Origin of the sequence: Halobacillus hunanensis (assembly GCF_900166655.1) — a bacterium.
GTDB classification, from domain to species: Bacteria; Bacillota; Bacilli; order Bacillales; family Halobacillaceae; genus Halobacillus_A; species Halobacillus_A hunanensis.
Map to the genome: position 1 here is coordinate 1093251 of NZ_FVZB01000007.1, position 57671 is coordinate 1150921.

Consider the following 57671-nt stretch of genomic DNA (forward strand, 5'->3'; position numbering starts at 1 on the left):
ACATGCCATCCTGATACACAGGCTTTTTCACAATGGACTCAACTTGCAAGATAGCTGATTGAGGGTGATTAATAACTCCCATTGACTGGATAGAACCGAAGGAACCGGTATTGTTCACTGTGAACGTTCCGCCTTCCATATCCTTCGAAGTCAATTTGCCTTGTCGAGCTTTGCCGGCAAGGTCGGTAATGTCTCGGGCAATTCCCTTAATGCTTTTCTCATCCGCATCTTTAATAACAGGTACGAAAAGCTCGTCATCTTTGGCAACGGCAATATTCAGGTTGATAGCCTTGCGCTGAATGATCTTGTCACCTGCCCAGGTGCTGTTAAGCTCAGGATAGTCTTTCAACGCCTGAGCTACTGCTTTAACAAAGAAAGAGAAGAAAGTTAGACTGTACCCCTCTTTTTCTTTAAATTGTTTCTTAAGTGAATTTCGAAGTTCTACTAAATTGGTGACATCAACTTCAACCATCATCCAGGCGTGCGGGATTTCGGTAGTTGATTTCACCATATTTTGTGCGATTGCTTTTCTCACACCCGTAACAGGAATCTCGACATCTCCTTCACCAGCTTGTACATTAGGTGCAGCCGGAGCAGGTTTAGTGCTTTGCTGTTTCGGTGTCGATTCAACTGACGGCTGGTCAGGTGCTTCTGTTGATTCTTTAGCAGCAGGTATCTCTCCGCTTTCAATAATTTTCTCGATATCCTTACGGGTAATTCGTCCGCCACGTCCGGAGCCTTCAACCTGATTCAAGTCGATCTCATGTTCCTGAGCTAGTGTCATCACAGCTGGAGAGAAACGTTTTTTGCTCCCTTTTTCCTGCTGTGGTTTATTTTCCTTAGATGCTGGAGCTTCTTGCTTAGGTGCTTCATCCTTAGAAGGCTCCTCGGTCTTTTCTTCACTTTCTGTACCTGCTTCTGCAGATCCAGCGCCTTCCACCTCGATGTAACACATTAACTCACCGACTTCTATCGTATCACCTTCTTGGGCGATAAGCTCTTTGATGGTTCCCGTAAAAGAGGATGGAACCTCTGCATTTACTTTATCTGTCATAACCTCTGCAATTGGATCGTATTTGTTGATTTGATCTCCTGGCTGTACGAGCCAGGAATTGATCGTCCCCTCAGTGACACTTTCACCAAGCTGGGGCATGTTGATTTTTTCTAATCCCACAAAGAACTCCTCCTCTAATTAAAATTCCGCTAAATCCCGCATAGCTTTTTCAACTTTATCAGGATTCATCATAAAGTATTTCTCCATCGTTGGAGCATAAGGCATAGAAGGGACATCAGGACCAGCTAAACGTTTGACAGGTGCGTCCAGATCAAACAAGCAATTCTCACTAATCACAGCGGACACTTCAGAAATAATTCCGCCTTCTTTATTGTCTTCTGTGATAAGTAAAACTTTTCCAGTTTTTGAGACTGCTTCGATAATAGCTTCCTGATCAAGTGGATAAACCGTTCTTAAATCGAGAATATGAGCATCAATGCCTTCTTCGGCCAATTTCTCTGCAGCTTGCAAAGCAAAGTGCACACAAAGTCCATACGTAATTACTGTAATATCTGAGCCTTCACGTTTTACATCAGCTTTGCCAAGGGGAAGAGTGTAATCCTCTTCAGGCACCTCACCTTTGATCAATCGATATGCACGCTTGTGCTCGAAGAAAAGGACTGGATCATTATCACGAATAGAGGCTTTAAGCAGGCCTTTTACATCGTAAGGAGTAGAAGGCATTACAATTTTAAGCCCCGGCTGGTTCGCAAACACCGCTTCTACAGATTGAGAGTGATAAAGTGCACCATGTACTCCGCCGCCATACGGGGCACGAATGGTCATAGGTACATTCCAGTCGTTATTTGAACGATAACGGGTCTTGGCGGCTTCTGAAATAATTTGGTTTACAGCTGGCATTATAAAATCAGCAAATTGCATTTCCGCAACAGGTCGCATGCCGTACATCGCAGCACCGATCCCTACCCCTGCAATGGCTGATTCAGCCAGAGGAGTATCTAATACTCGATCTTCTCCAAATTGATCATATAAACCATCAGTAGCACGGAACACGCCGCCACGCTTACCGACGTCTTCGCCCAGAACAAATACTTTCTCATCACGTTCCATTTCTTCTTTCAATGCTTGGGTTACAGCTTGAATATAAGATATGACTGCCATTTTTAACGCTCCCCCTCCTTACTCTTCATATACATAGTGCAATGCGGATTCAGCTTCAGCATATGCAGCATTTTCAGCATAATCTGTTGCTTCATTGACTAGTTTGTTCAGCTCTTCGTTCATTTCAGTTTCTTTTTCTTCTGTTAAAATGTTTTGTTCTCGCAAATAGTTCGCAAAGGTGACGATCGAATCTTTTTTCTTTGCCTCATCCACCTCATCGCGTTCTCGGTAAGTACGATCATCATCGTCACTTGAGTGCGGAGTCAACCGATAGGAAACCGCTTCAATCAGTGTTGGGCCATCCCCATTGCGACCGCGATCTGCTGCTTCTTTAACTGCTTCATAAACTGCAAGCGGATCATTTCCATCCACTGTATAGCCAGGCATGCCATAGCCTACGGCACGATCAGATACTTTCTCACAAGCAAGTTGCTTCTGAACAGGGACCGAAATAGCATACTTATTATTTTCCACCATAAAAATTACAGGTAATTTATGAACTCCGGCAAAGTTCGCACCTTCATGGAAATCTCCCTGATTTGATGAGCCTTCCCCAAATGTAACGAAGGAAACAAAATCTTTTTTCTCCATTTTTCCTGCCAACGCAATGCCTACAGCGTGAGGAACTTGCGTTGTAACTGGTGAAGACCCTGTTACAATGCGGTTTTTCTTTTGACCAAAATGACCTGGCATTTGACGTCCACCAGAGTTTGGATCCTCCGCTTTAGCAAACCCGGAAAGCATTAAATCTTTTACCGTCATGCCAAAAGAGAGCACAACACCCATATCACGATAGTAAGGCAGGGCATAATCCTTCTCACGGTCGAGTGCATAAGATGCGCCCACTTGAGCTGCTTCCTGACCTTGACAGGAAATGACAAAAGGGACCTTTCCAGCTCGGTTTAGCAGCCACATACGTTCGTCAATTTTTCTTGCTAACATCATGGTTCGGAACATGTCTAACACTTGCTCATCAGATAATCCTAATGATTTATGGCGATTTTCAGCCACGTGAATCCCTCCTTTTATATTTATCCATGTATTTGATTGCCGTCTACAGCCATTGCCGCCTCGCCAATCGCTTCTGAAAGTGTTGGGTGCGGATGGATACTTTCAGCAATTTCCCACGGAGTAGCATCAAGTACTTTAGCAAGCCCGGCTTCTGAAATCATATCCGTCACATGCGGACCGATCATGTGAACACCAAGCAAATCATCATTCTCCTTATTAGCAATTATTTTCACAAAACCATCCGTCTCCCCAAATACAAGCGCCTTGCCAATAGCTTGAAACGGAAACTTCCCGACTTTCACCGTAAAGCCTTCCTCTTTCGCTTGTTGTTCAGTCAGCCCGACACTGGCGACTTCTGGATTTGAATAAATGCAAGTTGGCACCTGTTCTGCAATCATTGGATGTGGGTGTTGATCTGCCATATGCTCGACAGCAATTATGCCTTCATGTGAAGCTACGTGGGCTAGCTGCATACCGCCTATGACATCACCAATCGCATAAATATGACTTTCTTTCGTTTGATAATTCGCATTGGTTTTAATAAAACCATTTTCTACCTCGATATCAGTATTTTCTAATCCTATGTTGGTAACATTAGCATTTCGTCCGACAGAGACAAGCATTTTCTCTGCCTCATACGTTACCGTTTCCCCATTCAATTCTGCCTGGATCGTTACGCCTTCACCAGTTTGAAGAGTTTCCGAAAGTACCTTTGCCTCGGTGACGATCTCAACACCCTTCTTCTTCATTTGTTTTACCATCTCTTTAGAAATGTCCTGGTCTTCAGTAGGTAAAATGTGCGGCAAGTATTCCAACACCGTCACTTTCACACCAAAGTCAGCTAGCATAGATGCCCACTCGATTCCAATAACGCCTCCACCAACAATAATAATGGAAGCTGGCAGCTCATCCATATGAAGAGCTTCATCTGACGTCATGACAAATTCGCCATCGACTTCTAAGCCTGGCAGTGATTTAGGACTGGAACCTGTAGCAACTAATACATTTTTCGGTACCAGCATTTCATTTTCTTCTCCATTGTTCATTTCAACAGATATCGTTCCAGCCGTTGGTGAAAAAATAGAGGGGCCTAAAATCCTGCCAAATCCCTCGATGACATCAATTTTTCCTTTTTTCATCAACCCCTGAACGCCCTTATGTAAGGTCTCAACAATAGATTGTTTACGTTGTTGAACCTTGGTAAAGTTTAAAGTTGGTTCTGATGTAGTAACGCCAAAATCCTCTGCTTCTTTTGTCTGACGAAATACTTCTGCACTTCGTAAAAGTGCCTTAGAGGGGATACACCCGCGATGCAAGCACGTTCCTCCTAATTCCCGCTTCTCAACTATCGCAACCTTCAATCCTAGTTTAGAAGCACGTATGGCAGCAACATATCCGCCAGTGCCGCCGCCTAATACGACTAAATCATATTCTTCAGCCATACCTGTTTACTCCCTTCTATTCCACAAAGTTTGGGTATTGTTTTGGAATTTCCTCGTTTTGCAGCACTCGAAGTGTCCCTTCGTTCAAAGCCTCTAACTCGTTTTCGCCAGGATAGACGAGAACATCTGCAATCCAGTCAATTCGTTTAGAAATTTCACTTATAAACGCCTTCCCATAAGCGAGCCCGCCTGTTAAAGCGATCGCGTCCACTTTTCCTTCAAGAACAATACTCATGCTCCCGATCTCTTTAGCAATTTGATAGGCCATGGCCTCATAAACTAGCTTTGCTTTTTTATCACCATGCTCGACCATCTTTTCTACTTCGACTGCATCATTTGTATCTAGATATGCCATCAATCCGCCTTGTCCAACAAGCTTTTTCATTACTTCGTCACGGTAAAATTGACCAGAATAACAAAGAGAAACCAGATCTCCAGCAGGTACAGTTCCCGCACGTTCTGGAGAAAAAGGCCCGTCCCCATGAAGACCGTTGTTCACATCAATAACCCGGCCGTTAATATGAGCTCCCACTGTAATCCCCCCACCCATATGAGTGACTAACAAGCGGGAGTCTTTATAGGTTTGTCCAAGGTCTGCTGCTGCCCTTCTGGCTACAGCCTTCTGATTCAGAGCATGAAAAATACTTTTTCGCGGGATTTCTGGGACCCCGGAGATACGAGCCAGATCATGTAATTCGTCAACGACAACAGGATCAACAATATAAGCTCCGATATTTAAACCTTTAGCAATTTCAGATGCGATAATCCCACCTAAATTAGAGGCATGTTCCCCGTTGTATCCTTCTTTTAAGTCGGCAATCATCGCTTCATTCACTTCATAAGTACCGCCTTCAATTGGACGAAGCAACCCGCCACGTCCACAGACGGCACTCAATTTACTAATGTTAATGCCTTCTTCGTCAAGCACACTTAGAATTACATGCTTACGAAATTCATATTGGTCGATGATCCTTTTATATTGATTAATCTCTTCTGGTTTATGGCGAATCGTCTTTTCCAAGACAACTTGTTTATTGTCAAACACACCAATTTTCGTTGATGTTGAACCAGGATTAATAACAAGTATTCGGTGTAATTGCAAAATCTTTGACCTCCGTTATTCTATCTTCTACTTAAAATGTGATGACCGTTTTGCAGAAACTGGCTGCGAGATTTGCGCATTTGTTCAATTCGCTCTTCAGCCATTCGATCTGCAGCTACATAAGATGGAATATTGTCGCGTCGGGAGATCTCAAATACCCCCGCTACATTAGCGTAAATTGTCTCTACACGCTTCATCGCACGCTCTTCATTGTATCCATTCAGTTCGTCAGCCACATTAATAACTCCGCCAGCATTAATGACATAGTCAGGTGTATAAACGACACCTTTTTCATGCAGGATATCTCCGTGTCTCGTTTCTTTTAATTGATTATTTGCTGCGCCAGCAATTACTTTTGCTTTAATTTGCGGAATTGTATCATCATTAATGGTTGCTCCTAATGCGCAAGGTGCATAAATATCACAATCGACACTGTAAATTTCATCTGTGCCAACAGCTTTTGCCCCAAATTCATCAACTGCACGCTGAACAGCCTCTTCATTAATATCTGTTACGATTAAATTCGCACCTTCTTCATGTAAATGACGACATAGGTTGAACGCTACGTTGCCCACGCCTTGAACGGCAACCGTTTTACCTTCTAATGAATCAGTTCCAAACCCTTCTTTAGCAGCAGCTTTCATACCACGATACACACCATAAGCGGTTACAGGTGATGGGTTTCCGGAAGAACCAAATGCTTCTGAAATGCCAGTAACATAATCAGTCTCTTCATGGATAAGATCCATATCCTGAACCGTCGTCCCCACATCCTCCGCTGTAATATAACGGCCGTTGAGTCCTTGGATAAAGCGTCCAAACGCTCTGAATAAGCCTTCATTTTTAACTGTTTTAGGATCACCGATGATAACAGTTTTCCCTCCTCCAAGATTTAGACCGGCAGCCGCATTTTTATAGGTCATTCCCTTAGCAAGACGAAGCGCATCTTCGATGGCTTCCGCCTCTGTTTCATATTGCCAAATTCGCGTTCCGCCTAAAGCAGGTCCAAGAGTCGTATCATGGATAGCGATGATCGCCTTTAGACCTGATTGTTCATCTTGACAAAAAAGTAATTGCTCATAATCATATTTAGTCATATACTTAAAAATTTCCATTGTTGATTCCTCCAATTATTTGCTTGTTTGTAACGCTAGTGCTAATGAATATACTTTACTCTGAGCAGAATCAGCTCGAGATGTTAATACAATCGGAGCTTTAGCCCCGCTTATGACTGCCGCCACTTTTGCGCCGGCAAAATACATGAATGATTTGTATAGAGCGTTTGCTACCTCAATTGTAGGCACAACGAGAATATCAGCTTCCCCAGCAACCTCTGAAGTAATTCCTTTTTGATCTGCTGCCTGTCGGTCTACTGCATTGTCAAATGCCAACGGCCCGTCTACAATGCAATGTTTAATTTGACCGCGACGATTCATTTGGGTCAGAAGAGCTGCGTCCTGTGTAGCTGGCATGGATGAATTAACGACCTCAACAGCTGCTAGCGGGGTAACCTTTGGCATCTTCCATCCTGCCTTGACTGCCACTTCTACAGCATTGTTAATAATGTGAACTTTTTCATCCAAAGTTGGGGTAATATTCATCGCAGCATCTGTTAAAAAGATAAGCCGGTCCTGATTTGGAACTTCAAATAAAGCAACATGCGACAAGACGCGATTTGTCCGCAATCCGAATTGTTTATTCAACACGGCTTTCAGTAACTGTTTCGTGTCGATCTGTCCCTTCATCACCACATGTGCTTCCCCGTTCCTGACAGCCTTAACAGCTTCTTCGGCAGCCAGACCCGCTTCACTATGCTTAAGTCGAACCCCTTGTTGAGACAAATCAAGTTCTATCTGTTCTGCAAGACTCTTAATTTCAGGCTGATCGCCCACCAGCAGGAAATGCCCAATGTTTAGTTGCAAGGCATGTTTAACGGCTCTCAGGACTTCTTTGTCAGCAGCCTGAGCAACAGCTACTACCTTTAGATTTTTCTGATCGATCTTATGAAGCAACTCATCTAAGGTCTTCAATCTGTTCACCTCTAATTCATAAATCATAAACCATGCAATATTTTGCAGGTTATTTAACTCGTTCCTTATCTAGCTTATATTTATCAAGCTTGTAATAAAGATTTCTAATCGAAATACCTAATGCCTTTGCCGTTTTTGTTTTGTTAAAATTGTGGGAGCGAAAGGCATCGGCCAATAGGTCCTTCTCATAATCATCAACAGCATCCTGTAGTGTACCGCCAAGCCATACTGCCTCTTCTACAGGGATGTCTGAAAAAGCAGATTCGTGATTGACAAGAGAAGGAATATGTTTCTTTTCAATTACATCCTGGTAATTCTCCATGTAAATCATAGCCCTTCCGATTATGTTCTCAAGTTCGCGAACATTTCCAGGCCAATCATAATCCATCAGTTTGTCTAATGCTTCATTATGGATAGTTCCAACTATTCTTCCATAATCCTCATTCAGTTTTTGAATAAGATGCTTCGACAAAGGTATAATATCTTCTTTTCTTTCTCTTAGAGGGGGAATGTAAATAGGTAATCGATTCAAACGATAATATAAGTCTTCCCGGAAGGTTTTTTTCATAATTGCTTTCTCTAAATTAATATGAGTTGCTGCAATCACGCGCACATCTACATGTACGGGTTTCGTCCCTCCAACCCGCACAATCTCCTGATCCTGCAAAACACGCAGGAGTTTGGCTTGCATAGTTAGTGGGAGTTCACCGATCTCATCCAAAAAAATGCTGCCATGCTTGGCTTCTTCGAACAATCCCTTCCTGCCATCCCGCTTCGCTCCTGAGAACGTTCCATCTTCATATCCGAACAGTTCGCTCTCAAGTAACGGTTCTGCAATGGCTGCACAATTAACCCGAATAAATTTATTGTGTCTCCGCCTACTTTCATTATGAATTGCATGAGCAAAAAGCTCCTTACCAGTTCCCGATTCACCGCGCAGCAGTACTGTAGCAGGTGTTCTTGCTCCGACTTTTGCCTGTTCAAGAGCCAAAGTCATCTCTTGTGAGTCTCCAATGATGTCATCAAATGTGTACTTCGCTTCCAGGTTTCTTATAATTTGCCGCGCTCGTTTTAACTCACTCGTCAGTGACTGAATCTCAGATACATCATGTAAAACCCCAACACTTCCCTTTAGCTTTCCATCTACAATGACGGGAGCTACATTGACGAGGACCTCTTTCTCAGCTGGCCCTACCTTCATTCTTACCCCACGCACGGCGCGCCTCGTTTTAAGTACTTTCATATGCATACTTTCACCTTCGGAAATGTCCACAGTTGCGGGCTTGCCGACAATTTCCTTTTCTTTAAGCCCCGTTATGCGGGTGTAAGCGGGATTAACCATTAATCCGTTTCCATTTTCATCTACCACAGAAATCGCTTCATCCGAAGATTGAATAATCGCTTCAAGCATTGTTTTAACTTCTTTTAAATCGGTATTCTCTTCTGCTAAATCAACGACTTCTGTAATATCTTTAAAAACTGCATAAGCTCCGATCACTTGCTGGTCTTTGCCGATAATCGGGATCCGTGTGGTGATTACTTTGTATCCGCTTTCAAGTTTAAGCTTCTGGTTTACTTCTTTACGTTTAGACTTTAACACTTGGGGAAGTCTGGAATCTGAAATAATATGCCGTACATACTTGCCCACAACCTCACTCTTATTCTGTCCTAGGATACGTTCTGCACTTTTGTTCATAAACGAAACTTGTTCACTTTCATCAATGACAATCATTCCGTCGTGAATACTATTTAATATCAATGTTTGGTTATCTGTTTGCTGCTTTATTTCGGTAAGTAAAGATTCCTTCTCCTCTAACAGTTCGGATGTGATGTAAGCTACGTCACCTGGAATTAATACTGTGTGACTTGAACGCTCTGCACGAACCTGCTGGAAAACCTGATCACTGCCTGTAGCTTCTATAACAATGTCTATATCTTTATGTATAAAATTACGCCAGTCCTCACCTGTCTCGATCCCCCATAAGGACGCCTGTTTTAGTCCTTCTGCATTAGGATTCACGTCTGTCATAGCAACAACCATCATACGATCGGTTTCTTTCAATAACCGTAATAATGCCATTCCGCCTTTACCTGCTCCGATAATGAGTACACGTTTCATTTCATCACACCTTGCAATATTTTGCGCACTTACATCGTATCCTATTCTGCATAATTTAGCAAGGGAGGAGTCTATTTTCAGTTCACACTTGATTTGATATACTATACAAGCATTGAATAATAAAGGAGAACAGGTTTATGCGTATCATCGCGTTATTATTATTGGTTACCCCCGGGGTAATTGCCGTGATTGGAATAAAGTTAATTCGTGACGCTCTGTTTAATGTTTTTCATCCCATATTTTTTCACGTTGCGATTCAGGGGATTGTAGGATTGCTGTTTGTCGTAGGTGGAGTAGCTTTTATAGGAGGTTTTATACTTCACAGAGACCGAAAGCGAAATTTGACAAAAGGACGTTTCAAAAAGAAGTAGAGCCGGATGCTCTGCTTTTTTTAATCATAAATGGGCAATCTTATAGAATGTAAGAACTGATAAAAATCGCACCTATTTAGTAAAAGGAGTGCTGCTAGTGAACGACCCCGTAGAATTTTACCGAAGTCAATATCCATTTGATTTACTAACAGATCATGAGTTTAATGAAGTTTTCAGCAAAGCAGAAGTTAAAGAATACAGCAGTAATGAGTTTGTTATCCATGAAGACGAGAGTGATGAAAGCATAGATATCCACTTCCTCATTTCAGGTTTGGCTAAAAATATCATGCACCGTTCAAACGGAAAGCAGCTTTCTGTTCGCTTTTATTATCCTGGGGATTTAGTTGGAGTCATGATTCTTTTAACAAGCGGAGAAATGAGGTTCTCTGTACAAGCACTTGAGCCTGTAAAAACACTCCGCTTTAAACGTTCTACTTTTCTTGAAGTCATGTCGAACAATACCCAATTTTCAAAAGTCGTCATGGATGGAATCAGCCATCTTATGAAAAGCCTATATGACGAGATTAAATATAAAAGTTCAACCGATGAACAAGATGACCGAGAACTTTATAAAAAAAGAGCGGGAGCCTACATGGAGCCGCCCGCATTTATCCATCCAGCCGAATCAATTGAGAAAGCAGCTCGAATGTTACAACAAAAGAAGATCGAGGCTCTAATAGTGAGCGAAGATAATAAAAATCTGCTCGGAATGGTAGGATACGGAGATCTACTGCAAGCTTATTTCGAAAACAGGCATAAAGATTCGGTGAAAAACCATATGTCAGAGGAATCCTATTCCATCAGTGACCAGGAGTTCATATACGATGCTTTAAGCTATTTAAAACATCATCCAACAGAAATTATACCTGTACACCATAAGGATAAAATTGTCGGGATCCTTAGACAATCCTCCTTTTTTACAATTAAGAACTCGGTGTATTTTGATTTAACGTACCGTATTTCTAACGCTACGAATCTTGAGGAAATTCAAACACTATCTCCTGTTTATAATAGCCGTTTTCAAGACTTTGTCGCGAGTCTGATTGAAGATCAAATGTTTGCTTATGATATTGCGGAATTGATTACCAACTATAATGACCGTATTCACAAACAAATCATTCAAATCGCTGAAGATGAGATGGTCGCTGAAGGTTACGGCACACCGCCTATCAACTATTGCTTTCTCGTAATGGGAAGTGAAGGACGAAAAGAACAGGCCTTTTCTACAGACCAGGACAATGGAATGATTCTCGCCGACTATGAACAATCAAAGAATAAGCAGCACATCGAGCAGTATTTTCGCTATTTTTCCGAGAAAATTAATGCCATGCTGGATCAGTGTGGTTTTCCTTACTGCAAAGGGGATATTATGGCAAAGGTAGATAAATGGAGACAGCAAACGAGTCAATGGCGTCAAAGTATTAATTCATGGATTGAAAAAATGGATGCTGAAGAAATTAGGGACTTCACGATATTTGCAGACTTCCGCCCGATTTTTGGTGATTTTTCACTGGCATATGATTTAAAAAAGTACGTCACTCAACGGGTTGAGAAATCACTTGGATTACATCAGCTGCTCATGAAAGATACACTCAGGTTCAGAGTGCCTGTTCAACCATTTGGCCGTATTTCAGGGGTAGGGAAAAAACGCACCCTAAATATTAAAAAATCAGCCATTATGCAGATCGTCAATGCCATTCGAATATACAGTATGAAGTATGGGGTAGAAGCGATCAATACAGTGAACCGTCTGGAAGCCTTGGCAGAACAGGAGCGTTTTCACCCAAGGGATGTAGAAAATGCCAAACTTGCTCTCCATCGGCTAATGCTTTTTCGGATAAAAGAAAACTTGAACCAGATGCAAACGGATCAGTCTCTCTCAAATGAGTTACCCTTAAATAAGTTAAATAAATCTGAGCGACGTTCTTTAAAAGATGCTTTACTTATTGCGAAACGATTACAACAGGTACTTGAACTTAGTTATAATCGAAATCGGGTGATGTAATGCTTCCTACTGACTTGCAAATTTTAAAGTATATCTTTATTGAAAAACCAATTTACTATACTAAAATACGGCAGCAAATGAATTGGGTGACATACCAGAAACTCCAGGAAAAACTAAAAGCTTTTAAAAATGACCCTGATATAAGAAAATCTAACCTGCTTGACCTGGATTACACAATATTTGATTTAGAAACGACTGGGTTCATCCCAGAAATTGGCCATGAAATTATTTCTATTGGTGCTGTACGGAATCACGGACTCGATTCATGCCATATCGATACTTTTCACCAGATTGTCCGACCGATCAGACCTGTTTCTTCCGCCACTCTCAATCTAACCGGTTTAACACGGGACCAGTTAGCAAATGGACGAACTTTTGTGAACAGCTTGAAGCATTTCCTTGATTTCAGCAGAGGATCTGTCCTTGTAGCCCATCCCGCAAAATTTGATGTGCGTTTCCTCCAAACGATGCTTAAACGCTGGAAATTGCCTGAATTCAACCCAGCAGTCATTGATTCACAAGTAATGGCTGAGTGGTTATTTCCTTCATTGAAGCCTCAACTGGATCCGCTTATAAAACAGTTTAAAATCGAACAAAGAGAACGTCACCATGCTTTGAATGATGCTATGATGACGTCTGAACTGTTTTGTAAGTTACTTGATTATGCTATAAAGCGTGATATTCGAACATTTGATGAATTACATCAGGTGTTACTTCAATCAAAACAAGCGAGAAAGTCTTAGTAGAAACTTTCTCGCTTGTTTTGTTACATGAAAAATGTACGATAAAGGGAGCGGACAGCCGGTTCTAACCCGCTGGATTTAATCCCGAACATCATGGACACTTCTGATGACCCCTGATTAATCATCTCAATGTTAACATTCGCATGTTGAAATGCCGTTGCAGCTTGGCTCGCAATCCCAACTGTTTCATTCATGCCTTCCCCAACAAGCATGATCATCGCCATATCTCTTTCCACCGTTATCGTATCAACCTTTAATTCCTCTGCAATTCGATTGGTTACGATCGTTTCTTTTGCTTTTGGTAATTGATGTTCACGAATAATGACAGACATATCATCAATTCCCGAAGGTGCATGTTCAAATGATATGCCTTCATCTTCTAATATTTGAAGCAGTCTACGGCCAAAACCAAGCTCTCGGTTCATTAAATATTTACTTACATATAAGTTTAAAAATCCTGAATCACTTGCTATCCCTTTTACATGTCCCTCTTCCGCTTCTCTAACGGAAACGATCATGGTACCGTCTCCATCCGGGTTATTCGTGTTTTTAATACAGACTGGAATCTTTTCCTTAAAAGCCGGGATCAAAGCCTCGTCATGAAATACCGAGAATCCAGCATATGAAAGTTCTCTCATTTCTTTGTATGTCAACGTTGTCAGCTTCATTGGATTATCGACAATTGTAGGGTTTACACAGAAAACAGAATCAACATCAGTAAAGTTTTCATATAAATCAGCTTTCACACCAGCCGCAACAATTGATCCTGTAATGTCCGAACCACCGCGCGAAAACGTTACGAGCTCTCCTTCGGGGGTATACCCAAAGAATCCTGGAATCACAAGGATCTCCTTCTTTTTTCTAAGTTCATATAGATGATCAAAACTTTCATCGAGAACTAATGCTCCTCCTAGTTCATCACGTACAAGGATCCCCGCTTCCTTCGGGTTTACATAAGATGATTCCTGTCCACTAGATCGTAGATAAGCACTCAATATCAGTGCCGTTCCATCTTCACCACAAGACTTTAAACGATTCATCCCTGACTTATAATCTTTTTCAGTGTGTTCACACGCTTCATTAATACGGCTCTGAATCGTATCAAGAACTTCTTCTGAGATTTGCAAATCCCTCACAATAGACGCAAAGCGCTCAATTACTCTGTCATAGGCTAGTTCATCCCTTGCTCCATTATAAATGGAGTCTCCTAATGTAATTAATAGGTCCGTCGTTTTTGTGTCATCAGAGTGCCTTTTTCCAGGGGCTGACACGACAATTACTCTTCTATCATGGTCTGAAGTAATAATATTTGTCACTTTTTTAATTTGATTTGAATCTGCTACAGAACTTCCACCAAACTTAACAACCTTCATTATGTACAACTCCCCAATTCGATTAATAATTTAGAATTGTATCATAAACACATCCTTTTTGAAAATTAAAAATCCCTCACCTAAAAGTGGTGAGGGATGGCTTTTCAATTAACTAGCTTTATGTTCAAGACGCAGACGATCAGCAACCATCGCGATAAACTCGCTATTTGTCGGTTTTGCTTTTGTGGAAGAAATTGTATATCCAAATAAGGACGAGATCGCATCAATGTTACCACGATTCCATGCTACTTCGATTGCATGGCGAATTGCACGTTCAACTCGAGAGGCTGTGGTATTATATTTTGTAGCAATATCCGGATATAAAACTTTTGTAATGGATCCTAGGAGTTCAAGATCATTATAAACCATTGTGATGGCTTCCCTTAAGTACAAATATCCTTTAATGTGGGCTGGTACGCCTACTTCATGGATAATATGTGTAATGCTTGTATCTAGATCAGGTTTTTTCGGTTTAGTATAGCTGCTGCCAACTGCACGATTAATTGGGTCGCCTGCGTGTTTAATTTGTCTGACCTGCTCACTGAGGTGATCCAAATCAAAAGGTTTCATCATAAAATAAGCTGCACCTAGCTCGACGGCTTTCTTGGTAACTTCTTCTTGACCAAAAGCAGTAAGCATAATAACTTCTGGTGGGTTTTCAAATTCTCTAACTTGCTGCAGGACAGCAAGTCCATCAACATGCGGCATAATAATGTCTAATATCAGTACATCCGGCTTTTTAGTAGCTAGCATGTCCAAACAATCCCTGCCATTATATGCTGCACCAATCACTTCAATATCCTGGGTATCAGAAAAATGCTCCTCAAGAAGTTTTACTAATTCACGATTATCATCTGCTAAACAAACTTGCACCTTTTCCATTACAATTCCTCCTCACAAAATATTCCTATTCTTCCACTAAACCTATTCGACATTTAAAAAAAGAACCCTTTTTATTATAACAAATAAATCTGAAATATTTAATATTATCTTTAAAATGCTTCTTATTGCTCTTATTTTCTTTAAAATTCGATAAAAAGCAACATGGTTTGTCGAATTTTGTCGAATTGAAAAAGGGTGTTCAAAAGTTTCTTTTGACACACCCTTTTTCATTAACCAGCTTTATTTAATTCTTGTTTTTCACTTTTATAGATATCAATTCCTGCTTCTTTCAGCATCCATTCGATATGAACCCCATAACCTGAGGTAGGATCGTTTACAAAAACGTGAGTAACAGCACCAATAATTTTACCGTTTTGAATGATTGGACTCCCGCTCATACCTTGTACAATCCCGCCTGTTTTCTTCAACAGTTCAGGGTCAGTTATCTTTACAATCATTCCCTTTGTTACAGGCTTATCTTTGGGCATATTACTGACGATCTCAACATCGAATTCCTGGAGCTTCTCGCCTTCAAGTACTGTTAAAATTTTTGCCGGACCTTCTTCGACCTGTTCTGAGTAACCAACAGGTAACCCATCCGGATACTTCTGATTGATAATTCCTTCGTCTAATTTGCCGAAGATACCGAACGGACTATTTTCCGTGATCGTTCCTATTCGGTCTTCTTTCAGAGAAAATTCAGCTCTCTTTTCCCCAGGAACACCTTGGCTTCCTTTTTCAATTGAGGTTACATTGGATTCAACAATAGTCCCTTTGTTGATTTCAATTGGCTGCTTCGTGTCCATATCTGCAATGACATGGCCAAGAGCACCATATTTACCGGAGTCAGGATGATAAAAAGTCATCGTCCCTATCCCAGCTGCTGAATCACGAACGTAGAGACCAATTTGGTATTGGTCATCTTTTTTATTTAACGATGGAGTAAGTGACGTTTGGAACGTTTCTTCGCCTCTTTTTACTGTTAGTTCTACTGGTTCACTTTGATCTCCAGACTTATCCACTATCTCGGAAAGCTCCTCCATACTGTTCAATTCTTCTCCATTTCCTTTGAGAAGAATATCTCCGACTTGAATGTCTGCTTTCTCTCCCGGTGAAGTCGACTCTTCTTTATTTTCATTAACAAGATGATGTCCGACTACAAGAACACCTTTCGTTTGGAGTTGAACTCCAACCGAATGACCGCCAGGAACTAAACGAATATCCTTCATTTTTCTAACATCCGTTTTCTTTAAAGGAATTCCTGCAAATTCATGAAATACCTCACTAGTGTTTGGTTCGACACTGTCAGAAGAAAAAGCTGTTCTTGCTTCATCTGTTTGACTCCAAACTTGAGAAGATTCAATTGGTTTGGAAGTACTGATACGAAGTTCTGTAGGGATGGATAAATATTCTTGAAATGGGCTAAATAAAGGTAAAGCGAGCATCAACAACAGGAGAACGGAGCCACATATATATCGGAATTTAAAATGGAACACTGTTAAACACTCCCTCTCACTCCTGTGCCAATGAATTGGCTTACTTATAATGTGGTCCTCAACTGCTGTTTTTAAACGAGCATAATCACAGAAATTATAGGATGCTTTGCCTTAGAAAGAAACATTCTCCAATCTGAAAGTAACAGGATTGAATACGGAAGTAAAGATTGAAGCAAATCTGATTCATAAAGCATAGTCAAGAAAGTTGTATCCATATAAAAAACGTATGGAAAGCCATACGTTTTTTCATTCTAAGCATTTTGTTTATATTTAGTGGCCAGGGTTAACAACTCTTTTGCATGTTCGATCGTTGTATCTGTCAGCTCGGCACCCGAAATCATTCTGGAAATTTCATCAGCTTTATCGTTTTCGGATAACTCGGTAACTACAGTTGATGTCCGATCGTTTGTAACATCTTTTTCAATTCTAATATGCGTATCAGCCATAGCTGCAACCTGTGGCAAATGTGATATGCACAAGACTTGTGAGTCACTTGAAATTCCTTGAATCTTCTCTGCAATAGCCTGGGCTACACGACCGCTGACACCTGTATCCACTTCGTCAAAAATGACACTTGTTATCCCTTGATGGCGTGAAAAGATACGTTTCAAGGCAAGCATAATTCGAGACATTTCTCCGCCTGAGGCAACTTTGTGCAGGTTCTTCAGCGGCTCACCGGGATTCGTAGTAATTAAGAAAGTAACGGTATCAAATCCCCGGGAATGTAAGCGTACACGCTTCCCTTCAAATTCAGGGTCATCTGGTCGGCCCTCTTTTATTTCTACATTCGTCTGAAATGAGGCTTTTTCCAGATATAGATCTGTTAACTCTTCGTGAATCAGGTTGGCTAAATGTTTAGATGCTTTTGTTCGAATATCGTGTATATTCTTTGCCTCAAGAGCGGCATCTTTACCAAGTTCCGTAATCTGCTCTTCCAATTTACTGAGGTGGGAATCTTTATTTTTAATCTCGTCTATCTCTTCTTCAATTTTCGAAGCATACTCCAGCATATCCTCTACGGTTTGTCCGTATTTCTTTTTTAATCGATTTAGTTCGCTTAACCTTGATTCAATATCATTTAAACGTTCTGGATCAAATTCAAGTTCAGCCATCTGAGTACTTAACTGAAAAGTCAGTTCCTCCATAACATAATAACTGTTGGACATTTCTTCTGAGAGCTTCCGTATTTGATTGTCATAATCTGATGTATTCTCTAAAGAGGTCATCGCCAAACTCAGCCAGTCTAAACCTTTTTGTTCACCATATAACGCGTTGTAGGCATCATGAATCCCCTGATATACCTTTTCATAATTCATGAGCTTTTTTCGCTCTTCTTCAAGCTCTTCGTCTTCAAACGGTTGTAAATCTGCCTCATGAAGCTCTCGCAGTTGAAACTCAAGCAAATCCAATCGCTGCGCCACTTCCTGTTCATTTTCACTAAGTTCATTATACCTTTTTTTGACCGTTTGATAATTTGTATATAACTGATCATACTCCTCTAAAGAAGGGGTCAGCTCGTCTATAATAAACATGTCAAGAAGGTCGATATGATGCTCCGGGTCCATCAAGGATTGAGTTTCATGTTGACTGTGAATATCAATTAAGGTTGAACCAAATTCTCTTAAAATTCCCAGTGTAACGAGCTTGCCATTTACCCGGCAAATACTTTTGCCTTGGCGAGTGATCACTCTTTGCAAGACAACCATGCCGTCTTCACTAATTTCAACCCCGAATTGCCTGCCTTTTTGATATACTGGATGAGTTGCTTCAACTGTAAATAACCCCTCAATTTCTGCTTTATCAGTACCATGACGGACAAACTCAACAGAACCACGACCTCCTGACAAGAGCTGTATGGCATCTATGATAATGGACTTACCTGCGCCGGTCTCTCCTGTAAGTACTGTAAGTCCTTCTTTAAATGTGATGGATACTTGATTAATGATAGCAAAGTCCTTTATCGATAATTCAGTTAACATGGCGAATCACCTCAGCTATAACATATTTAACAATTGTTCACTGATGCTTTCGGTTTGTTCTTTACTCCTGCAAATTATCAAACAAGTGTCATCGCCACAGATGGTTCCCATAATTTCTTCCCAATCAAGGTTGTCAATAAGGGCCCCTACTGCATTAGCATTTCCCGGCAATGTCTTTAAAATTATAAAGTGACCCGCTTGATCAATACTAACGAAAGCATCCATCATAAGACGTTTTAATTTTTCTAATGGGTTAAAACGCTGGTCTGCAGGTAAACTGTATTTATATCGGCCATCGAGCATAGGAACTTTTACAAGATGTAATTCTTTTATATCCCTTGAAATTGTTGCTTGTGTGACATCATAGTCCATTGCCTTCAACCGATTCACTAACTCATCCTGTGTCTCAATATCATCGTTCGTGATTAACTCGCGAATCTTAATATGCCGCTGTCCTTTATTCATATCGATCCTCCCATAACAAAAGGGCTAAATAGTAGCCCTTGAATGTCATCTATATAACCTATTTTCGATGCGCCTCGTGCGCTTCTGCCACCACACTATCCACTTCGACATCATCCGCTATATCTCCTGCTTCTTCGCCTGTCCAATATAAATGAACGAGAAATTCGATATTTCCGTCGCCTCCGGTTATCGGTGAAAAAGTCAAGTTCTTTACCGAAAAACCCAACTGGCTTGCGAAGTCGAGAATTCTTCGGATCACCAAATTGTGGATCGCAGCATCTCTAATAATCCCTTTTCTGCCGACCTGTTCCCGTCCTGCTTCAAACTGGGGTTTGATTAAGGCCACTACATCACTGTTTACATTCAGCAATTCGGTTAACACAGGCAGGATCAAACGCAGTGAAATAAACGAAACGTCAATGCTGGCAAATTGTGGCTTTCCTTCTGTCAAATCATCTGGCGTCACATACCGAAAATTTGTTCGTTCCATAACAACTACTTGAGGATGATTTCTAAGCTTCCAGTCCAGCTGGTTGTAGCCAACATCGATTGCATAGCTAAGACGAGCACCATTTTGTAAGGCACAATCAGTAAATCCGCCTGTCGATGAGCCAATATCGATCATTGTCTTCCCCTTCAGGTCCAACGCGAACTTGTCTAGAGCTTTTTCAAGTTTCAACCCGCCCCTGCTTACATAAGGAATAGCGCTCCCTTTGACAGTAAGTTCGATCGTTTCGTCAACTTTTTGTCCAGGCTTATCAAGACGATGATTTCTTTCGAAAACAAGACCAGCCATTATGGTACGTTTAGCCTTTTCCCTCGTCTCAATCAATCCTCGTTCAACCATTAATAAATCCAATCGCACTTTTCTTCCCATAATTTAGGCCCTCTGTTGCTTTTCAGGTATAATCTCTTTAATGTTCTTTATCACGTTGTCTTCCGTCAGTCCGATTTCGTCCCATAGTTCAGGGACGCTGCCGTGTTCAATAAATCGGTCAGGTACACCAAGTCGATTCACCCAGGAAAGATAGTTGTGCTCTTCTTTAAACTCCAGAACACTAGAGCCAAACCCTCCCTGGAGCACCGCTTCTTCGACAGTTAATATAGGGAGCTTGTCCTTCATGATATCATGAAGCATCGCTTCATCCATCGGTTTAATGAATCGAGCGTTAACGACACGTACGGATAGTCCTTCTTTACTAAGCCGTTCGCTTGCAGCCATGGCCATAGGAATGGTGGTACCGAATGTTAAAATAACAGCATCTGTACCGTCTTTTAGTAAATCCCAGCTGCCAATCGGTATCGTTTTCAGGTCATCACTCATCTTGACTCCTAATCCATTTCCTCGAGGATAGCGGATAGCAATCGGTCCATCATTATAGGTGACAGCTGTATGAACGAGATGCTGTCCTTCATCTTCGTCCTTCGGCATGGCAACCACCATGTTTGGAACAGAGCGGAGAAATGCCACATCAAACACTCCCTGATGAGTCTCCCCATCAGCTCCAACCAATCCTGCTCGGTCCACTCCGAATACGACATTTAGATTTTGTCTTGCCACATCGTGAATCACCTGGTCATATCCTCGTTGTAAGAAGGTTGAATAAATAGCGAGGAACGGTTTCATTCCTTGAGTTGCCAATCCAGCTGATAAGGTGGTAGCATGCTGCTCAGCGATCCCGACATCGAACAAACGATCCGGAAATTCTTCACCAAATTTTTCGAGCTTAGACCCCAATACCATTGCTGGTGTAACCGCTACAACTCTTTTATCGATACGAGCCTCCTTCCTAAGCGTTTCGCTTATTACCTCACTCCACGCTGGAGGAGCATCAGCGGGTTTAATTTTTTCTCCAGATTCAATTTTATAAGGGCCGACACCGTGCCATTTGTCCTTATTATCTGTCTCGGCTGGATGATAACCCTTTCCCTTTTGGGTGATGACATGTACGATTACAGGACCACTCGTCTTCTTAGCATAGTTTAAGTTCTCAAATAAATCATGATAATCATGACCATCTACAGGACCATAATAGGTAAAGCCTAATTCTTCAAAAAACATTCCAGGCAGCACAAAATACTTCATACTGTCTTTCAGTCTTTCAGCGGCCTGCGCTAATCTTCCCCCGACAGCAGGAATACGCTTAAGAATCCATTCTAAATCGTCCTTTGCCCGGTTATATTTCCCAGCACTTCTCATGCGTCCTAATGCTCCATGTAAAGCACCAACATTTCTGGCAATTGACATTTCGTTATCATTTAGGATAACGGTTACATTCTTTTTCTCATCACCGATATGATTAAGTGCTTCAAGAGCCATACCTCCAGTGAGAGCCCCGTCCCCGATAATAGGCACAATAGAATGCGATTCATTCTTCAAATCGCGGGCAATCGCCATACCCATGGCTGCTGACAATGACGTTGAACTATGTCCAGTCTCCCAAATATCGTGCTCACTTTCATTTCGTTTCGGAAAACCACACAACCCTTTATATTGTCTCAATGTATCAAATTGGCCGGCACGTCCTGTTAATATTTTATGAATATAAGACTGATGTCCGACATCAAACAGCAAACGATCCTTTGGGCTTTCAAACACTTTGTGCAAAGCTAACGTAAGCTCTACGACACCGAGGTTTGCACCTAAATGCCCTCCTGTACCTGACAAATTTTCTATAAGAAACTTGCGCATATCTAATGAAAGTGCTTCTAATTGACCAATCGACATTTCCTTCATAAATGAAGGTTCTTTAATCTTGTACAGATCCATTAAAGGACCCCCTTAGCGTGATTTTCTAGCATGATTTGATGCGCTAGAAAGAATATTGATTTTTGTTTTATCTTCTACCCAGGCAATGAGGCGGGCAGTTGTAAAAATGACTTTAGTGGAAGAATGGATGGCAAAGTATTTCCCAAGAGCTTTGCCCCCGACCGTTAAAGCCGCCACCACACTCGTTACGAACACTGAAAAAACAAGCTGAAAGGTAGAGCCGTCGTCGTGTCCCAGAACATTAACAATTTGAAGAACTACGACAGTCGAAGCTGTTCCACTCACTATACCAGATATATCCCCGATTACATCGTTACAGAAACTTGCAAATCGATCAGCATTCCTAACGATGATAATCGCTTCCTTAGCTCCTCTAATTTTCTCAGAAGCCATAGAATGAAATGGGGTCTCCTGAGCCGCCGTCGCAGCTATTCCTAGCATATCAAAAATAACCCCTATAAATACAATAGCCAGTACAATTAAAATCCCAGCTACCCATATAACACCACTTAAAGCAGATGTTGAAATAACTGAAAAAATAGCCGCTAACACAAATGTGATAACGGCAATACTCAAACTAAATTTCACTGATTTTTTAAATTGATTATCCATTTTCAACCTCATTATTTAAATACATTCGTATGTAGGAAAGGAATGGTCATGAAAAAGGTAAAAATTACGGCTTAGGTCTAGTAGGTTTTCCCAATCAGATACCGAGTGTCACCACTCTGGCGGTTCCCCTTTAAATCCGACTCAGCCCCGTCTCCGGAAACTGGACTAGATTGCCACTGAGTCCGTACTATAATTCCCTTTTCATGTCCGTCCTAGAACAGTCTAGGGGATTTCCCCGACAGCCTTTGACCGTTCCTTAGCCTCTTTTGCAGTTCCGATTTCATATAGCGCAAGCCTTCATTCTCCAGTGGCCATCCGAAGATGTGACTGCCCCATGACTATAATCCCCTCGACCCCACTCAAGGCAGGCTACGCTGCTCATACAGTAAATTAAACCATATAAAGCAGGTTCATACCCCATTTCATAAGAATCTCCGGCGGGAGATACTCTTACAAAGATGGGCCTCCGCGGAAGAAGGGTCAACGCCCACATGCCTTTGTGGATCGCCCTGCCACCTTAACTCCCAGCACCGACCCAAGGCTGGGCGCCTCAAGCCGGCACAAGGAACTTCATCGATGTGCCCTTTGGCGGATTTTTAGGCCCGCCTTCAGGAACGGAGGACCGACTAGAATACTGCACCATCCCTTTTGTAATTTTAATAATACCATATTCCTTAAGGTTGCTCAATAAATATCCTTTAGACCTTTATCGATCCCTCGTGCTTAAGAAATCAACCAGTGCAGCTAAAAAAGTATCATTCAATCCAGTTTGTTCTAGAGATTGTAAGGCCACATCCATATACCCGTTCATCTCCCTGATCGCTCCTTCAATGCCCAACAATTGCGGATAGGTGCTTTTATCGTTTCCTTCGTCACTGCCAACCGGTTTACCGATAGCATCGGCATCTCCTAAAACATCTAAAATATCATCCTGTATTTGAAATATAAGACCAAGGACGTTTGCCATGTTCTCGATTTTCTGAAAGGTTTCAGAAGTAGTATGACTAAGAAAAGCACCCGCCACAATAGCAAAGGAAAGCAACTGTCCCGTTTTATTCATGTGAATAGATTTTAATTCATCTATCGAGACCTGTTTCCCTTCACTTCGCATATCCTGCATTTGTCCATCCACCATTCCAGCCCCGCCACTTGACCTGGAAAGCTCGCGGATCAGAAACACTTTTTCATCACTAGTCAAATTGGAGTCTTCGGAAATCACTTGAAAGCTTAGTGTGAGGAGAGCATCCCCCGCAAGAATTGCCGTAGCTTCATCATATGCCTTATGAATAGTTGGCTGACCTCTTCTCATGTCATCATTATCCATTGCAGGAAGATCATCATGAATTAAAGAGTATGTATGGACCATCTCCAAGGCACATGCTGCTGTGTATCCGCGAGTGTAATCAACCCCAAACGCCTCCATTGTTGAAAGAAGTAGTATTGGTCGAACACGCTTTCCTCCAGCCTCAATGGAATGAACAATAGCATCTCGTACTCGCCCAGGGTTAATGTGCTTGTTGACGTATCCCAACAATTTTTCATTTATAGTTTGTTGATAATCCCTCAGATGTTCTTGAAATGCCTCCACTATTCCTCCTCCTGAACTTCGTAAGGTTCAAATTCTCCGTGTTCATTTAAAATTTGCTGCATTTGATCTTCCACAAGATTAAGCTTTCCATTACAAAGCTTTGAAAGCTTCATGCCTTCCTGATAATACTGGATCGCTTCCTCCAGAGGAACATCACCTTCCTCGAGCTTTTCAACAAGTTTTTCCAATTGTTCCATGGCCTGCTCAAAAGTGAGTTCTTTTTCTTGATTTGTCATGATTGCTCCTCCTCAATATCATTTACAATACAATGCAGGCTGCCGTTGTGAAGCTTTACCGTCAATGAATGGCCGGGCTCTGTTTGATGAACACTTTTTAGTACCTTTCCTTTTTCTGTATAAGGAATGGCATAACCTCTTTTCATTATGTCTAGAGGATTTAATAGTCCCAATTTATCTATGACAGCATGAAATTGATCTTTTTTCGCACGGACCTGCCTGTTAATGCTTATCGTTAATTGCTTTGTTTGTTTATCCAAGAGTTTTCGATTCATTTGAAATTCCTCTTGTGGATGCTGTTGAATTAAGCGCTTCTCCAAGTATGATAAACGTTCTTTTTTCTGCTTATAAAGATCATTTACATTTTTGGACAGCTGTTCTAATTGTCGATCTAGTTCCTGCTCTTTTTGTTTTAAGAGCTGTTCCGGATATTTAAATGCATAAGATTTTTTTAACCTGATCAGCCGTTCTCCAGCCTCGTAGCGTTTAAGAGTCACAGCCCGGGTAAGACGTTGGGTGGTCAGCCTGAGCTGTTCTTTCAGTTCTTTCAAAGAAGGCACAGCAATTTCTGCTGCCCCGGTAGGTGTTGCTGCTCTGATATCGGCCACAAAATCGCTGATTGTAGTATCTGTTTCATGCCCGACAGCTGAAATGACGGGGATTCGAGAATGATGAATAGCACGGGCAACTACTTCTTCATTAAAGCACCACAAATCCTCAATGGAGCCACCTCCTCGCCCTACTATAAGCACATCACAATGCAAATGTGCATTTGCATAGTGTATAGCTTTCTCTACAGAAGCGGCTGCTGAATCTCCCTGGACGAGAACAGGAAGGATAGAAACCTTCACAATTGGATAACGGCGCTTAATGGTTGTTAAGATGTCACGGACTGCTGCACCTGTAGGCGATGTGATCACACCTATATGTTCTGGAAATCCAGGAAGTACTTTTTTGTTAGCCGCTTCAAAAAGTCCTTCTTTTTGGAGTTTTTCTTTTAGTTGCTCATACGCCAAGTACAATGCACCGATTCCATCAGGCTGCATGTCTTGTATGTACAGTTGATACTGTCCCATTGGTTCATAAACATTCACTTCACCACGAATGAGAACATTCATACCATTTTCCGGCATAAATTTGAGCCTGCGATTATTTCCTGCAAACATTACGGCCTGAATACGTGCTTGTTTGTCTTTAATCGATAAGTACATATGCCCGCGGGTATGCTGCTTAAAGTTAGAGATTTCACCTCTCAGCCACACCTCTTTGAGATGAGGGTCGGAGGATATTTTTCTTTTTATATATTTAGTTAGTGCCGTTACCGTTAAATAGCGATCCTTCACAAGTAAATCTCCCCTATTTTTGATCTATCCATTTCGCGGCTTTAATCGTGTTGTGCAATAACATAGTAATGGTCATAGGACCAACACCCTTAGGCACAGGGGTTATATAGGAAGCCTTCTCTTTTGCTGATTCAAAGTCAACATCTCCAGTTAACTTTCCATCCACACGATTTACACCGACATCGATCACAACTGTACCTTCTGTTATATCTTCCCCTGTAATTAAACCAGCCTTGCCAGCAGCTACAATCAGGATATCGGCACGCTTGGTATGCTCCCTTAGATTTTTTGTTCGTGAATGACAGTGGGTAACAGTTGCATGTTCATTTAATAACAACTGGCCAACTGGCTTTCCGACCAGGTTGCTGCGCCCTATGATCACTACATGTTTACCTTCAATTGAAACCTCAGCTCGCTTCAACATAACCAGGATTCCAAATGGTGTACACGGATAAAACGTTTCCTGACCTGTCAACATCCGACCGGCATTTATCGGGTGAAATCCATCAACATCCTTACTAGGATCTATCGCTTCAATCACATTTTGTTCATCAATTTGCTGCGGTAAAGGCAACTGTACCAAAATACCATGCACTGCTTTATCCTCATTTAACTGATTGATAATGTGTAATAGTTCATCTTCTGATGTTTCTGCGGATAATTCAATCAGATCAGAAGCCATGCCAATTTTTTCTGATGCACGCTGTTTTCCTTTTACATAAGACTTGGAAGCTGGATCTTCTCCGACTATCACCACAACTAATTTTGGATGAACGCCTTCTTTCGATAATTCAGCAATTTCCTCTTTCATTTCCAGCCGTAAATCTTCTGCTAATTGCTTTCCATAAATAACTTCAGCTGCCACCTCATCGTCCTCCTCTGAATGACTACATCATTTTTGATAAAACACCATTTATAAATTTACCAGATTGATCTTCACCAAACACTTTAGCTAACTCAACAGCCTCGTTGATGGCTACTTGAGCCGGAACCTCTTCACTAAATTTTATCTCATAGGCTGCCATACGAAGTAGTGTTTTCTCAACACGTGCTAACCGTGAAAAGTTCCAATTCTCTAAATGGCTTTCAATCCACTGATCGATCTCGTTTCTGTTTGTGACAACACCTTGGACCAACTGGTCTACAAAAGCATCATGAACTTGCTCGTCCATGACGTGTTCAATCGCTTCTTCAGTGTTTATTTCACTTGAATCTATTTGAAAAAGAGCTTGGAATGCCTTTTCCCTGGCTGTACGTCTTTTCATATTCATTCTCCTTTAATGTCATTTCCGTTAGAATAATAACATTTTACCACCTGAAAAGCCATACAATGCGAAAAGACCAGCAGGGGAAACCCGTAACTGGTCTTTTTATTACACTTCTTCTGTTTCAGGCTCTTCTTCTTTACCTTCCATCTGAATCCCGACGATATGAACGTTCATTTCCTTTATCTCAAGGGCCGTCATATTTTTGAGTGCCTGACTCGTATTGTCTTGAATCTTTTTTGCTGTATCTGGAATAGAAATCCCAAAATCCATTACGACATAAGCATCAATTAAGATGCCGTCCTCCGCAAGTTCTACTTTCACACCTTTGCCATGGTTCTTTTTCCCAAGGCGTTCCACAACTCCTGAGGCAAAGTTTCCACGCATAGAAGCAACGCCTGCTACTTCAGACACTGCGATGCCAGCTATCACTTCAATGACCTCTGGCGCAATCTCTACATTGCCAAGTGTGGACCCTTCCGTAACGTTAAGTAATTGTTTCTCACTCACTCGTTACCACTCCCTTCTTTGCTATCCTCCATTACAGTATAGTTTTCCAGGAATTTTGTGTTAAAATCACCGCCGACGAATACCTCATGTTCCATCATACGACTATGGAATGGAATGGTTGTATGGACCCCTTCAATGACGAACTCATCTAAAGCTCTTCTCATTTTCTGAACAGCTTCCTTACGATCACGACCATAGGTGATTAATTTTGCCACCATAGAATCATAGTATGGGGGAATCATATACCCTGGATAAGCCGCCGAATCTACACGCACACCAAAGCCGCCTGGTGCTAGATACATGTCAATTCTTCCTGCAGATGGCATGAAGTTTTTATAGGGATCTTCTGCATTGATGCGGCATTCAATAGCCCATCCTTCAAACGTGATTTCTTCCTGTGTAAAGGAAAGTTTTTCATCGTTTGCAACCATTAGTTGTTCTTTAATTAAATCAATCCCCGTAACCATCTCCGTGACGGGATGCTCCACCTGAATACGGGTGTTCATTTCCATGAAGTAGAATTTATTTTCTTTCTGATCAAAAATAAACTCTACTGTACCCGCCCCGGAGTAATCAACAGCTAATGCAGCTTTAACCGCCGCATCACCCATTGTTTGGCGAATTTCCGGAGTTACAGCAGGAGATGGTGTTTCTTCAATCAACTTCTGCAAGCGACGTTGAATCGAGCAATCCCGTTCTCCTAAGTGAACAGCATTGCCGTGATTGTCAGCAAGAACTTGAATTTCAACGTGCCGGAAATCTTCGATAAATTTCTCGAGATAAACTCCCGGATTACCAAAAGCTGTTTCCGCCTCTTGTTGGGTAACATTAATCCCCTTTACAAGGTCTTCCTCCGTTCTGGCTACACGAATTCCTTTACCGCCACCGCCAGCAGTCGCCTTTATGATGACTGGATATCCAATTTCATTGGCTACCTGCTTGCCCTCTTCAACGTCAGCGATAATTCCTTCTGAACCTGGGACAATAGGTACACCTGCTTCCCTCATTGTTTCCCTGGCGACATCTTTCGTTCCCATCTTCTGAATCGCATAGGACGACGGTCCGATGAATGTAATATTACATTCATCACAAAGCTCTGCAAATTCAGCATTTTCGGCTAAGAATCCATAACCCGGATGAATAGCATCGGATCCAGTTAATGTTGCTACACTCATAATGTTCGTATAGTTTAAATAACTATCCTTGCTTAAAGTCGGCCCAACACAATAGGCCTCATCTGCAATTTGGACATGTAATGCTTCTTTATCTGCTTCCGAGTAGACAGCTACTGTCTCAATATCCATCTCCTTGCAAGCCCGGATAATACGGACGGCAATTTCTCCCCGGTTGGCAATCAGTACTTTTTTTATCATCATTTAACCCCCGTATTATGCAGTTTTCACGCGGAACAACGGCTGACCATATTCCACAAGCTCACCGTCATTAACAAGGATTTCTACAATTTCTCCTGAAACTTCCGCTTCAATTTCATTAAATAGTTTCATGGCTTCTACTATACATACAACAGATTCCTGTTTCACTTGATCACCCACTTGTACATATGCATCTTGATCTGGAGAAGGTGATTGATAGAACGTACCTACCATAGGTGAAATGACTTCCTTATCATAGTTGGTAGCTTCCTCAGGCTGGGGTTCCTGTTCTTTCTTTTCCACAGCAGGTTCATTACGCTGCGGCTGTTCTTCTTGTACGGGCTGCGGTTGCTGTGGCACTGTTGCTTGTTTTGCCTCAGTTGGCATTTCTGTAACTACTTGTTCACCATTTTTTTTCATCGATACTTTTGTTCCATCTGACTCATAACAAAATTCATCAATATGAGATTCATCAATTAGTTTAATTAGTTCTCGAATTTCTTGCACCTTTAACATAATTACGGCACTCCCTTATGTAGAATACTTGATCACTGAAATTATTCATTACTTTTAATATTTTACGATACATGTTGAGGACCTGCAACTAGTAGGAAGATGTTAAGACACACAAAAGAGTCAACCCTTGTACTGCATCAAGGGTTGACTCTGGTCTAAAAAAGCTATTTCGATGGTTGGAATTTGACATCTACTGGTACTTCCCCAAATTCATCGTAGACCATTTGCATAATTTCTCGTGCTTGTGAATCTGATAGTTCATTCGCTCTTACTGTCACGTGTACGCCATTATCTTCCGCCCGAACGAGTACATCTTCATAAGGTACACTGGCACTAATCGTTTTCTCAAGAATGTTTTCTTTCGTTCTCTTATCCTGCAAGTTGTCTAAATTCGCTGTAGCCTCAGCTTTTTCTTCGATAGTAGCTGTAGATGATGCCATGACTGCCGACCACTGCTCTTCCAGCTTATCACGTTTATTTTGCATTTCTAAACGGATGGATGCAAACAACTCATCTGAAGACATTTGAGAAACCACTGTGTCCTCCTCAGTTCCCTCTCCGTTCATATTACCCGTAGCTTGCTCTAGTTCTGCATCCTGAATGAAGGCCATTTCTCCACTATCCGGTGATGTCATGTAGTACACACTCAAAACAATTAGAAGGCTTAACATCGTCAACAACCAAACCGTCTGTTTTTTTACCAAAATAATCCCTCCCTATGATTTAGGCAAAACGGAAACTCTATGACTAGGCACATCTAACACTCGTGACACAGCTTCAACCACCCAACCCTTTACTTTCATTTGATCTACGCCTTTGGCAGTTACAAAAACACCTCTGACATCGGGTTTCTTTGTTTTTACGAGCAGCGGTACTTCCCGCTCCCCCTGTCTAACCAGGACTAACTGCTGTTCCTTTGAATAATCCTCGATTTCTCTTTCTCCCCCATTCGTATCAGTCTCCTTTGTGGTTTGTTTTGAGATGATTAAATTTTTATCAAATACCTTTTCCTTAGTAGCAGCCAGATTGATCATCAGCTCCACTTCACTTACCCCTTTTATATTTTCAAGAAGGGGAGTTAGTTGTTTTTCATACTCCACTTCCAGCTGGCTAATTGAAACGGCTGAATTTGCATCTTTCTTGCTCGGTGACTCCTGAACTGTCTTTTGCTGAGGCGGTGCCTCATTAGTTGGTGTTTGAAACCAGTTGCTAATGATAATGAAAAAAACTCCAATTAAACCAACAATAATAAAATATTTAGGCTTTTTTATTTTTTGTCCGTCACCTGAAGACAGAGGTTTAAACAGCTTATTCCACCATTTACTCATTGGTTTTCCTCCCAGCGGATTTCAATTTGATCATTGTGCAATCCCAATAAACCGGCTGCCATATCCTGAACCTCCTGTTCCTGGTTACGGTCCATCGTCTCGTCATCTTCGGTAAGTGAGATGTTCACCTCTTCTACAGCTCCCTCACCTGGTGTAGAGGCTACGTATAAGATCAGCTTGTCCAACGACTCCAGATTATGGGGTTTTTCTGAAAAGGCCATGTCCACTTTTTTTAGCGAAAGGTCGAATTGCTGCTGTAGGGGCTGTTCCATTTTATTCGAAATGGTTTCTGTGACTTGTTGTAATGTATATGCATCTTGTCCCTGCATTATTTCACTTTTCTTTGACTCGATTTTCTCTGCTAATTGTTCAGTAGATGAACGGCTCTCTAATTGATATTCCACCGATTCGACTAAAGTTTGCGGATCAATTTTAAGTACTTTTAGTAAAGGGTTTAATAATATGAGCACTAACAGGATAGACATGACTAACCGAGCATATTTCCTCATTGACCCTGACGGAAGAAGAGCATCCGCGACCATTGCTAATAGTAAAAATAATACAATTTGAGTAATCCATTGAGTAAAGGCTGCCATTAGTTATCACCCTCATCGAACCATCATAGTAATATTGCTGGCAGCAACCATAATCACAATAACGAGGAAGAACATCATTGAGACCATGAGTAATGCTGCAAAAATGTACATAATATGGCGGCTCACGATTGCCATTGCCGTAATAACAGGTCCGTCTCCTAACGGCTGTAAAAGAGCTGCAGCCAACTTATAAATCAAAGCTATTACAAACACTTTCAAAGCCGGGAAGATGGCTATCCCTAATAAAATAATGACCCCTGCCAGCCCTAATGTATTTTTCAACAACAGCGATGCGCCGAGAATCGTATCCGTAGCATCTGTAAATAAACGTCCGACAACAGGAACAAAGTTTCCCGTGATGAATCGTGCTGTTTTCATCGTCACCCCGTCTTGAACAGCCGTTACTGTTCCCTGAACAGAAATCACACCAAGAAAAATCGTTAAATATACTCCCATAATTGCCATTCCTGTTTTCCTCAGTAATTCAGCAAGCTGATCCACTTTGTACGTATCATTCAACGTTCCAACAATTAATAACAGAGCTGAGGATGCAAAAAGTGGAATGAGAAGAACTTTCACTAACAAGCCACTGGATTGAACGAGAACAACGATAATAGGATGAAAAAATGAGAATGACATGAGATGACTAAACGATGCCATAATTCCTAAAAGCAGAGGCAGCAAACCAATCATAAAACTACTCATCTGGTTAATGGCGCCGATCGTGTAATCAATGACTTGTCCAAAACTTTCTAATGCAAGGGCAATAAGGGCAAGGTAGATCACCATGTAGGCGATTCGACTGACAACGGTATTCTCGAAAGAAGATTGCATAGCTTGGAGCAGCGTGCTGAACAATGTTAGAAACAACAAGGACGCTAGCAATTTTCCATTGGCCATTAATTCGTGAAAAAGGAAGGATAAAACACCAGACACCCATCCTTTTGGGGCACTGCCCCCCTCTTCTTCCATAACATTTCGAAAATCTTTTATTGAAATATCGGGTAAATAATCTCCATACTTCTGGTTGAGCTGTTGCAAACTCTGTTCAAGTTCATTAGTGGAAACATGTTCCATTAAGGAAGGCACAGCATCTTGTGGTGTTGAAGCTGAAACTGAGTCTGGAAAAAAAATCGATCCGATCAGTAAACAACTTATAAATAATAAACGTATCATTTTATACCACTCAATTCTCATCCTGCCGCTCCAGGAATAAAGTCCAAAATCGTTTCGATAACAGCTGTAATTATGGGGATGGCAAGCATTAGAATAAATAACTTTCCTACCAGTTCGACTTTAGAAGCGAGAGCATTCAATCCTGCATCCCTGATCAATTGTGCTCCGAACTCTGTGATATAAGCAATTCCGATAATCTTGAGAATGGTCTTAAAATACACGGACTCTACTTTTGCTTGATCTGCCATGTATTGAAGTAAGGAAAAAATATATTTGATTTGATCGAGAACAGTTGTAAAGATAATGATCACCGTTATCAAGAGAAGTAAAAATGCAATTGAAGTCTTTTGCTCTTTTAATAACACGATCAATAATGTCGCTACTAATCCAAGTGAAACGATTTGTAAAATCCCCATATTCTCTACCCCTGATATAAAAAGACAGATTTTATTTGTTGAAACAATTCAGCAAGTCGATGGAGAACTATGAAAAGAACGATGATAAAACCTGTTAACGTGACGACTTGAGCAATTTCCTCTTTGCCCATTTGTTTTAAGATACTGTGAATCATTGCTACGATAATACCGACTCCGGCAATTTGAAACAGGATGGATGCATCTTGAAGCACAATGTCCCTTCCTCCTTATCATATGAGTAATATAATCACGAACAGACCACTTAAGACCCCCATTCCCCGAGCGAGCTTCTGATGCTTACCTGAAGATTCAATGGCATCATTAAGTTGCAAATCAAGGTGATGAAGTGTTAACTGAATTTGTTTTTGCTGCTGCTGGAGATCATGCTGCCCTAAGGTACTTCCAAATTGGGCCAATATATCTAAATCAGTTTTAGTCATTGCGTTTCTATGCCAATGCTGTTTAAGGCCCTCTTGCCACAACGCTGCAAAATCCGTACATGTCTCGCTTTCCAACAGCAAATCCGAATAAAACTCGCACAAAGGCTGCGGCAATTGCCTTGAAATATTATCACAGACCTCCCATAAGGAAGATTGTCCATAAACCATTTCTGCTTCAATCATTTGCAGTGCGCTCTTCCATTGTCTGATTTGTCCAGGCCTTTTCTTAAACCTCGCCGCTATATCAAACCCTACCCAGGTACTAACGGTTAATACGATTAAGGCGCCGATCCACGCCATGTTTATCTCTCCCTCCATAGGAAGTGATTGCTGCCCCTTTTTCATTAAGAATACGGAAAGAACCCAGTTTATTAGGTGAAAGCCTTTCAAGAACAATGTACCTATCAAATGCTTGTTCACTTATCAAACTACTGGCAGCATGCCTCTTCTGCACAGATTCAAGATTGTTGCCGTGAATACTGCAGATGACTTGAACGCCGGTATATACAGCTTCACGAACAGCTTCAGCATCTCTTTCACCGCCCAATTCATCGACCAATATAACTTCAGGAGACATGGAACGAATCATCATCATCATTCCTTCTGCCTTCGGACATGCGTCCATTACATCAGTTCTGACTCCGACATCCAGTTGTGGAATACCCTGGTGACAAGCTGCCAGTTCTGAACGTTCATCTATTAAAGCCACTTTTGAGGCCTTTTTCAGGCTTGAATCTGAACCAATACATTTCGAAAGCTCCCGCAGCAACGTCGTCTTCCCTGAATGTGGCGGTCCAATAATCAGAGTGTTTTGCCACCTTCCTCGGACGAGCAGATGAGGAATAATTTTTTCTGCTAAGCTTACGGTGGAGCGGGCGATTCGTATATTCATGAAAGAAATATATTTTAGTGTCTCGATATCACGATTAATTGTATTGGCCTTTCCCGCTAATCCAACTCGATGTCCACCTTCTATGGTGATAAATCCTTCCTTTATCTCATCTTTCAATCGATAAAGGGAAAATTGACTGATTTGATTTAATACGAAGGATAAATCTTCAGATGATAAACGAATGTCAGTAAGTGTTCGAACACCTCTTGAATCTAGCACCTCCAATCGTTGATGAACCCGCAAACGAATTTCTTGAACACTCATCCATTCAACTTCTTTTAATAGGAGAGGGTGATAGTGCTCTGGAAACAATCTAATGATCTCTTTCATTCAACCCAAAACTCCTTTTATTGATTTACCTTATACCTATGTACGAGCACGGGAGTTATGACAGTTGAGAGGTGATTTTATACTGAAAATCTAGTAGAAAAATTAACATCTGCTAACCCTCTATTATTTTTTAATAAGAAATATACGGGTAAGCGTCCCTGAGAAGGTTTGGATTCAATGAAGCTGGGAACAGCGGAAAATCTACAAAGTAAGAAGCAAGAGGAATTGTGGTTAAATTCCTAGACAGAGGAAGTTCGACTAAGTTCGGCATAAAGGAAGTTCGGTTAAGATCGGCACGTCCTGTGCCAACACCGAACTACCCCACGTCGTGTGGGGCAAAAAAAAGAGCCAGCCCTATAAAAGGCTGACTCCGCTGATTCACGTTATATACTAAGCTCGAGATACATATTTCCCATCATTTGTACTAATTACTAATGTTTCTCCTTCATTTATGAAAAAGGGAACTTGAACAATAAGACCTGTTTCAAGAGTGGCAGGTTTTGTTCCGCCGCTTGCTGTGTCTCCCTTAATTCCAGGTTCAGTTTCTGTTACTTCTAATTCCACGTTATTTGGAAGTTCAACCCCGATGGTTTCTCCCTGGTACGATTGAATCTGTACTTCCATATTTGCTTTTAAATAGTTAAGCTGTTGGGAAATTTGAGCAGTTGGTAATTCAACTTGTTCGAATGTTTCCGTATCCATAAATGCGTGCATATCTCCTGACTCATATAAATATTGCATCTTACGGTTCTCAATATGTGCTCGCTCAACTTTTTCACCGCCGCGAAATGTTTTTTCCTGAATATTACCATTCCTTAGATTACGAAGTTTCGAGCGCACGAAAGCGGCTCCTTTACCAGGCTTTACATGTTGAAAATCCATAACTTGCCATATGTTACCATCCACTTCAATTGTTAACCCTGTACGAAAATCATTTACAGAAATCATTGATATCCTCCTTTATACTTTCTTGCCTTTTTATAGAATGATTAATTCCTTCGGTGCATGGCTTAAACGTTCATTTCCTGTATCTGTAACGATGGTGTCATCTTCTATCCTGCATCCACCAACATTCGGTACATAAATCCCCGGTTCAACAGTTACAACCATCCCTGCTTCTAGCACTTGCTCCGTCCTAAACGATAACCCCGGTCCTTCATGTACATCAAGGCCAATTCCATGACCTGTGGAATGACCAAAGTATTCTCCATAACCTTTGTCCGCTATATAATCACGCGTAAGTGCATCGGCTTCTTTGCCTGTAATACCAGCTTTAATGCCTTCCATTCCTTTGAGCTGTGCTTGGAGAACAGTATCATAAATCTCCTTCAACTCATCACTAATTTCTCCTACAGCTACAGTTCGTGTAATATCAGAGCAGTAACCTTTATAGAGTGCTCCAAAATCCAAGGTAACGAGTTCACCTGATTGAATTTCTTTTTGAGAAGCTACACCGTGCGGAAGTGCAGACCGATTACCTGAAGCCACAATAATATCAAAACTAGACGAAGTAGCTCCTTGCTTTCTCATGAAAAACTCTAACTCATTCGACACATCGATTTCTTTCGCCCCTGGTTTTATATAAGACAGGATATGTTCAAAGGCGTCATCAGCAATTTTTACAGCTTCTTTTATTATCGTAAGTTCCTCATCTGTCTTGATCAAACGCAAATTCTCAATAAGTCCAGAGGTTGGAATTAATTCTGCCTTCAATTGGTTACGATAAACATCAAATTGTTTGTATGTAACGTGATCTTGTTCAAACCCGAGCTTTTTTATCTGCAGGTTCTCTACCTGTGTACTAATCTCCTCTGCCATAGGACCTTTATGTTCTATAATTTCAAATCCCTCTGCCTGTTCAGCGGCTTGTTCCGTATACCTAAAATCAGTGATGAAGACAGCAGCCTGTTCTGTGATTAAGACCGCACCAGAGGAACCCGTAAAGTTTGTGAGATACCGGCGGTTCTGACTACTTGTGATTAGCAATCCATCTAACTGCTGATCTTTCATTGCCTGACGCAATTTCCCCAGTTTATTCATAATTCATTTCTCCCTTCCAATGTCATCTTCTCGTACTACCCGGCACAGCAGGCAGTAGTCCTAATTGAAAACATCATAGACATGCTGCCTGTGTGTGAGCAGACCATTTACAACACTTTTCTGCCTAATTTTCTATGTTGTATCCACTAGTGCACTTCCACTTTTCTAATTTTACCATACTCTTAGAATATCATCATTCTGTTGGCTGTTTAGCCGTCTGTGTCGGCTGATTATATTCATGATATTCATATGATATGGAATACCCTATAAATACCCCATATAAAACAAACAAGCAGACAGCTGTTACGATAGAATCAATCGTAAGTTGTGTAAAGTCAGGGACGGCCTCAAAGACAGGGTTCAATAAATAATATAAAATCCCAAATAAAACGACCCCGAAAATAAATCCTGGCCATATTCCATCTTTCCTTTTTAACACGACATAATAAGCGAGAGCCATAAATATAGATAAAACGGCAACGATTCCGATCGCCAAAATTTCAGCTAATAATGTACTCGTCCAGTCTGTTTGCCAAAAGGAACGAAAAATGAATGTGGCAGCTGATACTTGGGAAAAATTAAAATAGTACGACAGCCCGCCAAGTCCCCCCCATAATATTCCTGCTACAAACCCAATAAGCAGAGTTTTCGATAATACGCTATGCGGCGGTTCCTGTGTACTTTGTTCTATATGTTCCTGGTTTTGTTTAGGTTCTTTTGAATTCCCATCCATTTATATCACCTCAGCATTTATTTTCTCCATTAAGTCATAATTCATGCTAAGAGTTTATCTTTTAATGGTAGTGAATCTCATGTCTTTGCGGTAAAATAAAGTATAGAACCTTACTTTCAGAGAATGCAAAATTTCTTGAATAATATCAGCTAGAAGGGACAGAATCTAAAATAGTTAGACTTGTATATGGTAATTCCAATATCTAAGAAACTTAGATTAACAAAAAGATGTAAAAAAAGATAATATATCATGATAAGAACTTAGGAATTAGGGGTATATACAATAGTAAAAGGAATTATTTATACCGAAGGAGGGAGCTGTAAAGATGTTAAGAAACTGGGGTGCTCTGGTTATGTATACAATGATTTCACTCGCCATATTTTACATTGGATTCCAATTGGTGAATAACCCATCGTCCTTTCTATCATCAATTATTATGACGATTGGAATTGCTGTACTAGTATTCGGTGCTATTTACTTCTTGTTTCTTCGTAATCGGGTCGGAGCTGTCGGCGGTAAAAACAGTAACGAGATGAAGAAATATAAACAGGCTGTTAAACAATCGAAGCAAAAATATAAATCGGCTCAGCCTACTAAACCTAATAAATCAAAGCTAGACACTAGACTTTCAGTAAATTCCAGAAAAAAGAAACCCAAGCGAAAAAATGCCCCAAACTTACGTGTTATCGAGGGTAATAAAAGCAAAGGGAAAAATCGAGCCACCTTTTAAAGCGGCTCGATTTTTTATTTCTTCCAACGATCAAGAAATTGTTTTGCCTTCTCTTGCCCGATACTCATTAACTTTTCTTTTTGTTCCGCATTCATGGCAAAATCTGTCGTTTCCACTCCTTTTACCGGGATAAATATGACATCACGACTGGTTGACTCTGAAATATATCTGGCATCATGCGCTTTTTTCATTGTACGGAACAGGGCATGGAACATTTGGATAGAGTTTTTTATTTTTTGTTCGGGAAGCTGGTCAGGGGGATCACTTAATTGCATACCTAAAATAGGACGTCTGCGCTTACCCTGTTCATTTTCAAATAACCATATGGGAAAGTTACTCAGCACTCCCCCGTCCACTAACAGTGATTTCCCTTTCTTTCCGTGCAGCTTGACTGGCATGAAAAAATAAGGTAAACCAGCACTAATCCTAGCTGCCTTAGCCACAGAGAATGTATCGGGGTCAATTCCATACACCCTGTGCAGATCGTCTGGTATCACGACCATTTTACCTAAAGTCAAATCTGAGCAAATCACTTTAAGGCTTCCACGCGGCAAGTCAGCAAACGTTCGGACTCCTTTTTGTTCAAGCCACTTCTCAAGCAAATTCTCCAGCCGATTTCCTTTAAATAATCCCATACGAAAGTAAAGCAACAACCACTTGTAAAACGGGAGGAACCTTTCCGGAAACGGTGTATCAATTAATTTATCTAAGGACAGTTCAAACAGTATCTTCTTCAGATCTTTTGCTTGATAACCAGAAGCAATCAGGCAGGCCACAATTGCTCCGGCCGAAGTTCCAGCGACTCTTTGGAAACGATATCCATTCTCATCTAACACTTCAAGTGCTCCTATGAAAGCTAATGCTTTCACTCCACCGCCTGAGAACACACCATCTATATTTATAAGATCACCCCGCTTATTACATATATAAACGGAAACTGTTTGGATAGAACAATTTTGTGAAAGAACAAAAGCGTAACAAAAAAGACGCAATTTTATGCGTCTGATTTTCCCTCATTATTTTGTTCTTCATTCTTCTGCTGAACTCCTCGCAGTTCTTCGACACGGGAGTTATTTTCTTCAAAATATTGAACTAAATCTCCAATGCGATCTATGGAATCCCAGCTTAAATGATGTTCGATTCCTTCCACATCATCATAAATTTTATCTTGAGTTACACCGATGATCTCGAGAAACTGTTCTAGAAGTTCATGACGGTAGACTAGCCTTTTTCCTACTTTCTTTCCTTTAGGGGTTAAGATAAGCCCACGGTACTTTTCGTATTTTAAGTATTGATCACGATCTAATTTCTGAACCATTTTAGTCACTGATGACGGATGCACTTGAAGGTTCTCAGCAATGTCAGATACACGTGCATACCCTTTATCTTCAATTAAGATATAAATTTGTTCGATATAATCCTCCATGCTTGGTGTTGGCATGTTAAACCCCCAATATTGCTGATGTTTATGTAATTTGCTTCATAAAAAGGATACACTAGTTTGTCTGCCGTGACAAGCGACTCCCCTTTATAAACAAACAGACGACCAGTTTTATACTGATCGCCTTTTTTGCTTTAACTTTAGTTTTTTATCGGGGATGAACCCGGAACTTTACAGCCCGCATTTGAGCTGAGCATTACAGTTTGTACAAGTATTACAACCGCCAATATCTTCAACAGTTCCCTTACGGCAAACTGGACATGTATCACCGACTTCAGAGCCTATCGTCACGTTGGTTTTCTCAAGTTCATGGACTGTATCCATTAATACAACATGAGGTTTTTTCTCTTCTTCAAACTCAAATTCTGTCTGTTCGCCTGAAAATTCGTTTTCCTCAGCTTTGAGAGTCAGAACTTGACTATCTCGGCTACCATCCACATAAACAGTACCGCCCTTAGCACCACCATGATATAAGCGCTGATAAACTTGTTCTACTTGCTCGACCGTATATCCTCTTGGTGCATTGACCGTTTTAGAAATTGAACTATCCACCCAACGCTGAATAACACATTGAGTATCCGCATGCGCTTCAGGTGCCATCGTCATCGCGGTAATAAACCATTCAGGAAGGTTGTCAGGATCCTGGTCAGGGTGCCTATCCAAATATTCCTGAACGATATCTGCTTTCACTTCGATAAATTTACCAAGACGGCCGCTTCTATAGTATGAGAACGAGAAGTATGGCTCAAGACCTGTACTTACACCGACCATTGTCCCTGTACTTCCTGTTGGAGCTACAGTTAGCAAATGTGAATTGCGAATTCCGTATTTAATGACGCCTTCTCGTATATCCTCAGGCATATCCTGCATGTAACCAGTTTCGACAAATCGCTGTCTCAGCTGCTGTGTCTCCTCTTTTGTTTCCCCTTCTAAGAATGGAAAACTGCCTTTTTCTTTCGCCAGATTTATGGACTCACGATAAGCTGTGGTCGCGATGACCTCAAAGATTTCGTCAACGAGCTTGTTACCTTCTTTTGAACCGTATTCCGTTTCACAGTAAATGAGCAAGTCGTGAAGTCCCATTACACCTAAGCCAATCCGACGCTCTCCTAAAGCCTGCTTCTTATTTTCCTCAAGGAAATAGGGTGTAGCATCGATGACGTTATCCTGCATGCGAACACCAGTCGCGACTGTTTTTCTCAATTTGTCAAAATCCACTTGTTTCGCTTCTTTGTCTGCAACAGAAGCCAAGTTAACTGCAGCTAAATTACAGACAGAGAAAGGTGCTAATGGTTGTTCTCCACATGGGTTGGTAGCGACAACCTTTTGACCATAAGCGCTAGCGTTTGTTTTTTCATTGGCATTATCAATAAAGAAAATACCTGGTTCAGCAGAGTAAGTTGCACATATATTAATCAGTTTCCAAAGCTCTGCAGCCTTGACTGTACGATACGTTTTCACACCAAATCCTTTTGCTTCCCACTCTCGAACGTCTCCACTCTCCTGCCATTTGGCATTGTAAGTGGCCATGTCTTCTTTAGAGTAGCTTTCTACATCCGGAAAACGCAGGCGATATTCTTGATCATTTTCAACGGCTTCCATAAATTCTTTCGTAATACATACAGAAATGTTCGCCCCGGTCAGGAATTCCGGATTATGGACAGAATAAGTACCGCCTGTCTGTAGTTTTTCCTGTGCTTCACGAAGGCTCCCCTCAGTGAATCCACCTTGGCCGGGCATAGTTTTATAATTAACCACGCTTTGATACAGATCTTTCTCTGTTTCCGTTAAAGGGGTAAATTTAAGCTTTTCTTCAGCAAGTGCTTTAATCTGTTCGTCTTCGGTGTTTTCAATTAAATATCTCAGAATTCGCGGATTCTGCATTTTTGAAATGATGAATTCAATAATGTCAGGATGCCAATCTGATAACATAATCATTTGCGCTCCACGTCTTGAACCGCCTTGCTCAACTAAATGAGTCAGCTTTGCAATATCATCCAGCCAGGACACTGACCCTGAAGATTTGCCGTTAACGCCCCTTGCCAGTGTATTCCGCGGCCTTAGGGTAGAACCATTTGTACCAACTCCACCACCACGGGACATAATCTCCATCACTTGCTTACGGTGGTCAGAAATTCCTTCACGAGAATCCTGAATGTAGGGCATCACGTAACAGTTAAAGTACGTCACATCCGTATTCGAACCTGCTCCGTAAAGAACTCGTCCCGCTGGAATAAAGTTGAGATTCGAGAGCTCATCATAAAAGTCGTTGAAGCTTTTTTCCTTCTTATCTTCATCAACTTCCACGGCTGATAGTCCAGTTGCGTTCCTTAAAGCAATTTGCTCATAGAATACTTCAAGCGGCTTATCAATGGTATCCAGTTTTCTCGTAATCAAACCGGATTCCCGCTCCTCTTCTTTATCAAGCACATTGATGAACTCTTCCTCAACTCTTACTTTTGCCTTATGATTTTCCCAATCGATAGACTCGATAAATCCAAAGCCTCTCGCAGGGAATTTCGGATCATCTTTAACGGTAAGGACAACAAAATCCCCTTCCGACAATGTCAGCTTCTCCGTATCCTTAAATGCATAACGATCAAGCATTACTAATCGTGACACTCCGCTGTGAGTTAAGTGCATATCTCGTGTAATTTCATGGACTTGATCAAATTGACGGATATCCGCGTTCAACCGGTCGACATTCAACCTTGATGGCGTTTTCCCTGTGGTTGTTGTCTTCATGTACACATCTCCCTTTCACCATGTTACAGATGGCTTGTTTCATAAGTCTATAAGTAACATACCACATCTGCAAAAAGTTAATCAATATATTGTATTCGAATTAAGAATATTTCTCCATATCTTGTGTTTCAATCAAGTTTAAGCGATTTTGTCAATCTAATAATTTTGCAAAAATAAAAGAAAAAGAAAGCTAATAAAAGCAAGAAGCCCCTTTTTTCTAGCTCATTAACTTTTTCCTTTGTTGCATCTCCAGAAATTTTAAAAATGCCTAAATAGACGTTTTGAATTCGATAACATGCTCAAAGAATTTTTATTTTACATTCATATGCTATAAAAATTCTTTGAAAACCAGCGCATTCCCCCATATAATAGAGAAGGGAAGAGGGGGTATATAGAGAATGGAACTTTGGATATTAATAGGTGGCCTTGTCATCATAATTGCATTCGGTGTATTCCGGTTTATCAAAGCAAATAAAGTCTTGACCACACTAACGGAAGACGAATTCCGCCAAGGATACAGAAAGGCCCAACTGATTGACGTTCGGGAACCGAAGGAATTTGATGGCGGCCATATATTAGGCGCAAGAAACATTCCTTTATCTCAAATGAGAAATCGTCTTGTTGAAATCCGTAAAGACAAGCCTGTTTATTTCTATTGTCAAAATGGCACACGCTCATCCAGAGCTGCTCTTATGTTAAATAAAAAAGGTTACCAGGACCTTAATCAACTTAAAGGCGGCTTTAAAAAATGGACAGGTAAGATCAAAGTGAAAAAATAAGTAAAGGACGGCACCTTCACATTCAAAAGGGCCGTCCTTTTTAGTGTCACTTAAAATACAAAACCAGAAATAATGGATGACGAATAAAGAGAGGGGGTATTCCAGAGAAAAACCTGGAATACTCCCCTTTTTAATACCTATTAGTCTTCTTTAATGTAGCGGAGAACTGGCTTTCTAGCAGCTGTCGTCTCATCCATACGACTTACGATTGTGGTATGAGGAGCGTTTTGAACCCGTTCTGGATCTTCTTTCGCCTCATTTGCAATTTGGATCATCGCATCAACAAATTCGTCTAAGGTTTCCTTAGACTCCGTTTCTGTCGGTTCAACCATCATCGCTTCTTCCACATTAATTGGGAAATAGATAGTTGGTGGATGATATCCAAAGTCAAGCAATCGTTTCGCCATATCAAGCGTACGTACCCCGAGTTTCTTTTGTCGTTTGCCGGAAAGGATAAACTCATGCTTGCAATGATGATCATACGGTAAGTCAAACGCTTCTTGAAGCCTTCTCATCATATAGTTCGCATTTAGTACGGCATACTCACTAACCTTTCGCAAACCTTCTGCCCCCATCGTGCGAATATACGTATAGGCACGAACATTGATTCCAAAGTTTCCATAGTAAGGCTTAACGCGTCCAATCGATTGCGGGCGATCTTCATCAAAGACAAATAAGTCTTCCCGCTTCGTTAAAATAGGTGCAGGCAAGAAAGGTTCAAACTCTGCCGTTACACCAACCGGACCTGAACCTGGCCCTCCCCCTCCATGTGGGCCAGTAAATGTTTTATGAAGATTAAGATGAACGACGTCAAATCCCATATCACCAGGTCGCGCATAACTCATGATCGCATTTAAGTTCGCTCCATCATAATAAAGCTTACCACCAGCGGCATGGATAATCTCTGCCATTTCTACAATATCTTCTTCGAACAAGCCTAGCGTGTTCGGATTTGTAAGCATAAGTGCTGCAGTCTTTTCATCGACGACTCGCTTTAAGTCTTCTATGTCAACGAGCCCTCGTTCATTGGTTTTAACGGTAACTGCCTCAAAGCCAGCCACTGTAGCTGAGGCCGGGTTAGTCCCGTGAGCTGAATCTGGAACAATGACTTTTGTCCGCTCGTAATCACCATTCCCTTCATGGAAGGCACGAATCATCATTAAGCCAGTCCATTCTCCATGAGCTCCGGCTGCTGGCTGCAATGTGACTGTGTCCATACCAGTAATTTCAGCTAATGTTGTTTGCAAATCATACATTAACCCCAGTGCTCCTTGTACCGTCTCAGGGGCCTGGTAAGGGTGAATGTGACTGAATCCTGTAAGCCTCGCTACATCTTCGTTCATCTTCGGATTGTACTTCATGGTACAGGACCCTAATGGATAGAAACCAGAATCAACCCCGTGATTTCGTTTAGACATAGCCGTATAATGACGCATGATTTGCAGTTCACTTACCTCAGGAAGATCCGGTTCGTTTTTTCTAATGTACGTTTCTCCTAATTGCTCATCCACATTTGTTTCTGGAACATCTAATTCAGGCAAGCTAAAGCCTGTACGGCTCTCTTGACTTAATTCAAAAATTAATGGAAAGTCTTGATTAGCCATGAATATCCCCCAATTCTTTTACGAAGAGATCAATTTCTTCTTTCGTACGGATTTCTGTAATTGCAATAAGCATATGCCCCGATAGGTCATTGAAATCATTTCCTAGATCGTAACCACCGATCATTCCTTTTTCCAGAAGCTTCTGATTGACCTCGGTAATATCGCTGTCAACATGGACTACAAGTTCATTGAAAAAGGCACCTTGATAAGGAATTGTAAATCCTGCAGATTCCAATTGCTGTTTCATATAAGCAGCTTTCTGAATATTCATCCAGGCCATGCGTCTTAAGCCCTGTTTTCCTAATGAGGACATGGCTACAGAAGATGCCAAAGCATTTAGCGCCTGGTTTGAACAAATGTTCGATGTTGCCTTATCTCGGCGAATGTGTTGTTCACGAGCTTGCAATGTTAATACAAAGCCTCGTCTGCCTTCTTCATCTTTGGTTTGTCCTACTAAACGACCTGGTACTTTACGCATAAGTTTCTTCGTTGTCGCAAAATAACCACAGTGGGGACCTCCGAATTGAGCCGGAATACCAAATACTTGCGCATCACCTACTACGATATCTGCTCCGAATTCACCGGGCGGAGTGAGATATCCGAGGGCAAGCGGGTTACTGGAAGCAATCAGCATCGTTTTCTTCTGGGTATCTACAAGAGAGCGAACTTGATCGAGTGGCTCAATTTGACCAAAGAAGTTAGGGTACTGCATAACAACACTGGCCGTGTCTTCATCCAGCTCCCTCTCTATTTGTTTAAGATCCGTCACACCACCAATATGATCGATTTCAACTACCTCAACTCCAGGTCCCTTAACATAAGAGTGAATGACTTCTAACGATTCGGGATGGATCGCTTTTGAAACCAGGACTTTCTTCTTCTTCGTTTGACCGGCAGAAACGTTCACTGCTTCAGCGAGCGCAGTCCCCCCGTCATACATTGAGGAGTTGGCTACATCCATTCCAGTAAGCTCACATATCATCGTTTGAAATTCAAATATAGCCTGAAGCTCTCCTTGAGAAATTTCTGGTTGATAAGGTGTATAGGCTGTATAGAACTCGGACCTTGAAATGACATGATCTACGATGGATGGGATATAGTGATCATATACTCCAGCACCTAAAAAAGAAGTGTGTGACTTCACATTGACATTTTGTTCAGCAAGCTGGGTAAGTTCCTTCATTAAGGCAAATTCATTTTTTGGCTTTTTAATATTCAATTCGCCTTTATAACGGATATTCTCCGGAATGTCAGCAAATAACTCATCTGTCGATGTAATGCCGATCGTCTCCATCATCTGTTGTTTATCTCGTTCTGTCATAGGTAAATAACGGAATTCCATGACTCTTCCCCCTCGTCTTATCGTTTATAAAAAGGTGTAGCGACAACTTTTGCCTGTAACTTTCGTTTACGAACCTGAACGGTGACTTCCGTGCCTTCTTCATTGTAGTTATGATCCAATAAGGCAAGCCCCACATTCTTTCCTAATGTAGGAGATTGAGTACCCGTTGTAACAAAACCAATTGTCTTATCCCCATCTAATACTTCATAATTTGTACGCGGAATGCCCTTGTCGATCATTTCAATACCGACTAGTTTTCGATCTGTTCCTTCTTCTTTCTGCTTTTTCAATACCTCTTTACCAATAAAATCAGCATCTTTCTTCACTCGAACAGCAAAGGAGAGACCTGCTTCGATTGGGGTAATCTCAGGACTTAACTCTTGACCATACAAAGCCAGATTCGCCTCGAAGCGCAATGTATCACGAGCTCCCAAACCAATTGGCTGTACATCAAAGGCTTCCCCTTTTGCTAAAATAGCTTGCCACAAAGCTGGACCTGACGCAGCAGGAAGGTAAATCTCAAATCCGTCTTCACCTGTATATCCCGTGCGTGAAACGATTGCTCTATTCTCAACACCTTCAAAGGAAACATCTTTCAAAAAGCGAAAGAACTTAATAGAAGAAAGATCGGCCTCCGTCAATTGCTGCAGTATTTCTTCTGCACGAGGTCCTTGAAGGGCGAGCTGAACGAAATCATCAGACACATCCTCAATCGTGACTTCCCCTTTCTGATGATCCTTAAGCCATTGCACATCTTTTTCCCGGTTTGCTGCATTGATAACGAGCAGATAATCGTCCTCGTCAAGCATATAAACAATCAAATCATCAACGGTACCACCGTTCTCATAGCACATAATCGTATACTGAGCTTTACCTGGTTCTAATTTTGACACATCATTTGTTAACATGCCCTGTAAATAATCCAGGCTATCCTTTCCTTTCACCTTTACCTCACCCATGTGAGACACATCAAATAAACCTGCTTTGGTTCGTGTTGCTTCATGCTCTTCTTTAATGCTTGTAAACTGAACGGGTAAATCCCATCCGCCAAAATCGATCGTTTTCGCTCCTAATTTCTTATACTCAGAATAAAGTGGTGTTCGTTTCAATTCAGTCATCCTATCACTCCTCCAAGATCTAGTTAAGCATAAAAAAAGAGACTCTACCGCTTATTACGGGAGTCTCTGTCCATTCACCAGAAAGTTTCACGCTACCCTGACATGATCGTCAAACATAGTCGCTTGCTTCTTGGGTGGTTTACTGTATGTAAACACTCTCCAGAGCTGCGTCATACAGGGGTCTTTTTGCCTGAGAGATTCACAATAATAAATTGCTTGCTCCTTCGGCGCTACATCAGTAGTCTCTCCCCCTGCAGTCATTCGCAATTAGTATTTTATTAGATTAATTTGGGCATACTAACCTGTAAAGTTCAATACGACAAACTCTCTTAATTTTCACGTTCATTATACCATAGCGTTGCAAAAGAGCGAATGCAGAATTCGAATTTATATGAATTCTTTTGAAAGTTACCTACAGGAGGTGGATCAGATGGTAGAAATTCTACACGATCATGACTATATAGAAACGCTTTCCAACAACCTAACACAACCAGATTCCTTATGTTCATGGGACGAATTTAAACTCGGGTACAATGCCTTACACTACCGATCAGTTCCTGAATTTAATGGTGTTCTTTCCACGAAACATTTACCCCATGTAGATTTTCTAGACCATCAGATTCAGGCATGTGAGAAGGTCATCCATGAAATGAACGGGAGGGCTATCCTTGCTGATGAGGTTGGTTTAGGAAAAACTCTTGAAGCCGGACTGATTTTGAAAGAATATATGATCAGAGGAATGGCTAAAAAGGTCTTGATTTTAACACCAGCTTCTCTTGTCAATCAGTGGGTACAGGAATTGAATGAAAAGTTTTATATACAGGCTGCAACACCGAGGAAGAAAATGGCTGCCTGGTCAGATTGGGACATTACCGTTACCTCTATCGATATGGCAAAACGTGAAAATCATAAGGACGAAATTCTGTCTATCTCCTACGATATGATTATCATCGATGAGGCCCATAAGTTAAAAAATCACCAGACAAAGAATTACCAATTTGTTAAACAATTAAAGAAAACATATTGTTTACTGTTAACAGCTACACCCATCCAAAATAATTTAAGCGACTTATTCAATTTAGTTTCTATTCTTAAGCCGGGTTATCTTGGAGATCTAGCTACATTTAAAAAGAAATACCGCAAAACATCACTTGATCATACAGAGTCTCATCAGCACATTCACTCCCTGTTAAGTAAACTGATGATTCGAAATCGTAGAAAAGATACCGGATTAGACTCCTCAAAACGCCACGTGACTAATATTCGCCTTACATTTACTGATGAAGAAATGGAGATGTACGAGAAGTTGGCAGCCTTGAAGTCTAACTCCCCTTCTTTTACGTGGCTGACATTAGCAAAAGAGCTATGCTCTACAAGAGAGGCCTGCTTTATGTCTCTGCAGTCTATGCAAAATAAACAAGAAAGCGAATCACCATTGTTAGCTGACTTTATTGAATGCCTGGGGACACTCCCTCACCACATCAAAGCAAAACGTGTCGTTGAAATCATGGAAAATTCTGATGAAAAATTTATTATTTTCACAGAATACAGGGCTAGTCAGTTTTATTTACAGTGGTATTTGCAGCAGCACGGGATAACCTCTGTTCCCTTTAATGGTAAGTTCAAAAAAAGTAAACGCGACTGGATGAAACAGTTATTCAGGACAAAAGCACAAGTTATGGTTGCTACAGAAGCAGGTTCGGAAGGAATTAACCTCCAATTTTGTAATAACATGATTAATTATGATTTGCCCTGGAACCCGATGAGGCTTGAACAACGCATTGGCCGAATTCACCGATTTGGTCAGGATAAGGATGTTCATATTTACAATTTTGCGATTGAAAATACTATTGAAGATCAAATATTAAACCTATTGTATGAAAAGATTGAAATGTTTAAAAATGCTGTAGGGGATCTAGATCATATTTTAGAGAACATCCCCGGGGGAAATTTTGACAATCAGATTCAATCCATTATGAGTCAATCTGAAAGTCAGGGAGAAATGAATATTAAATTGAACAACCTCGTGAGCTACGTTGAACATACTGTAAATGAGAGGAGGGAACTGAGTTGACACCAAGTACCTATTTCCAATTTGCTAAAGATTTCTTTTCGACACATAGATGCAGCATCACGGAAACATCGGACCGTTCCATGGAAGTGCAGCTAACAAATGATATGGATGAAGCCTTAATGAACCGGCCATTTTACTGGCATTATATGAAGAAAATGAACCGAGTTGGAGAAGCGATGAAGCTCACCTTTACAGATGGGCTTATGGAAGAGGATAACGGGATACACCTTCATGCCGGGACACCAAAGCTTCACCAAATGTATCAATTAGCCATTGACCGCTCCTATTCCACGAGACTCTATGAACACTTGTCTGCACTCACAGTCAACCAACCACTTCATCCTTGGTTGGTGTTAAATATTAAAATCATATATCGCGGGAAACAAACTCGTGATGAAATACTATCGATTGGATTAAACCTGATAAATGGAGCCTTACTATCGGGGATGATGGATAAAATTTGGAAGATTGATTTCCGATCAACCGTATCTGATTTTAGTTTTCCGATGACCCCGGTTGTAAGAGTGGAAAGTGGATATCAACGGATCCTAAACTATGTAAAGGATCAACTTGCTTCATTGAATGATGAGTGGGCAATAGAGTCCATCAAACAACTGGAAAGTGAAAAAGACTTACTTCATCACTTTTATACGTCAGATGACGTGGACGAGGATTATTACGAGAAGGAACTTGACCAACTGCAAGTTAGATACAAACCAAGAGTGTCTATACACATTGCAAATGGGGGATTATTCTACTTGTCACAGCAAACCAGTCAAAGTTTGTTTCGTGAAACATAAATAGTAAAAGAGGCTGCTATCATGGCCTCTTTTAACTATGTCTCTGCCATCTTCTCTTCATCATTTTTAAAGCAAAAGGAATGATACCAAACCAATAAGATGAGCTGCCTTTAGAGGTTCTTTGAATTTTTCGATCGTGTTTTTCCTGTTTAGTCCGATGCATATACTTCATCATCTCTTCGGTAAGAAACTGAACATACTCATTCTTCTTCATTATGGATCCCTTCCTTACGATTAGTTATTCGTTAGTATGCCCGAGGGTGCTGTTCTTTAGACAACACCCTTTTCTCTAAAGATTGCAAGCATCTAAAAAAGAATTCGCAATTTTTCCAAAAAAAAGAAGGATTTACGCATAGTTTGTCGAAGTATATTTACAGAAGAAATGAGGTGATAAATTACCGTGAGTCACATTGCCAAGTATGCTCAAGATCTGCTGGTTTCTGCCATTCAGCAAACTGCGTCGGACATTCATTTTTCCCCTTACATTGAAAAAGCGGATATCCATTTCCGCATTCATGGCCAACGCATTTTTCATTCCTCGCTGCCATTTCCCTCTTATCAGAAGTTACTTGCCTATTTTAAATTTATTTCTGGAATGGATATTGGCGAAGTCACAAAGCCTCAAAATGGCATCATCGAACACAGGCTAAACCAAGAACTTTTTAACATGCGTTTATCCACTCTTCCAATTATTGGCTGCGAAAGTCTCGCTATTCGAATTCTCTCCCCCGACAGCCAGCTCCAGCTTGAACGACTGTTTCTTTTCCCGAGTCAGCTCAAACAAATTGAAAGGTGGCTTACCTTCTCAAGTGGGATGATACTTTTCACCGGGGCGACCGGAAGTGGAAAAACTACAACATTGTATGCTTTGCTTCAATCGTTATTAAACCAACACTCCTTCCAAGCCATCACACTAGAGGATCCTATTGAGAAGAATTTAAATAATATTATCCAGGTACAGGTTAATGAACGAGCAGGGATCACCTATGATGCTGGTCTTAAAGCAGCACTAAGGCATGACCCGGATTTACTAATGGTTGGAGAAATTCGCGATATGGAAACAGCACACTTTGCATTTCGTGCTGCATTAAGCGGTCATTTGGTAATCAGTACGATTCATGCAAAAGATGCTTTTGGCACATTAAGACGTTTAGAGGAAATGAAGATTAAATCCTCTGATTTAGAGCAAACTTTAATTGCCATCGCTGCCCAACAGCTACTTCCCCTTAAAACGAACGATTCACTTCCTAGAAGAGCGGCGATCGTTGAGCTCCTTGATGGATACACCCTCCAACAAGCCATCAAGGGTTCTCCTCCAAATAAGCAGCCCCATTTCCAAACATTTCATTCTTTAAGGAGAAAAGCTTATGCCCTCGGCTACATTTAAACTTTTTTCTCGTGCTCCAGATCAACCTAAAAAACTTCCCATTCGTAAACAAATTTTATTCTTACGAAGGATTTGTCATTTATTAGAAAGAGGATTTCCCTTACTGGAGGCTCTTAAAATGACAAGTTGGGATCCGTCTCTTGCTCCCATCACTCATACGATAACTGAACAACTCAAGAGCGGGCAGCCAATGGATACAGCTTTCCAACAAGCCAGTTTTTCTCGAAATGTAGTATCCTTTTTATTTTTTGCCCGTATTAATCAAGATCTACCCTCGATATTTAGACAATGTGCTGACCTGTTACACATCCAAGAAGATTACACAAGAAAGCTAAAGCAAGTATTGAGGTATCCCCTGTTTTTACTCATCTTTGTAATTATTGCCTTTGGTGTAATCAAGCGTACAATCATACCAAGTTTTCAATCACTGTTTGAAAATCAGGCTTCCAAACCTTTAAGCCTGATCGTATTAAACGTGGTGGATGTGGGCATAACAGGTTTTTGTTATATGACCGTTGTGATTATTTTAGCTTTGTTTCTATTTAAACTGTACTTACCAAAGCTGACTATAAACCAAAAGCTGACGATCTACGAGAAAACTCCCTTCCTCAAGGAGTATCAGATCTTTACTGTTACCTTTCTTTTCGCCACCCATCTAAGTTCACTGCTCAAAGCTGGCTTATCACTCAAACACGCCTTGGAAATCATCGCTGGACAAACTAAATATAACATTCTGTCACATTATGCAAAGATGATCTTATTCAGGCTCAATGAAGGCATACTCCTCGGGCAGGCTGTTCATCCTTGTTCATTAATTAAAGGAGATGTCACAACTATTTTTCATCACACAAATGATCTCGATACACTAAGCAAAGAATTACAAGTATATTCCGAGTTACTCATGGATCAGTTAAAGGAGCGCTTAACTCAAACCATGCAGCTTATACAGCCCGTGTTCTTTATGATCATTGCCTGTGTAGTCGTTCTGATCTATGCCTCCATTATGCTGCCCATGTACCAGTGGATGGAACAAATATAGAAGGGAGCAATCTATTGAATAACCAGAAAGGATTTACTCTTATTGAAATGCTCATCGTGCTATTAATCATATCGGTACTGCTCGTGATCGCGATACCAAATCTCGCTAAAAATAACGAAACGATCCGTTCGAAAGGGTGTGAAGCACTCGTGTTGACTGCCGAAGCTCAAGTAGAAGCCTATAAAATTGATCAAGGGGAGGCACCCGCTACCCTGCAAATCCTTGTCGATGAAAACTATTTAAAACAGATAACATGTCCGAACGGCAAAGAGCTAGGCTATACATACGGTGTAGTTTCAAACCCTAATTGATCATGAAACGATGTCAATCTGGGTTTACACTGGCTGAAGTAATGATCGTTCTCGTGGCATTTTCTGCAATTTTGGCAGCTGTAGTCCCTCTACAACATCGAGTTGTAACAACAATTAAAGTTGCCCATTATTTAGAGCTGCTAGAGAATGATTTGCTTTTAGCTCAACAACTCACTATGCAGGATCACCCCCATTACTGGGTTATGATCCGTCCTGAACAACGCGAATACTACCTTTATGACTATGCTAACCGAAAAGTTGTGTTGCACCGTAAATTTCCGAGAGAATGGTCAATCCGTTTATCAACACTTGAAGTTCCTATTCAGTTTAACACCTCTGGCACCATTCAAAAACCTGGAACAATGACCTTAAGTACTCCCAAAGCTGACTATAAGTTAACCTTTCCATTTGGTAAAAGCCGGGTAACGATTCATGAACAATAAAGGGTTCACAATCGTTGAAGTCATCTGCGCCTTTGGGTTGTTGTTAATAATAGCTTCAACTATCCTTCCCTTTTTAGGGGAAGTAAGACTTTCACAAAAAGAACTTGCAGAGGAAAGAGCTATCATTAACCAACTTCAGAATGAACTTTTGATCTACAAATTTAACCCACAAGAAAAGTACCCTTTTACTAAGGAATATGACTTGATGACGGTAACTTATAACAAACAGCCACCCCTTCTGGAAGCATGCGCGACATGGGATACCCGCCGTCATCATAAGGAGATATGCCTGTATGCAAGCGTGCAATGACAGAGGATTTACATTGATCGAATCATTATTTTGTTTAACCTTGCTTTCCATACTGCTGACGTTAAGCCTTCCGTTACTTAAACTTATTGATAGTCCTCTCTATTCTGAGGACCTTTCCGTACATCAATTTTTCACGTTTCTTGAGGAAGAAATAAACCTCTCGTCACAAGTGCTTTCCTCAAATAACAAATTATCCATCACCGATCCTGATGGACGTCTCGTAACGATTTCAAAGTATAATGATGTAGTTAGAAGACAAGTTAACCAAACTGGACATGAACTGCTGATTACAAATATCAGAAACCTTACATTCACTCAAGAAAAGGATCTTCTTATAGTATCTTTAGTTCTTAAGGATGGAACGTCATATGAAAAAGTATTGTATTTGTCTTCTTAGTAATGAAAGAGGGATTATTTTCCCTTGGGTGTACACTTTAGGCAGTATCCTTATCCTGCTAACCGTCTTTACTGCTGCCCAATATAAAAGTCAAATTCTTTCCACCCATTCTGTAAAAGAATATTACCAACTTCAAAGTCTCTTTCACTACAGTCATGATCAGCTGTTAGTAAAGATAAACGAGAAAACGGAAGATGCTAAAACGATTTCTGAGCAATTCTCCCTCCCTTTAGGACAATCTGCAGTTGAATGCACACAGACTGCTGATGGTTATGGTTATGACTGTAAATGGCAATTAACATTACTAACAGGGACTACAAAGCAAATTAATCGTTTCTACAAACTAAGCAGTGCTATTCCCTAATAAACACGGCTGCGTGCTATCGCAGCCGTGTTTTATCTTTCATGTATAATGTATCTCTTTCTCCATAAGACTAATATAACCTCTACTTCATGGGCTATGTAGCTTCTTACACATATACCTTAGACCTTGGATGCTCGGACATTAAACCTAAGGCCTAAGGATCCATTTCAACAAAGAAGCGGTATTCACTAACAAGATTTATTTACATTCCCTGAAGGGTCGTTTATAATATGAATGATAGTTTAATGATGAAAGATGAAAAAGGAGGGGGAAGAAGCATGGATCGCATGTTTCGAGTGATGGCGTTTTGGACTGGTATATTTACTGTCATGTTTTATGCTGGCGACATGATGGAAGCTGCATTATTATCTCTCGTTCAAACTGCCTTTTTCCTTACAATTGGCTACCTTAAACTGTCAGAGCGTATGTATATTTACATATTTTTCTCGTATTTGACAGTATTTATGATTGGATTTACTTATTATTCATCATTTATTCTCGTACCGTCTTTCGGTGGTCACTAAAAAGATCCTGTTATCCCTGAGTTGGATAACAGGATCTTTTTATTAAAATCACAGAATTTACATTTAAGTAAAAAATGGATTACTCTTTTTCTCATCACCAACCGTTGTAGGCAAGCCATGACCAGGATATATCTTCATATCATTTCTTAAACTAAACAACTGATCTTGTATACTTCTGGTTAACTCATGGCGATTGCCCCCCGGTAGATCTGTCCTTCCTATCCCCTGTTGAAAAAGCGTGTCGCCTCCTATCGTAAAGCGCTGCTTCCGAAATACAAATGATACGCTTCCGGGAGAATGTCCAGGGGTATGACGTACTTCAAATGTAAAAGGACCAATTTCTTTCATGCCCGGTTCTAAGGAATGATCTGCACGGCTTGCTTTAATATCTCCTATTTGAAATATGGCAGATCCGTTTAGCGCTGGATCTGGAAGCCAATCTGCTTCTGCATCATGTAAGTATACAGGGGCATTATAAGCGCCTCTGGCCTCCTCTACAGCTCCTATATGGTCAAAGTGGGCATGGGTTAACAAGATCGCCTCTACATTCAATTCCCGTTCAGAAATGAAATTGTGCAATTTGTCAAAATCTCCACCTGGATCGAATACTAATGCTTGTTTATTTTCATAAACAATGTAAGCGTTTGTGGCCATTGGACCTAGTGGCAGCCGCGTAATTTTCAGCATTTCCATCACCTCTATAAAAAGATTTAAAAAAATTTTAGAATGGCTCGACAAATCATGTAAGATACTATAGAATGAGTGAGTAATGAAATGAGCTACACACAGTATAACATTTATGAAATGCAGTATGATAATAATGATCTGGAATTTAGGGGGGCTTATTTGTGGTAACAGCTATTATTCTTTTTCTTGTAACAATCCTTTGTGTATGCGCGGTCTTCCGTGAAATTAAAACAAAGAATTTCTTCGCAGTATTATTTGCGGCAGCATCAGCCCTAGTCTTCGGCTGGTTCTCTGTTATGACAATTTACGCAAACTTATTTGGATAATGACTAACCGAACTGTTTGACAGTTCGGTTTTTTAGTGAGTATATATATGGTTCTAGAGCCTTATTACATTTCAATCGATAACATTGAAAGAGTCTTCCTGTTAAATTAGGAAGACTCTTTCTGCTTACTGCTCGCTGTCTTTGTTTGTAAAGTCGTAAAACCTAAACAAATCTCCATAAATAATATTATCCGAATACGACAGCTCTTTCTCTACTTTTTGTTTGATTGGCTTACATACTTGTTTCTCGGATTGAATAGGTTTTCCAGTTTGTCGGTCGTAACATGTCCCCTCAGTATATACATATTTTTCAGTAATGAAGCTTCCATCCCTTAATGCAGTGAACTTTTGTTGATCTTTCAGAAACATGTCTGTACCGAATGATAAGTCTTTTTCAGCCTCTATACCAAGCAGGCTTAATAAAGTAGGCTTAACATCAATCTGTCCTACAACCTCCTCGCGAATCTCTCCATTTTCATAACCAGGTATATGAATCATAAATGGCACGCGTTGCAGTTGAATATGCTGATAAGGAGTAATTTCCTTATTTAGAAAGTCCCCCATTGCACTATTGTGGAACTCACTGATGCCATAGTGGTCTCCCATTAGGATAATAATGGAGTCCTTATAAATTCCGGCATCTTTTAGTTGTTGAAAGAATTGCTCAAGAGCTTCATCGGTATAACGAGCGGTTTGGAAATAACTATTCAGCGTCTCTGAACTTGAATCATACTTGTCAATATTTGCTTCATCTTCCGGCAGTTCAAACGGAAAATGATTGGTGAGAGTTATAAATTTACTGTAAAAAGGTTCTTCCTGCTGCTTCAGTTCATCAATCGATTGGGAGAAAAATGCCTTGTCACCAAGCCCCCAGCCGAATGAATTTTCTGGCGTTACTTCATAAGCCTGTTCACCATAGAACTTATCGTAGCCCATCGTGTCGTACATAACATCCCGATTCCAGAAACTCTTATTGTTAGCATGAAACACGGATGTCGTGTACCCTTCACTATTTAGAATCTCAGGTAAGGCATGATATTCATTTTGAGCATGTGTGAAATATACAGCCCCCCTGCCCAAAGGATATAGCGAATTTTCTACAATAAACTCTGAATCTGACGTTTTTCCTTGAGCGGTTTGGTGATAAAAGTTCTTAAACCAAATCGTTTCTTCACTCTCTTTTAGATCGTTAAGAAAAGGGGTAGTTTCCTTTCCATTGATTTCTGAATCCAATAGAAAGTTTTGGAATGACTCTATACTTACAAAAATAACGTTTTTGTCTTCAGCAATTCCAAACAGTTCAGATTTTTTATCAGTATCAGAATTTTGGTGAATATAGTTCTTAATTTCACTGATCTCACTGCTGTCTGCGAAGACACGCTGTGCCTTAGTTTTTGTTTGCATCATTGCATCATAAACATGGTAGTTATAAACACCTATGTTCTTCACTAGATACTCACGGTCAAAGGCGCGTACAAACAGCATCGGTCGTTCTAATTCAGCAAGTGCAACATTTCCAGATAACATTAAAAAAGTAACAGCTGTTGCCGCAATCTTTCCGCTTTTTGAAAAATTCACAGACATATCTATTGTTTTTTTGCTCGTAAGGATCCAAATGATCACCAAATCAGCAAATAACAATAAATCCCCTAAATGAATCAGTGTAAAGATACTTGTCGTTAAATCCGCGGCGTTGTCTCCTTGAAATAAGACAGGAATGGTAATGAAATCCGTAAAGTTTCTATAAAATAGCAAGTTTATATAAAGAATAAAAGAACCGATTACAGCGGTCCACCTTAAATATTTCATTTGATTTTTCGGTTTCAACCAAACACTAATGGCAAAAATTAAATAAGCACTAGCTATTGGGTTGAAAAACAAGATAAATTCCTG

60 protein-coding genes and 1 riboswitch (2 of these 61 cut by a window edge) are annotated in these 57671 nt (G+C 40.8%); of the genes, 16 read left to right on the forward strand and 44 right to left on the reverse strand.

Annotated features, from left to right (window positions below; all coding sequences use genetic code 11):
- The 8 genes from B5354_RS18245 to B5354_RS18280 form a co-directional block, all read right to left on the reverse strand.
- Window positions 1-1174 carry the 5' portion of a dihydrolipoamide acetyltransferase family protein gene (locus B5354_RS18245; protein ID WP_079530219.1) on the reverse strand. The gene continues 137 nt to the left of window position 1, outside the view, so only the first 1174 of its 1311 coding nucleotides appear in the window; it begins with the start codon at window positions 1172-1174; the stop codon falls past the left edge of the window.
- An 18-nt stretch (window positions 1175-1192) separates the two neighbouring features.
- Window positions 1193-2176, reverse strand: a complete 984-nt coding sequence (locus tag B5354_RS18250; RefSeq protein ID WP_079530220.1) for an alpha-ketoacid dehydrogenase subunit beta — start codon at window positions 2174-2176, stop codon at window positions 1193-1195.
- A gap of 18 nt (window positions 2177-2194) precedes the next feature.
- Complete coding sequence (locus tag B5354_RS18255) at window positions 2195-3133, reverse strand: thiamine pyrophosphate-dependent dehydrogenase E1 component subunit alpha (protein ID WP_245804846.1); 939 nt, start codon at window positions 3131-3133, stop codon at window positions 2195-2197.
- 74 nt (window positions 3134-3207) lie between these two features.
- Entirely contained in the window at window positions 3208-4629 is a 1422-nt protein-coding gene (lpdA, locus tag B5354_RS18260; protein ID WP_079530222.1) for a dihydrolipoyl dehydrogenase, read from the reverse strand.
- Window positions 4630-4645: 16 nt separating this feature from the next.
- The gene (gene buk, locus B5354_RS18265) at window positions 4646-5731 is read right to left on the reverse strand and encodes a butyrate kinase (RefSeq protein WP_139377166.1); all 1086 of its coding nucleotides are present in this window, start codon (window positions 5729-5731) and stop codon (window positions 4646-4648) included.
- A 20-nt stretch (window positions 5732-5751) separates the two neighbouring features.
- Window positions 5752-6846, reverse strand: a complete 1095-nt coding sequence (gene bcd / locus B5354_RS18270) for a branched-chain amino acid dehydrogenase (protein ID WP_079530224.1) — start codon at window positions 6844-6846, stop codon at window positions 5752-5754.
- Window positions 6847-6861: 15 nt separating this feature from the next.
- On the reverse strand, window positions 6862-7788 hold the full coding sequence (yqiS, locus tag B5354_RS18275) for a phosphate butyryltransferase (protein WP_079530225.1): 927 nt from the start codon (window positions 7786-7788) through the stop codon (window positions 6862-6864).
- A 22-nt stretch (window positions 7789-7810) separates the two neighbouring features.
- On the reverse strand, window positions 7811-9880 hold the full coding sequence (locus tag B5354_RS18280) for a sigma-54 interaction domain-containing protein (RefSeq protein WP_079530226.1): 2070 nt from the start codon (window positions 9878-9880) through the stop codon (window positions 7811-7813).
- A gap of 137 nt (window positions 9881-10017) precedes the next feature.
- On the opposite strand from B5354_RS18280, the gene B5354_RS18285 reads away from it, so the two are divergent.
- The 3 genes from B5354_RS18285 to B5354_RS18295 all read left to right on the forward strand — a co-directional run bounded on the left by B5354_RS18285 (window position 10018) and on the right by B5354_RS18295 (window position 12999).
- On the forward strand, window positions 10018-10251 hold the full coding sequence (locus tag B5354_RS18285) for a DUF2627 domain-containing protein (protein WP_079530227.1): 234 nt from the start codon (window positions 10018-10020) through the stop codon (window positions 10249-10251).
- 97 nt (window positions 10252-10348) lie between these two features.
- On the forward strand, window positions 10349-12256 hold the full coding sequence (locus tag B5354_RS18290) for a DUF294 nucleotidyltransferase-like domain-containing protein (RefSeq protein WP_245804821.1): 1908 nt from the start codon (window positions 10349-10351) through the stop codon (window positions 12254-12256).
- A complete protein-coding gene (locus B5354_RS18295; protein ID WP_079530228.1) occupies window positions 12256-12999 on the forward strand; it encodes a 3'-5' exonuclease in 744 nt (247 codons plus the stop codon). The genes B5354_RS18290 and B5354_RS18295 overlap by 1 nt, the downstream gene beginning before the upstream one ends.
- Before the next feature lie 23 nt (window positions 13000-13022).
- Here B5354_RS18295 and B5354_RS18300 read toward each other — a convergent pair whose 3' ends face one another.
- From B5354_RS18300 to B5354_RS18430, 27 genes are all read right to left on the reverse strand, one after another.
- Entirely contained in the window at window positions 13023-14372 is a 1350-nt protein-coding gene (locus B5354_RS18300; RefSeq protein ID WP_079530229.1) for an aspartate kinase, read from the reverse strand.
- A gap of 108 nt (window positions 14373-14480) precedes the next feature.
- Window positions 14481-15254 carry a sporulation transcription factor Spo0A gene (gene spo0A / locus B5354_RS18305; RefSeq protein ID WP_079530230.1) on the reverse strand — a complete coding sequence of 258 codons (774 nt, stop codon included), beginning with the start codon at window positions 15252-15254 and terminating at the stop codon, window positions 14481-14483.
- 230 nt (window positions 15255-15484) lie between these two features.
- The gene (gene spoIVB, locus B5354_RS18310; protein ID WP_139377167.1) at window positions 15485-16750 is read right to left on the reverse strand and encodes a SpoIVB peptidase; all 1266 of its coding nucleotides are present in this window, start codon (window positions 16748-16750) and stop codon (window positions 15485-15487) included.
- 251 nt (window positions 16751-17001) lie between these two features.
- Window positions 17002-18729, reverse strand: a complete 1728-nt coding sequence (gene recN, locus B5354_RS18315; RefSeq protein WP_079530232.1) for a DNA repair protein RecN — start codon at window positions 18727-18729, stop codon at window positions 17002-17004.
- Window positions 18730-18744: 15 nt separating this feature from the next.
- A complete protein-coding gene (gene ahrC, locus B5354_RS18320) occupies window positions 18745-19194 on the reverse strand; it encodes a transcriptional regulator AhrC/ArgR (protein ID WP_079530233.1) in 450 nt (149 codons plus the stop codon).
- Window positions 19195-19252: 58 nt separating this feature from the next.
- On the reverse strand, window positions 19253-20074 hold the full coding sequence (locus B5354_RS18325) for a TlyA family RNA methyltransferase (RefSeq protein WP_139377168.1): 822 nt from the start codon (window positions 20072-20074) through the stop codon (window positions 19253-19255).
- On the reverse strand, window positions 20075-21964 hold the full coding sequence (dxs, locus tag B5354_RS18330; protein WP_079530235.1) for a 1-deoxy-D-xylulose-5-phosphate synthase: 1890 nt from the start codon (window positions 21962-21964) through the stop codon (window positions 20075-20077).
- Window positions 21965-21976: 12 nt separating this feature from the next.
- Window positions 21977-22576, reverse strand: a complete 600-nt coding sequence (locus B5354_RS18335; protein ID WP_079530236.1) for a hypothetical protein — start codon at window positions 22574-22576, stop codon at window positions 21977-21979.
- A gap of 706 nt (window positions 22577-23282) precedes the next feature.
- Window positions 23283-24164 carry a polyprenyl synthetase family protein gene (locus B5354_RS18340; RefSeq protein ID WP_139377169.1) on the reverse strand — a complete coding sequence of 294 codons (882 nt, stop codon included), beginning with the start codon at window positions 24162-24164 and terminating at the stop codon, window positions 23283-23285.
- Window positions 24164-24400: an exodeoxyribonuclease VII small subunit gene (locus tag B5354_RS18345; RefSeq protein WP_079530238.1), complete on the reverse strand. Its 237-nt coding sequence runs from the start codon at window positions 24398-24400 to the stop codon at window positions 24164-24166. Before B5354_RS18345 ends, B5354_RS18340 begins: the two co-directional genes overlap by 1 nt.
- Window positions 24397-25743, reverse strand: coding sequence for an exodeoxyribonuclease VII large subunit (gene xseA / locus B5354_RS18350; protein WP_079530239.1), 1347 nt, complete (start codon window positions 25741-25743; stop codon window positions 24397-24399). Before xseA ends, B5354_RS18345 begins: the two co-directional genes overlap by 4 nt.
- Before the next feature lie 13 nt (window positions 25744-25756).
- Window positions 25757-26608 carry a bifunctional methylenetetrahydrofolate dehydrogenase/methenyltetrahydrofolate cyclohydrolase FolD gene (gene folD / locus B5354_RS18355; RefSeq protein WP_079530240.1) on the reverse strand — a complete coding sequence of 284 codons (852 nt, stop codon included), beginning with the start codon at window positions 26606-26608 and terminating at the stop codon, window positions 25757-25759.
- Between the two features lie 22 nt (window positions 26609-26630).
- A complete protein-coding gene (gene nusB, locus B5354_RS18360; RefSeq protein ID WP_079530241.1) occupies window positions 26631-27008 on the reverse strand; it encodes a transcription antitermination factor NusB in 378 nt (125 codons plus the stop codon).
- Window positions 27009-27116: 108 nt separating this feature from the next.
- Window positions 27117-27518, reverse strand: coding sequence for an Asp23/Gls24 family envelope stress response protein (locus tag B5354_RS18365; protein WP_079530242.1), 402 nt, complete (start codon window positions 27516-27518; stop codon window positions 27117-27119).
- The gene (gene accC / locus B5354_RS18370; RefSeq protein ID WP_079530243.1) at window positions 27515-28891 is read right to left on the reverse strand and encodes an acetyl-CoA carboxylase biotin carboxylase subunit; all 1377 of its coding nucleotides are present in this window, start codon (window positions 28889-28891) and stop codon (window positions 27515-27517) included. Before accC ends, B5354_RS18365 begins: the two co-directional genes overlap by 4 nt.
- Before the next feature lie 15 nt (window positions 28892-28906).
- Window positions 28907-29407, reverse strand: coding sequence for an acetyl-CoA carboxylase biotin carboxyl carrier protein (gene accB, locus B5354_RS18375; protein WP_079530244.1), 501 nt, complete (start codon window positions 29405-29407; stop codon window positions 28907-28909).
- Between the two features lie 164 nt (window positions 29408-29571).
- Window positions 29572-30111, reverse strand: coding sequence for a SpoIIIAH-like family protein (locus B5354_RS18380; protein WP_079530245.1), 540 nt, complete (start codon window positions 30109-30111; stop codon window positions 29572-29574).
- Between the two features lie 12 nt (window positions 30112-30123).
- Complete coding sequence (spoIIIAG, locus tag B5354_RS18385; RefSeq protein WP_079530246.1) at window positions 30124-30735, reverse strand: stage III sporulation protein AG; 612 nt, start codon at window positions 30733-30735, stop codon at window positions 30124-30126.
- Window positions 30732-31331, reverse strand: coding sequence for a stage III sporulation protein AF (gene spoIIIAF / locus B5354_RS18390; RefSeq protein ID WP_079530247.1), 600 nt, complete (start codon window positions 31329-31331; stop codon window positions 30732-30734). The genes spoIIIAG and spoIIIAF overlap by 4 nt, the downstream gene beginning before the upstream one ends.
- 12 nt (window positions 31332-31343) lie before the next feature.
- Window positions 31344-32528 carry a stage III sporulation protein AE gene (spoIIIAE, locus tag B5354_RS18395; protein ID WP_245804822.1) on the reverse strand — a complete coding sequence of 395 codons (1185 nt, stop codon included), beginning with the start codon at window positions 32526-32528 and terminating at the stop codon, window positions 31344-31346.
- Window positions 32525-32923 carry a stage III sporulation protein AD gene (gene spoIIIAD / locus B5354_RS18400; RefSeq protein ID WP_079530248.1) on the reverse strand — a complete coding sequence of 133 codons (399 nt, stop codon included), beginning with the start codon at window positions 32921-32923 and terminating at the stop codon, window positions 32525-32527. Before spoIIIAD ends, spoIIIAE begins: the two co-directional genes overlap by 4 nt.
- 5 nt (window positions 32924-32928) lie before the next feature.
- Window positions 32929-33135: a stage III sporulation protein AC gene (spoIIIAC, locus tag B5354_RS18405; RefSeq protein WP_079530249.1), complete on the reverse strand. Its 207-nt coding sequence runs from the start codon at window positions 33133-33135 to the stop codon at window positions 32929-32931.
- An 18-nt stretch (window positions 33136-33153) separates the two neighbouring features.
- Window positions 33154-33663, reverse strand: coding sequence for a stage III sporulation protein SpoIIIAB (gene spoIIIAB / locus B5354_RS18410; RefSeq protein WP_079530250.1), 510 nt, complete (start codon window positions 33661-33663; stop codon window positions 33154-33156).
- Window positions 33626-34585, reverse strand: coding sequence for a stage III sporulation protein AA (gene spoIIIAA / locus B5354_RS18415; RefSeq protein ID WP_079530251.1), 960 nt, complete (start codon window positions 34583-34585; stop codon window positions 33626-33628). Before spoIIIAA ends, spoIIIAB begins: the two co-directional genes overlap by 38 nt.
- Before the next feature lie 390 nt (window positions 34586-34975).
- The gene (efp, locus tag B5354_RS18420) at window positions 34976-35533 is read right to left on the reverse strand and encodes an elongation factor P (RefSeq protein WP_079530252.1); all 558 of its coding nucleotides are present in this window, start codon (window positions 35531-35533) and stop codon (window positions 34976-34978) included.
- A gap of 30 nt (window positions 35534-35563) precedes the next feature.
- A complete protein-coding gene (locus B5354_RS18425) occupies window positions 35564-36625 on the reverse strand; it encodes a M24 family metallopeptidase (protein WP_079530253.1) in 1062 nt (353 codons plus the stop codon).
- 193 nt (window positions 36626-36818) lie between these two features.
- A complete protein-coding gene (locus B5354_RS18430; protein ID WP_079530254.1) occupies window positions 36819-37358 on the reverse strand; it encodes a YqhR family membrane protein in 540 nt (179 codons plus the stop codon).
- Window positions 37359-37683: 325 nt separating this feature from the next.
- Here B5354_RS18430 and B5354_RS18435 point away from each other — a divergent pair, with 325 nt between their 5' ends.
- Entirely contained in the window at window positions 37684-38088 is a 405-nt protein-coding gene (locus B5354_RS18435; RefSeq protein ID WP_079530255.1) for an SA1362 family protein, read from the forward strand.
- A 14-nt stretch (window positions 38089-38102) separates the two neighbouring features.
- Here B5354_RS18435 and B5354_RS18440 read toward each other — a convergent pair whose 3' ends face one another.
- From B5354_RS18440 to B5354_RS18450, 3 genes are all read right to left on the reverse strand, one after another.
- Window positions 38103-38975: a patatin-like phospholipase family protein gene (locus B5354_RS18440; RefSeq protein ID WP_342743029.1), complete on the reverse strand. Its 873-nt coding sequence runs from the start codon at window positions 38973-38975 to the stop codon at window positions 38103-38105.
- A gap of 107 nt (window positions 38976-39082) precedes the next feature.
- Window positions 39083-39529: a transcriptional regulator MntR gene (mntR, locus tag B5354_RS18445; RefSeq protein WP_079530256.1), complete on the reverse strand. Its 447-nt coding sequence runs from the start codon at window positions 39527-39529 to the stop codon at window positions 39083-39085.
- 171 nt (window positions 39530-39700) lie between these two features.
- A complete protein-coding gene (locus tag B5354_RS18450; protein WP_079530257.1) occupies window positions 39701-42274 on the reverse strand; it encodes a vitamin B12-dependent ribonucleotide reductase in 2574 nt (857 codons plus the stop codon).
- Between the two features lie 398 nt (window positions 42275-42672).
- Between B5354_RS18450 and B5354_RS18455 the strand changes: the two genes are divergently transcribed.
- Window positions 42673-43053, forward strand: a complete 381-nt coding sequence (locus B5354_RS18455) for a rhodanese-like domain-containing protein (RefSeq protein WP_079530258.1) — start codon at window positions 42673-42675, stop codon at window positions 43051-43053.
- A gap of 140 nt (window positions 43054-43193) precedes the next feature.
- Here the strand turns inward: B5354_RS18455 and gcvPB are convergent, their stop codons facing one another.
- The 3 genes from gcvPB to gcvT are packed head-to-tail and all read right to left on the reverse strand — an operon-like array spanning window position 43194 to window position 47117.
- Entirely contained in the window at window positions 43194-44657 is a 1464-nt protein-coding gene (gene gcvPB, locus B5354_RS18460) for an aminomethyl-transferring glycine dehydrogenase subunit GcvPB (RefSeq protein ID WP_079530259.1), read from the reverse strand.
- Window positions 44650-45999: an aminomethyl-transferring glycine dehydrogenase subunit GcvPA gene (gcvPA, locus tag B5354_RS18465; protein ID WP_079530260.1), complete on the reverse strand. Its 1350-nt coding sequence runs from the start codon at window positions 45997-45999 to the stop codon at window positions 44650-44652. The genes gcvPB and gcvPA overlap by 8 nt, the downstream gene beginning before the upstream one ends.
- 17 nt (window positions 46000-46016) lie before the next feature.
- Complete coding sequence (gene gcvT / locus B5354_RS18470) at window positions 46017-47117, reverse strand: glycine cleavage system aminomethyltransferase GcvT (RefSeq protein ID WP_079530261.1); 1101 nt, start codon at window positions 47115-47117, stop codon at window positions 46017-46019.
- Between the two features lie 168 nt (window positions 47118-47285).
- A riboswitch (glycine riboswitch) is annotated at window positions 47286-47378 on the reverse strand.
- A 169-nt stretch (window positions 47379-47547) separates the two neighbouring features.
- Between gcvT and B5354_RS18475 the strand changes: the two genes are divergently transcribed.
- Together B5354_RS18475 and B5354_RS18480 are read left to right on the forward strand one after the other, a co-directional pair.
- Window positions 47548-49191, forward strand: coding sequence for a DEAD/DEAH box helicase (locus B5354_RS18475; RefSeq protein ID WP_079530262.1), 1644 nt, complete (start codon window positions 47548-47550; stop codon window positions 49189-49191).
- Window positions 49188-49991 carry a YqhG family protein gene (locus B5354_RS18480; protein ID WP_079530263.1) on the forward strand — a complete coding sequence of 268 codons (804 nt, stop codon included), beginning with the start codon at window positions 49188-49190 and terminating at the stop codon, window positions 49989-49991. Before B5354_RS18475 ends, B5354_RS18480 begins: the two co-directional genes overlap by 4 nt.
- A 31-nt stretch (window positions 49992-50022) precedes the next feature.
- Here the strand turns inward: B5354_RS18480 and B5354_RS18485 are convergent, their stop codons facing one another.
- Window positions 50023-50205 (reverse strand): YqzE family protein, encoded by a 183-nt coding sequence (locus B5354_RS18485; protein ID WP_079530264.1) that lies wholly within the window; start codon window positions 50203-50205, stop codon window positions 50023-50025.
- Window positions 50206-50391: 186 nt separating this feature from the next.
- On the opposite strand from B5354_RS18485, the gene comGA reads away from it, so the two are divergent.
- From comGA to B5354_RS18525, 8 genes are all read left to right on the forward strand, one after another.
- Window positions 50392-51378, forward strand: coding sequence for a competence type IV pilus ATPase ComGA (gene comGA / locus B5354_RS18490; protein ID WP_079530265.1), 987 nt, complete (start codon window positions 50392-50394; stop codon window positions 51376-51378).
- On the forward strand, window positions 51359-52417 hold the full coding sequence (comGB, locus tag B5354_RS18495; RefSeq protein WP_079530266.1) for a competence type IV pilus assembly protein ComGB: 1059 nt from the start codon (window positions 51359-51361) through the stop codon (window positions 52415-52417). The genes comGA and comGB overlap by 20 nt, the downstream gene beginning before the upstream one ends.
- Window positions 52418-52431: 14 nt before the next feature.
- Entirely contained in the window at window positions 52432-52728 is a 297-nt protein-coding gene (comGC, locus tag B5354_RS18500) for a competence type IV pilus major pilin ComGC (RefSeq protein WP_079530267.1), read from the forward strand.
- 2 nt (window positions 52729-52730) lie between these two features.
- Window positions 52731-53171, forward strand: coding sequence for a prepilin-type N-terminal cleavage/methylation domain-containing protein (locus tag B5354_RS18505; protein WP_245804848.1), 441 nt, complete (start codon window positions 52731-52733; stop codon window positions 53169-53171).
- Window positions 53161-53481, forward strand: a complete 321-nt coding sequence (locus B5354_RS18510) for a type II secretion system protein (protein ID WP_079530269.1) — start codon at window positions 53161-53163, stop codon at window positions 53479-53481. Before B5354_RS18505 ends, B5354_RS18510 begins: the two co-directional genes overlap by 11 nt.
- Complete coding sequence (gene comGF / locus B5354_RS18515) at window positions 53465-53878, forward strand: competence type IV pilus minor pilin ComGF (protein ID WP_079530640.1); 414 nt, start codon at window positions 53465-53467, stop codon at window positions 53876-53878. Before B5354_RS18510 ends, comGF begins: the two co-directional genes overlap by 17 nt.
- Window positions 53850-54242, forward strand: coding sequence for a hypothetical protein (locus tag B5354_RS18520; RefSeq protein ID WP_079530270.1), 393 nt, complete (start codon window positions 53850-53852; stop codon window positions 54240-54242). The genes comGF and B5354_RS18520 overlap by 29 nt, the downstream gene beginning before the upstream one ends.
- Window positions 54243-54520: 278 nt before the next feature.
- Entirely contained in the window at window positions 54521-54766 is a 246-nt protein-coding gene (locus B5354_RS18525; protein ID WP_079530641.1) for a DUF2626 domain-containing protein, read from the forward strand.
- A gap of 63 nt (window positions 54767-54829) precedes the next feature.
- Here B5354_RS18525 and B5354_RS18530 read toward each other — a convergent pair whose 3' ends face one another.
- Entirely contained in the window at window positions 54830-55453 is a 624-nt protein-coding gene (locus B5354_RS18530) for an MBL fold metallo-hydrolase (protein WP_079530271.1), read from the reverse strand.
- Window positions 55454-55614: 161 nt separating this feature from the next.
- Between B5354_RS18530 and B5354_RS18535 the strand changes: the two genes are divergently transcribed.
- Window positions 55615-55779, forward strand: coding sequence for a DUF2759 domain-containing protein (locus B5354_RS18535; protein WP_079530272.1), 165 nt, complete (start codon window positions 55615-55617; stop codon window positions 55777-55779).
- A 125-nt stretch (window positions 55780-55904) separates the two neighbouring features.
- Here the strand turns inward: B5354_RS18535 and B5354_RS18540 are convergent, their stop codons facing one another.
- Window positions 55905-57671 carry the 3' portion of an LTA synthase family protein gene (locus B5354_RS18540; RefSeq protein WP_079530273.1) on the reverse strand. It continues 114 nt past the right edge of the window, so 1767 of the gene's 1881 nt are visible here — the last part of the coding sequence; the start codon falls outside the window, past its right edge — the gene reads right to left on this strand; it ends in the stop codon at window positions 55905-55907.

Coding starts and splice junctions, on each gene's coding strand:
- B5354_RS18300 (WP_079530229.1), bottom strand. CDS start 14,372: ATGAAGGTTGTTAAGTTTGGTGGAAGTTCTGTAGCAGATTCAAATCAA.
- comGF (WP_079530640.1), top strand. CDS start 53,465: ATGCAAGCGTGCAATGACAGAGGATTTACATTGATCGAATCATTATTT.
- B5354_RS18475 (WP_079530262.1), top strand. CDS start 47,548: ATGGTAGAAATTCTACACGATCATGACTATATAGAAACGCTTTCCAAC.
- B5354_RS18435 (WP_079530255.1), top strand. CDS start 37,684: ATGTTAAGAAACTGGGGTGCTCTGGTTATGTATACAATGATTTCACTC.
- B5354_RS18455 (WP_079530258.1), top strand. CDS start 42,673: ATGGAACTTTGGATATTAATAGGTGGCCTTGTCATCATAATTGCATTC.
- spoIIIAA (WP_079530251.1), bottom strand. CDS start 34,585: ATGAAAGAGATCATTAGATTGTTTCCAGAGCACTATCACCCTCTCCTA.
- spo0A (WP_079530230.1), bottom strand. CDS start 15,254: ATGGAAAAGGTGCAAGTTTGTTTAGCAGATGATAATCGTGAATTAGTA.
- nusB (WP_079530241.1), bottom strand. CDS start 27,008: ATGAAAAGACGTACAGCCAGGGAAAAGGCATTCCAAGCTCTTTTTCAA.
- B5354_RS18425 (WP_079530253.1), bottom strand. CDS start 36,625: ATGAATAAACTGGGGAAATTGCGTCAGGCAATGAAAGATCAGCAGTTA.
- spoIIIAF (WP_079530247.1), bottom strand. CDS start 31,331: ATGGCAGCCTTTACTCAATGGATTACTCAAATTGTATTATTTTTACTA.
- B5354_RS18520 (WP_079530270.1), top strand. CDS start 53,850: ATGAAAAAGTATTGTATTTGTCTTCTTAGTAATGAAAGAGGGATTATT.
- lpdA (WP_079530222.1), bottom strand. CDS start 4,629: ATGGCTGAAGAATATGATTTAGTCGTATTAGGCGGCGGCACTGGCGGA.
- accB (WP_079530244.1), bottom strand. CDS start 29,407: ATGTTAAAGGTGCAAGAAATTCGAGAACTAATTAAACTAATTGATGAA.
- B5354_RS18530 (WP_079530271.1), bottom strand. CDS start 55,453: ATGCTGAAAATTACGCGGCTGCCACTAGGTCCAATGGCCACAAACGCT.
- gcvPB (WP_079530259.1), bottom strand. CDS start 44,657: ATGGCTAATCAAGACTTTCCATTAATTTTTGAATTAAGTCAAGAGAGC.
- comGB (WP_079530266.1), top strand. CDS start 51,359: ATGCCCTCGGCTACATTTAAACTTTTTTCTCGTGCTCCAGATCAACCT.
- spoIIIAB (WP_079530250.1), bottom strand. CDS start 33,663: ATGGCGTGGATCGGCGCCTTAATCGTATTAACCGTTAGTACCTGGGTA.
- B5354_RS18255 (WP_245804846.1), bottom strand. CDS start 3,133: ATGTTCCGAACCATGATGTTAGCAAGAAAAATTGACGAACGTATGTGG.
- spoIIIAG (WP_079530246.1), bottom strand. CDS start 30,735: ATGAGTAAATGGTGGAATAAGCTGTTTAAACCTCTGTCTTCAGGTGAC.
- recN (WP_079530232.1), bottom strand. CDS start 18,729: ATGTTAACTGAATTATCGATAAAGGACTTTGCTATCATTAATCAAGTA.
- bcd (WP_079530224.1), bottom strand. CDS start 6,846: ATGGAAATTTTTAAGTATATGACTAAATATGATTATGAGCAATTACTT.
- B5354_RS18345 (WP_079530238.1), bottom strand. CDS start 24,400: ATGACAAATCAAGAAAAAGAACTCACTTTTGAGCAGGCCATGGAACAA.
- spoIIIAD (WP_079530248.1), bottom strand. CDS start 32,923: ATGGGGATTTTACAAATCGTTTCACTTGGATTAGTAGCGACATTATTG.
- B5354_RS18525 (WP_079530641.1), top strand. CDS start 54,521: ATGGATCGCATGTTTCGAGTGATGGCGTTTTGGACTGGTATATTTACT.
- B5354_RS18430 (WP_079530254.1), bottom strand. CDS start 37,358: ATGGATGGGAATTCAAAAGAACCTAAACAAAACCAGGAACATATAGAA.
- B5354_RS18485 (WP_079530264.1), bottom strand. CDS start 50,205: ATGAAGAAGAATGAGTATGTTCAGTTTCTTACCGAAGAGATGATGAAG.
- gcvT (WP_079530261.1), bottom strand. CDS start 47,117: ATGACTGAATTGAAACGAACACCACTTTATTCTGAGTATAAGAAATTA.
- B5354_RS18285 (WP_079530227.1), top strand. CDS start 10,018: ATGCGTATCATCGCGTTATTATTATTGGTTACCCCCGGGGTAATTGCC.
- B5354_RS18335 (WP_079530236.1), bottom strand. CDS start 22,576: ATGGATAATCAATTTAAAAAATCAGTGAAATTTAGTTTGAGTATTGCC.
- mntR (WP_079530256.1), bottom strand. CDS start 39,529: ATGCCAACACCAAGCATGGAGGATTATATCGAACAAATTTATATCTTA.
- B5354_RS18450 (WP_079530257.1), bottom strand. CDS start 42,274: ATGAAGACAACAACCACAGGGAAAACGCCATCAAGGTTGAATGTCGAC.
- yqiS (WP_079530225.1), bottom strand. CDS start 7,788: ATGATTTATGAATTAGAGGTGAACAGATTGAAGACCTTAGATGAGTTG.
- B5354_RS18510 (WP_079530269.1), top strand. CDS start 53,161: ATGAACAATAAAGGGTTCACAATCGTTGAAGTCATCTGCGCCTTTGGG.
- B5354_RS18280 (WP_079530226.1), bottom strand. CDS start 9,880: ATGAAACGTGTACTCATTATCGGAGCAGGTAAAGGCGGAATGGCATTA.
- ahrC (WP_079530233.1), bottom strand. CDS start 19,194: ATGAATAAAGGACAGCGGCATATTAAGATTCGCGAGTTAATCACGAAC.
- efp (WP_079530252.1), bottom strand. CDS start 35,533: ATGATTTCTGTAAATGATTTTCGTACAGGGTTAACAATTGAAGTGGAT.
- B5354_RS18505 (WP_245804848.1), top strand. CDS start 52,731: ATGAAACGATGTCAATCTGGGTTTACACTGGCTGAAGTAATGATCGTT.
- B5354_RS18295 (WP_079530228.1), top strand. CDS start 12,256: ATGCTTCCTACTGACTTGCAAATTTTAAAGTATATCTTTATTGAAAAA.
- B5354_RS18250 (WP_079530220.1), bottom strand. CDS start 2,176: ATGGCAGTCATATCTTATATTCAAGCTGTAACCCAAGCATTGAAAGAA.
- spoIIIAE (WP_245804822.1), bottom strand. CDS start 32,528: ATGAGAATTGAGTGGTATAAAATGATACGTTTATTATTTATAAGTTGT.
- accC (WP_079530243.1), bottom strand. CDS start 28,891: ATGATAAAAAAAGTACTGATTGCCAACCGGGGAGAAATTGCCGTCCGT.
- gcvPA (WP_079530260.1), bottom strand. CDS start 45,999: ATGGAATTCCGTTATTTACCTATGACAGAACGAGATAAACAACAGATG.
- dxs (WP_079530235.1), bottom strand. CDS start 21,964: ATGGATCTGTACAAGATTAAAGAACCTTCATTTATGAAGGAAATGTCG.